Source organism: Bacillus sp. FG16 (genome assembly GCF_057809515.1).
In genome coordinates, this window is sequence record NZ_JBMDKC010000025.1 from 1 (window position 1) to 57,671 (window position 57,671).

The 57,671-nt window shown below is 35.4% G+C and carries 57 protein-coding genes, 2 pseudogenes and 1 riboswitch (1 of these 60 running past the window's edge); of the genes and pseudogenes, 24 read left to right on the plus strand and 35 right to left on the minus strand.

All coding sequences use genetic code 11. The features are described 5' to 3' along the window. Window positions 1-62: 62 nt before the first annotated feature. Entirely contained in the window at window positions 63-1,226 is a 1,164-nt protein-coding gene (locus tag ACODS7_RS11575; RefSeq protein ID WP_000444236.1) for an MFS transporter, read from the minus strand. A gap of 5 nt (window positions 1,227-1,231) precedes the next feature. After that, on the minus strand, window positions 1,232-1,639 hold the full coding sequence (locus ACODS7_RS11580; RefSeq protein ID WP_000276560.1) for a MerR family transcriptional regulator: 408 nt from the start codon (window positions 1,637-1,639) through the stop codon (window positions 1,232-1,234). A gap of 152 nt (window positions 1,640-1,791) precedes the next feature. Here ACODS7_RS11580 and ACODS7_RS11585 point away from each other — a divergent pair, with 152 nt between their 5' ends. Together ACODS7_RS11585 and ACODS7_RS11590 are read left to right on the plus strand one after the other, a co-directional pair. After that, a complete protein-coding gene (locus ACODS7_RS11585) occupies window positions 1,792-2,517 on the plus strand; it encodes a glycerophosphodiester phosphodiesterase (RefSeq protein WP_043935102.1) in 726 nt (241 codons plus the stop codon). Window positions 2,518-2,617: 100 nt separating this feature from the next. Then, complete coding sequence (locus ACODS7_RS11590; RefSeq protein WP_029443686.1) at window positions 2,618-4,669, plus strand: transglycosylase domain-containing protein; 2,052 nt, start codon at window positions 2,618-2,620, stop codon at window positions 4,667-4,669. A gap of 34 nt (window positions 4,670-4,703) precedes the next feature. On the opposite strand, the gene ACODS7_RS11595 is transcribed toward ACODS7_RS11590, so the two are convergent. Together ACODS7_RS11595 and ACODS7_RS11600 are read right to left on the minus strand one after the other, a co-directional pair. Next, window positions 4,704-5,213: a YwhD family protein gene (locus tag ACODS7_RS11595; RefSeq protein WP_016079611.1), complete on the minus strand. Its 510-nt coding sequence runs from the start codon at window positions 5,211-5,213 to the stop codon at window positions 4,704-4,706. A 25-nt stretch (window positions 5,214-5,238) separates the two neighbouring features. Further along, a complete protein-coding gene (locus tag ACODS7_RS11600; protein WP_000372443.1) occupies window positions 5,239-5,913 on the minus strand; it encodes a site-2 protease family protein in 675 nt (224 codons plus the stop codon). A gap of 112 nt (window positions 5,914-6,025) precedes the next feature. Between ACODS7_RS11600 and thmT the strand changes: the two genes are divergently transcribed. Then, window positions 6,026-6,211: a 2-hydroxymuconate tautomerase gene (gene thmT / locus ACODS7_RS11605; RefSeq protein WP_001147171.1), complete on the plus strand. Its 186-nt coding sequence runs from the start codon at window positions 6,026-6,028 to the stop codon at window positions 6,209-6,211. Between the two features lie 39 nt (window positions 6,212-6,250). Here the strand turns inward: thmT and ACODS7_RS11610 are convergent, their stop codons facing one another. From ACODS7_RS11610 to ACODS7_RS11635, 6 genes are all read right to left on the minus strand, one after another. Then, on the minus strand, window positions 6,251-7,555 hold the full coding sequence (locus ACODS7_RS11610; RefSeq protein ID WP_016079609.1) for an HD domain-containing protein: 1,305 nt from the start codon (window positions 7,553-7,555) through the stop codon (window positions 6,251-6,253). Between the two features lie 145 nt (window positions 7,556-7,700). Then, window positions 7,701-8,639, minus strand: a complete 939-nt coding sequence (locus ACODS7_RS11615; RefSeq protein WP_000787724.1) for an ABC transporter substrate-binding protein — start codon at window positions 8,637-8,639, stop codon at window positions 7,701-7,703. A 190-nt stretch (window positions 8,640-8,829) separates the two neighbouring features. Continuing rightward, a complete protein-coding gene (locus ACODS7_RS11620) occupies window positions 8,830-9,642 on the minus strand; it encodes an ABC transporter ATP-binding protein (RefSeq protein WP_000212068.1) in 813 nt (270 codons plus the stop codon). Window positions 9,643-9,657: 15 nt separating this feature from the next. Further along, the gene (locus ACODS7_RS11625; RefSeq protein ID WP_001260757.1) at window positions 9,658-10,674 is read right to left on the minus strand and encodes a FecCD family ABC transporter permease; all 1,017 of its coding nucleotides are present in this window, start codon (window positions 10,672-10,674) and stop codon (window positions 9,658-9,660) included. Beyond that, entirely contained in the window at window positions 10,671-11,726 is a 1,056-nt protein-coding gene (locus ACODS7_RS11630) for a FecCD family ABC transporter permease (protein WP_029443687.1), read from the minus strand. Before ACODS7_RS11630 ends, ACODS7_RS11625 begins: the two co-directional genes overlap by 4 nt. Window positions 11,727-12,038: 312 nt before the next feature. Next, window positions 12,039-12,263, minus strand: coding sequence for a YuzB family protein (locus ACODS7_RS11635; protein ID WP_000526079.1), 225 nt, complete (start codon window positions 12,261-12,263; stop codon window positions 12,039-12,041). A 284-nt stretch (window positions 12,264-12,547) separates the two neighbouring features. Here ACODS7_RS11635 and ACODS7_RS11640 point away from each other — a divergent pair, with 284 nt between their 5' ends. Then, window positions 12,548-13,240, plus strand: a complete 693-nt coding sequence (locus ACODS7_RS11640; RefSeq protein WP_016079607.1) for an RsfA family transcriptional regulator — start codon at window positions 12,548-12,550, stop codon at window positions 13,238-13,240. Between the two features lie 128 nt (window positions 13,241-13,368). Next, entirely contained in the window at window positions 13,369-14,214 is an 846-nt protein-coding gene (lipL, locus tag ACODS7_RS11645) for an octanoyl-[GcvH]:protein N-octanoyltransferase (protein ID WP_000071944.1), read from the plus strand. A gap of 49 nt (window positions 14,215-14,263) precedes the next feature. On the opposite strand, the gene pta is transcribed toward lipL, so the two are convergent. Continuing rightward, a complete protein-coding gene (pta, locus tag ACODS7_RS11650; RefSeq protein ID WP_243168394.1) occupies window positions 14,264-15,235 on the minus strand; it encodes a phosphate acetyltransferase in 972 nt (323 codons plus the stop codon). Between the two features lie 255 nt (window positions 15,236-15,490). Here pta and hemQ point away from each other — a divergent pair, with 255 nt between their 5' ends. The 4 genes from hemQ (at window position 15,491) to gerQ (ending at window position 18,762) form a co-directional block, all read left to right on the plus strand. Next, complete coding sequence (gene hemQ / locus ACODS7_RS11655) at window positions 15,491-16,234, plus strand: hydrogen peroxide-dependent heme synthase (protein WP_016079605.1); 744 nt, start codon at window positions 15,491-15,493, stop codon at window positions 16,232-16,234. A gap of 202 nt (window positions 16,235-16,436) precedes the next feature. Then, window positions 16,437-17,708, plus strand: a complete 1,272-nt coding sequence (locus ACODS7_RS11660) for a serine hydrolase (protein ID WP_243168393.1) — start codon at window positions 16,437-16,439, stop codon at window positions 17,706-17,708. Between the two features lie 175 nt (window positions 17,709-17,883). Further along, on the plus strand, window positions 17,884-18,306 hold the full coding sequence (gene cwlJ, locus ACODS7_RS11665) for a cell wall hydrolase CwlJ (protein WP_016079603.1): 423 nt from the start codon (window positions 17,884-17,886) through the stop codon (window positions 18,304-18,306). 27 nt (window positions 18,307-18,333) lie between these two features. Continuing rightward, window positions 18,334-18,762, plus strand: a complete 429-nt coding sequence (gene gerQ, locus ACODS7_RS11670) for a spore coat protein GerQ (protein WP_016079602.1) — start codon at window positions 18,334-18,336, stop codon at window positions 18,760-18,762. 30 nt (window positions 18,763-18,792) lie between these two features. Here gerQ and ACODS7_RS11675 read toward each other — a convergent pair whose 3' ends face one another. The 3 genes from ACODS7_RS11675 to ACODS7_RS11685 form a co-directional block, all read right to left on the minus strand. Next, complete coding sequence (locus tag ACODS7_RS11675; protein ID WP_000688315.1) at window positions 18,793-19,161, minus strand: DUF423 domain-containing protein; 369 nt, start codon at window positions 19,159-19,161, stop codon at window positions 18,793-18,795. A gap of 64 nt (window positions 19,162-19,225) precedes the next feature. Further along, a complete protein-coding gene (locus tag ACODS7_RS11680; protein ID WP_029443689.1) occupies window positions 19,226-19,513 on the minus strand; it encodes a YwdI family protein in 288 nt (95 codons plus the stop codon). A 6-nt stretch (window positions 19,514-19,519) separates the two neighbouring features. Beyond that, window positions 19,520-20,512, minus strand: a complete 993-nt coding sequence (locus ACODS7_RS11685) for a potassium channel family protein (RefSeq protein ID WP_243168395.1) — start codon at window positions 20,510-20,512, stop codon at window positions 19,520-19,522. A gap of 96 nt (window positions 20,513-20,608) precedes the next feature. On the opposite strand from ACODS7_RS11685, the gene ACODS7_RS11690 reads away from it, so the two are divergent. The 3 genes from ACODS7_RS11690 to ACODS7_RS11700 all read left to right on the plus strand — a co-directional run bounded on the left by ACODS7_RS11690 (window position 20,609) and on the right by ACODS7_RS11700 (window position 23,445). Then, window positions 20,609-21,892: a purine/pyrimidine permease gene (locus tag ACODS7_RS11690; protein ID WP_016079599.1), complete on the plus strand. Its 1,284-nt coding sequence runs from the start codon at window positions 20,609-20,611 to the stop codon at window positions 21,890-21,892. A gap of 228 nt (window positions 21,893-22,120) precedes the next feature. Next, on the plus strand, window positions 22,121-22,942 hold the full coding sequence (locus ACODS7_RS11695; RefSeq protein ID WP_243168392.1) for a Cof-type HAD-IIB family hydrolase: 822 nt from the start codon (window positions 22,121-22,123) through the stop codon (window positions 22,940-22,942). Window positions 22,943-23,151: 209 nt separating this feature from the next. Then, window positions 23,152-23,445, plus strand: a complete 294-nt coding sequence (locus tag ACODS7_RS11700) for a DUF3817 domain-containing protein (protein WP_000953396.1) — start codon at window positions 23,152-23,154, stop codon at window positions 23,443-23,445. 41 nt (window positions 23,446-23,486) lie between these two features. Here ACODS7_RS11700 and ACODS7_RS11705 read toward each other — a convergent pair whose 3' ends face one another. From ACODS7_RS11705 to ACODS7_RS11725, 5 genes are read right to left on the minus strand one after another with little or no spacing between them, the layout of a single operon-like run. Next, on the minus strand, window positions 23,487-24,164 hold the full coding sequence (locus ACODS7_RS11705) for a uracil-DNA glycosylase (protein WP_048564306.1): 678 nt from the start codon (window positions 24,162-24,164) through the stop codon (window positions 23,487-23,489). 19 nt (window positions 24,165-24,183) lie between these two features. Next, complete coding sequence (locus tag ACODS7_RS11710) at window positions 24,184-25,176, minus strand: DUF2705 family protein (protein WP_243168391.1); 993 nt, start codon at window positions 25,174-25,176, stop codon at window positions 24,184-24,186. Further along, on the minus strand, window positions 25,169-26,086 hold the full coding sequence (locus ACODS7_RS11715) for an ABC transporter ATP-binding protein (RefSeq protein WP_016079596.1): 918 nt from the start codon (window positions 26,084-26,086) through the stop codon (window positions 25,169-25,171). The genes ACODS7_RS11710 and ACODS7_RS11715 overlap by 8 nt, the downstream gene beginning before the upstream one ends. After that, window positions 26,083-26,964 carry an SGNH/GDSL hydrolase family protein gene (locus tag ACODS7_RS11720; RefSeq protein ID WP_016079595.1) on the minus strand — a complete coding sequence of 294 codons (882 nt, stop codon included), beginning with the start codon at window positions 26,962-26,964 and terminating at the stop codon, window positions 26,083-26,085. The genes ACODS7_RS11715 and ACODS7_RS11720 overlap by 4 nt, the downstream gene beginning before the upstream one ends. Window positions 26,965-26,974: 10 nt before the next feature. Beyond that, entirely contained in the window at window positions 26,975-27,952 is a 978-nt protein-coding gene (locus ACODS7_RS11725; RefSeq protein WP_029443691.1) for a LacI family DNA-binding transcriptional regulator, read from the minus strand. Between the two features lie 97 nt (window positions 27,953-28,049). On the opposite strand from ACODS7_RS11725, the gene ACODS7_RS11730 reads away from it, so the two are divergent. Next, on the plus strand, window positions 28,050-28,676 hold the full coding sequence (locus ACODS7_RS11730) for a YczE/YyaS/YitT family protein (protein ID WP_016079593.1): 627 nt from the start codon (window positions 28,050-28,052) through the stop codon (window positions 28,674-28,676). Between the two features lie 30 nt (window positions 28,677-28,706). Here the strand turns inward: ACODS7_RS11730 and ACODS7_RS11735 are convergent, their stop codons facing one another. The 3 genes from ACODS7_RS11735 to ACODS7_RS11745 form a co-directional block, all read right to left on the minus strand. Then, the gene (locus ACODS7_RS11735) at window positions 28,707-30,002 is read right to left on the minus strand and encodes a homoserine dehydrogenase (RefSeq protein ID WP_243168390.1); all 1,296 of its coding nucleotides are present in this window, start codon (window positions 30,000-30,002) and stop codon (window positions 28,707-28,709) included. Window positions 30,003-30,143: 141 nt separating this feature from the next. Further along, window positions 30,144-31,049, minus strand: coding sequence for a homoserine O-acetyltransferase MetA (gene metA, locus ACODS7_RS11740; protein WP_016079591.1), 906 nt, complete (start codon window positions 31,047-31,049; stop codon window positions 30,144-30,146). Next, window positions 31,033-32,331: a bifunctional O-acetylhomoserine aminocarboxypropyltransferase/cysteine synthase gene (locus ACODS7_RS11745; protein WP_016079590.1), complete on the minus strand. Its 1,299-nt coding sequence runs from the start codon at window positions 32,329-32,331 to the stop codon at window positions 31,033-31,035. Before ACODS7_RS11745 ends, metA begins: the two co-directional genes overlap by 17 nt. Window positions 32,332-32,423: 92 nt before the next feature. Further along, window positions 32,424-32,528: riboswitch (SAM riboswitch) on the minus strand. A gap of 321 nt (window positions 32,529-32,849) precedes the next feature. Here ACODS7_RS11745 and ACODS7_RS11750 point away from each other — a divergent pair. Continuing rightward, the gene (locus tag ACODS7_RS11750; protein ID WP_243168389.1) at window positions 32,850-34,079 is read left to right on the plus strand and encodes a chloride channel protein; all 1,230 of its coding nucleotides are present in this window, start codon (window positions 32,850-32,852) and stop codon (window positions 34,077-34,079) included. Window positions 34,080-34,124: 45 nt separating this feature from the next. On the opposite strand, the gene ACODS7_RS11755 is transcribed toward ACODS7_RS11750, so the two are convergent. After that, on the minus strand, window positions 34,125-34,820 hold the full coding sequence (locus ACODS7_RS11755) for a YjjG family noncanonical pyrimidine nucleotidase (protein WP_029443694.1): 696 nt from the start codon (window positions 34,818-34,820) through the stop codon (window positions 34,125-34,127). 107 nt (window positions 34,821-34,927) lie between these two features. On the opposite strand from ACODS7_RS11755, the gene ACODS7_RS11760 reads away from it, so the two are divergent. Further along, on the plus strand, window positions 34,928-35,599 hold the full coding sequence (locus tag ACODS7_RS11760; RefSeq protein WP_098629837.1) for a transcriptional regulator YeiL: 672 nt from the start codon (window positions 34,928-34,930) through the stop codon (window positions 35,597-35,599). Between the two features lie 61 nt (window positions 35,600-35,660). Here the strand turns inward: ACODS7_RS11760 and ACODS7_RS11765 are convergent, their stop codons facing one another. The 3 genes from ACODS7_RS11765 to ACODS7_RS11775 form a co-directional block, all read right to left on the minus strand. Next, window positions 35,661-36,287, minus strand: coding sequence for an FMN-dependent NADH-azoreductase (locus ACODS7_RS11765; RefSeq protein WP_000246724.1), 627 nt, complete (start codon window positions 36,285-36,287; stop codon window positions 35,661-35,663). A 191-nt stretch (window positions 36,288-36,478) separates the two neighbouring features. After that, window positions 36,479-37,126 carry a response regulator gene (locus tag ACODS7_RS11770; RefSeq protein ID WP_000695799.1) on the minus strand — a complete coding sequence of 216 codons (648 nt, stop codon included), beginning with the start codon at window positions 37,124-37,126 and terminating at the stop codon, window positions 36,479-36,481. 20 nt (window positions 37,127-37,146) lie between these two features. Beyond that, entirely contained in the window at window positions 37,147-38,718 is a 1,572-nt protein-coding gene (locus ACODS7_RS11775; protein WP_243168388.1) for a GAF domain-containing sensor histidine kinase, read from the minus strand. Window positions 38,719-38,852: 134 nt separating this feature from the next. Here ACODS7_RS11775 and pdxK point away from each other — a divergent pair. Beyond that, window positions 38,853-39,677, plus strand: a pseudogene (gene pdxK, locus ACODS7_RS11780) (pyridoxine/pyridoxal/pyridoxamine kinase). Window positions 39,678-39,761: 84 nt separating this feature from the next. Here the strand turns inward: pdxK and ACODS7_RS11785 are convergent. From ACODS7_RS11785 to ACODS7_RS11820, 8 genes are all read right to left on the minus strand, one after another. After that, complete coding sequence (locus ACODS7_RS11785; RefSeq protein WP_016079585.1) at window positions 39,762-40,820, minus strand: GGDEF domain-containing protein; 1,059 nt, start codon at window positions 40,818-40,820, stop codon at window positions 39,762-39,764. A 146-nt stretch (window positions 40,821-40,966) separates the two neighbouring features. Continuing rightward, window positions 40,967-41,170 (minus strand): YbdD/YjiX family protein, encoded by a 204-nt coding sequence (locus ACODS7_RS11790; RefSeq protein WP_016079584.1) that lies wholly within the window; start codon window positions 41,168-41,170, stop codon window positions 40,967-40,969. Continuing rightward, a complete protein-coding gene (gene cstA, locus ACODS7_RS11795) occupies window positions 41,163-43,238 on the minus strand; it encodes a carbon starvation protein CstA (protein WP_043935111.1) in 2,076 nt (691 codons plus the stop codon). Before cstA ends, ACODS7_RS11790 begins: the two co-directional genes overlap by 8 nt. A 122-nt stretch (window positions 43,239-43,360) precedes the next feature. After that, window positions 43,361-44,077: a LytR/AlgR family response regulator transcription factor gene (locus ACODS7_RS11800; protein ID WP_000698259.1), complete on the minus strand. Its 717-nt coding sequence runs from the start codon at window positions 44,075-44,077 to the stop codon at window positions 43,361-43,363. Between the two features lie 218 nt (window positions 44,078-44,295). Continuing rightward, window positions 44,296-45,495, minus strand: a complete 1,200-nt coding sequence (locus ACODS7_RS11805; protein WP_000521106.1) for an MFS transporter — start codon at window positions 45,493-45,495, stop codon at window positions 44,296-44,298. A gap of 214 nt (window positions 45,496-45,709) precedes the next feature. Continuing rightward, window positions 45,710-46,450 (minus strand): WecB/TagA/CpsF family glycosyltransferase, encoded by a 741-nt coding sequence (locus ACODS7_RS11810; protein WP_000290751.1) that lies wholly within the window; start codon window positions 46,448-46,450, stop codon window positions 45,710-45,712. Window positions 46,451-46,471: 21 nt separating this feature from the next. Next, entirely contained in the window at window positions 46,472-47,581 is a 1,110-nt protein-coding gene (locus ACODS7_RS11815) for a glycosyltransferase family 4 protein (protein WP_016079581.1), read from the minus strand. 95 nt (window positions 47,582-47,676) lie between these two features. Continuing rightward, window positions 47,677-49,149: an O-antigen ligase family protein gene (locus ACODS7_RS11820; protein ID WP_243168387.1), complete on the minus strand. Its 1,473-nt coding sequence runs from the start codon at window positions 49,147-49,149 to the stop codon at window positions 47,677-47,679. Between the two features lie 463 nt (window positions 49,150-49,612). Here ACODS7_RS11820 and ACODS7_RS11825 point away from each other — a divergent pair, with 463 nt between their 5' ends. The 3 genes and pseudogenes from ACODS7_RS11825 (at window position 49,613) to ACODS7_RS11835 (ending at window position 51,681) form a co-directional block, all read left to right on the plus strand. Next, a complete protein-coding gene (locus ACODS7_RS11825) occupies window positions 49,613-50,245 on the plus strand; it encodes a trimeric intracellular cation channel family protein (RefSeq protein ID WP_000924371.1) in 633 nt (210 codons plus the stop codon). 134 nt (window positions 50,246-50,379) lie between these two features. Continuing rightward, a pseudogene (locus ACODS7_RS11830) lies at window positions 50,380-50,925 on the plus strand (protoglobin family protein); the annotation flags it as partial. A 54-nt stretch (window positions 50,926-50,979) separates the two neighbouring features. Beyond that, the gene (locus ACODS7_RS11835; protein WP_370541919.1) at window positions 50,980-51,681 is read left to right on the plus strand and encodes a methyl-accepting chemotaxis protein; all 702 of its coding nucleotides are present in this window, start codon (window positions 50,980-50,982) and stop codon (window positions 51,679-51,681) included. 200 nt (window positions 51,682-51,881) lie between these two features. Here the strand turns inward: ACODS7_RS11835 and ACODS7_RS11840 are convergent, their stop codons facing one another. Continuing rightward, on the minus strand, window positions 51,882-53,195 hold the full coding sequence (locus tag ACODS7_RS11840) for an ArnT family glycosyltransferase (protein WP_243168386.1): 1,314 nt from the start codon (window positions 53,193-53,195) through the stop codon (window positions 51,882-51,884). Window positions 53,196-53,493: 298 nt separating this feature from the next. Between ACODS7_RS11840 and ACODS7_RS11845 the strand changes: the two genes are divergently transcribed. From ACODS7_RS11845 to ACODS7_RS11865, 5 genes are all read left to right on the plus strand, one after another. Continuing rightward, complete coding sequence (locus ACODS7_RS11845; RefSeq protein WP_000412120.1) at window positions 53,494-54,006, plus strand: acyl-CoA thioesterase; 513 nt, start codon at window positions 53,494-53,496, stop codon at window positions 54,004-54,006. A gap of 208 nt (window positions 54,007-54,214) precedes the next feature. Further along, window positions 54,215-54,943, plus strand: a complete 729-nt coding sequence (locus tag ACODS7_RS11850; protein ID WP_048564315.1) for a glycosyltransferase family 2 protein — start codon at window positions 54,215-54,217, stop codon at window positions 54,941-54,943. A 6-nt stretch (window positions 54,944-54,949) separates the two neighbouring features. Beyond that, the gene (locus ACODS7_RS11855) at window positions 54,950-55,300 is read left to right on the plus strand and encodes a DUF2304 domain-containing protein (protein WP_097961415.1); all 351 of its coding nucleotides are present in this window, start codon (window positions 54,950-54,952) and stop codon (window positions 55,298-55,300) included. A gap of 354 nt (window positions 55,301-55,654) precedes the next feature. Beyond that, window positions 55,655-56,635, plus strand: coding sequence for a glycosyltransferase family 2 protein (locus tag ACODS7_RS11860; RefSeq protein WP_098630107.1), 981 nt, complete (start codon window positions 55,655-55,657; stop codon window positions 56,633-56,635). Between the two features lie 97 nt (window positions 56,636-56,732). After that, window positions 56,733-57,671 carry the 5' portion of a flippase gene (locus tag ACODS7_RS11865; protein WP_098630106.1) on the plus strand. It continues 483 nt past the right edge of the window, so 939 of the gene's 1,422 nt are visible here — the first part of the coding sequence; its start codon is at window positions 56,733-56,735; its stop codon lies off the right edge, out of view.

Genomic DNA, 57,671 nt, shown 5'->3' on the forward strand with positions numbered 1-57,671 from the left:
GAGGTTCAGACACAAAAACAGGCTGTAGAGAAGACTTTCTCCACAGCCTGGAAAACCCTTTCTTAAGAAAGGGTTTTTGTCTCTAGTTCTACTGGTTTACGAATTGGAATTAAGATCATAATACAACCAACTAACACGACAATTCCCCCAACTAAAAATGGGCTTTGTGGTGAAACTGTGTGCCCGATAACTCCTGATAAAATTGGAGCAATCGCACCACCTAACCAACGAACAAAGTTATAAACACCTGACGTAACAGATCTTTCATAAGGTGAAATATCCATTACATAACTTGTATATAATGCATTGTTTAAACCAGATGCCAATCCTGATAAAACGATAAGAGTAATTTGTAACCACATAATTTTCACAAAGAATAGTGCAATTAAGAAAATCGCAAATACGAGTAAACTACCCTTCAATAATGTTTTTGGTTCATATTTCCCTTCTAGCTTATGTGCTAAAATTGCAGAACCGTAAGCTAACGCTAATCCCCATCCGCAAAATACAAAGCCTAATTGAATAGCTGATAAATGCATAATAAGTGGTGAATATGCTAACACGACAAAAAATCCGTAGTAGTATAGCATCCCTGAAATGGCACCTTGCATAAATGGTTTATACTTCACCAGGTTAAGTAATTCTCCCACGCCAGCAGCCTTACGCTTCACTTTTCGCTCTGGTTCTTTTACAAAAAAGAATACTAAAATAAATGCTAAGAAAATTAAAATACTCGTCGCGAAAAACGGATAACGCCAAGAATGTCCACCTAGTATTCCACCCAATAACGGCCCCCCAGCCATACCTAAACCGATCGCTGCTTCGTATAATCCTACTGCTTCATGAACTTCTTTACTTAATGCTATTAACAGCGTCATTGCTGTCGCAAAAAACATCGCATTTCCTAATCCCCATCCAGCGCGGAAAAGAGATAATTGAGCAATCGTTTGCGATATACCGCATATAAACGCAAATACAGTCACAATCGCAAGACCGATTGTCATCATTCGTTTATCACCAAATCTCGATGCAAATATACCGGCTGGTAACATCATGATTGCCATCGTTAAAATATAAGCGGTAAATAACATTTCAACTTGCCAATGCGTTGCACCAATTTTCTCAGCAATAATCGGCAAGATTGGGTCAACTACCCCTATACCCGAAAAGGCAAGAAAGGTAGCTACCACTGTAATCAATCTCCCTAGTTTTTGTTTGCTCTCCATTTTGATTACTCTCCTTTTGTACTCTCTAAAAATGTTACTGCACGATGTAAACTATCTTCAAGTTCTGCCTTTACACGTTGCATTTGCTCCATTTTTTCGTCTAACGTTTGCACTTGTTTTTCAAGCATATCTTTAATTTCTTGAATCACTTCGCGGTCGCGAGGGTTCTCGCTATTTCTTCTTTGTTCCATTCTTTCTTTTAATGATAAGAAATGTTGCATTTCTTGAAGTGTGATTCCTAGCACTTCTTTCGCTTCTACAATTCTTTTAATTCTTGCAATATCCTCATCCGTATACAGACGAATATTCCCCTCACTACGTTCCGGGGGATGAATTAAACCAATTTCCTCATAATAACGAAGTGTACGTTTTGTTAAACCAACTTGTTTTGTTACTTCATCAATTTTATACATGTTTATTCCTCCCTTCACTCAATTATTACATTTTACGTTAACGTTAACTTTTGTGCAACTGTTAGACTTTTGTAAATGTTTGTCATATTCAATTGTATTTTTCCTAAAGCAGTTTCATAATGAAAGAAAAGAGATAATAAGGAGATTTTCACATGAGTAAACCACTTATTTTCGCTCATCGCGGAGTAAAAGGAACACATCCCGAAAATACGATGATTGCCTTCCAAGAAGCTGAACGCATTGGCGCTCACGGAATTGAACTCGATGTCCATCTATCAAAAGATGGTGAACTTGTCGTAATTCACGATGAAACCGTCGATCGTACAACAACTGGCGTTGGACTTGTTTCGGAAAAAACGGTAGAGGAACTACAATCATTAGACGCCGGTAGCTATAAAGACCCTTCTTTCCATGAAGCAAAAATCCCAACGTTGCGCGAGGTTTTCATTTGGCTTTCCACAACGAACTTACAACTAAATATTGAATTAAAGACAGATGTTATTCATTACCCAAATATTGAGGAAAAAGCTGTTGCACTTGTGCGTGAATATCATCTTTCTAATCAAATTGTATTTTCATCATTTAACCATGACTCTGTTTCATTATTAGCAGAAATTGCTCCTGAAATCCCAAGAGCAATTTTATATGATACACCGATTGCTGATCCAATTGCCGAAGCAAAACAGAGAAAAGCAAGTGGGTTACATCCAAACTTCCAGCTATTAACGAAAGAATTTGTGCATTTAGCACAAGAGCAAGGATATGTTTTCCGTCCATATACAATTAACGAATACAAAGATTTACAAACTATGATTGATTATGGTGTAGATGTCATCATTACCGATTGGCCAGCACGTGCCTTTGAGCTCCTTTCTTAATGGAAGGGGCTTTTTATTTTCGAAATTTCATTGTTTAAAATAAACGAAAACCCTCAATACTAATACAATAACGCTTGTATTAATGAGGGGCTGAAAAAAGATGGATCAAACTATGAATCCAAAACTTAAAAAATATAAACGTCTTTTCTTCACCGCAATGTTTTCTTGCGTCCTTTTCTTCGTTTTTTCTTTTTTTGTTATTATTATAGTTGCAAAAATTATGGGACCTCCTCCTGTTGCGGTCCCGCAAACAAGCGTCTTTTACGCAAACGATGATACTGTTATTGGACAAAGTAACGAAATTCAAAAACGTTACAATGTCTCTCTTAATGAAATTTCACCTTATGTAAAAGAAGCGACTCTTTCTATTGAAGATCAAAGATTTTATAAGCATCACGGCTTCGATGTGAAACGGATTGCAGGTGCAATTGTTGCTGATTTAAAAGCGATGGCAAAGGTACAAGGAGCTAGTACAATTACACAACAATACGCGCGTAATCTGTATTTAGATCATGATAAAACGTGGAAACGGAAATTATTAGAGGCAATGTACACTGTCCGCCTTGAAGTAAACTATAATAAAAATCATATTTTAGAAGGATATTTAAATACAATTTATTACGGACATGGCGCTTATGGAATCGAAGCTGCGTCCCGTCTATATTTCGATAAAACAGCAAAAGATTTAACATTAGCAGAAGCTAGTATGCTCGCAGGTATCCCGAAAGGGCCAAGTGTCTATTCTCCCTTTTTGAAAGAAGATCGTGCTAAAGGGCGACAAGCTCTCATATTAGATGAAATGGTAGAACAAGGATATATTACGAAGCAACAAGCAGCCTTAGCGAAGAAAGAGCCACTAACTTTTGCCTCATTAGATACGAAAAAAGTAGCAGAAGTCGCACCATATTTCCAAGATGCTGTACAAGCTTCGCTTCTTCGTGATGTTGGATTAGACGAACAAGCTTTACAACGAGGTGGCTTGCGAATTTATACAACGCTAGACCCTAAACTACAAGCTGTAGCAGAACAGGCTGTAAAAGATCATATACCTGACACAACAAACATACAAACGGCTCTCGTCTCTATGAATCCAACGACAGGTGAAGTGGCTGCTCTTGTTGGCGGAACTGATTATACTACGAGTCAATTTAACAGGGCTACACAAGCCATTCGTCAGCCTGGTTCTACATTTAAGCCATTTCTATATTATGCAGCATTAGAACGAGGATTCACGCCTGCTACGCGCTTAAAAAGCGAATATACTGTATTTACTTTAGGTGACGGCGTTTCAAAGTATAAACCGAAGAACTATAAAGATTATTATGCAGATGATTTCGTAACGATGGCACAAGCTCTTGCAGTCTCTGATAACATATATGCTGTAAAAACGAATTTGTTTTTAGGAGATGACGCACTCGCAAAAACAGCGAAACAATTTGGAATTACAAGTGCATTAAAAGATGTGCCTTCTCTAGCTCTCGGTACATCACCAGTAAAACCAATTGAAATGGTTAACGCTTATAGCATGTTCGCAAACGGTGGAAAAGAAGTAAAACCTACTTTCATTCGCCGCATTATGGATCATGAAGGAAATATATTATATGATGCTCATTTAGAGAGTAAACAAGTTCTCGACAAGAGCAAAGCGTTTGTAATGCAAGAAATGATGACTGGTATGTTTAATAAGAAACTAAGCAGTTATGCCGCTGTAACTGGCCAATCGATGTTATCAAAATTATCAAGAACATATGCCGGAAAATCTGGTTCTACTGAAACGGATAGTTGGATGATCGGATTTACTCCGCAAATCGTAACAGGCGTATGGGTCGGATATGACCAACCTAAATCTATTTCAAACGTAGCAGAACAAGGATATGCGAAGAAAATATGGACTGATACGATGGAGAAAGGCTTAGATGGACAGCCCAAAAAAGAATTTAAACAACCAGGTGACGTCGTAGCGATTAATATCAACCCAGAGAACGGTAAAATTGCTACAAAAAATTGTCCTATTTCTGTAAAAATGTACTTCGCTAAAGGTACCGAACCGACTGAATATTGTATGGATCACGTCGATGATAAAGAAGAATTTGAAAAAACGACTGAAGAAAAGAAAAAAACAAGTTGGTGGAAAAAATATCTTCCTTGGTAATAAAAATAGCTGACGGGCATCCGTCAGCTATTTTTTATTCGCTTAATAATGCACGGCGCAATTCTTCACTAGATTCGTTCCAAATCGCTTCATTATGTTCTTTCAAGAACGTACCAAGTACTTTTTTAGATGATTCATCCATATGTTCAACCATAATGTGACGCTTCATTGATTTATCCATTTTGTTTACGTGTTCTGGAAGTGATTTATATCCGCGGCGAATTTCACGGTCTACTGTCATTTCACAAGCTGTTACACCTGCGTAATAAGCACCAGTTGCAGTTCTTTCAATCGTTACCCAAACAAGCCAAAATGGTTTTCCGTTTGGAACTTCATCTTTATTTGTTAAAAACTTAATACCTTTTTCTACTGTACTACGCGCATGCATCGCACCGATATCAACGAATGCAGTTTTCTCTAGTACATCAACAAATACAGGTGAAATGTTTTCTAGGCTTAATGCCCCAACACCAAATCCACCATGTCCATCTGTTGAATCATTTTTCACGATATTAAAACCGATTTTTTTCTTTTTCTCTGTCATATGTAAAATCCTCCTCACTTAAAAATTATAAAAGGCCAAAAATAGGCGCAATGATACTTTGTAAAAACATTAATACATGCGGAATAACTACCTGGAAAATAGGTTGAATTGTGTAATTACTAAGCGGTGTAATAACGAGAATTAATAACGCAATCGCTCCATATTTTTCATACTGTGTCATTTTCGCGCGAATATTTGCTGGTGCTAAATCTTCCACTACACGATACCCATCAAGTGGCGGGATTGGTAATAAATTAAATACAAGTAAAACAATATTTAGCATAATAAAGAGCTCAAAAAACTTTCCTAATGTTTCAGCTACTGCAACTGGAACTGCATCTAACACTCCAAATACTGCTAAGCTATACAAAATAATTAAACCAATTGCACTTAAAATTAAGTTACTAATCGGCCCTGCAATTGAAACTAATATGCCTGCAAGACGCGGTCTTTTAAAGTTATATGGGTTAACAGGAACCGGTCTTGCCCAACCGAATCCAAGAATTAATACTGCAATCAAACCGATAGGGTCTAAATGAGCCATCGGCGATAACGTTAAACGCCCTTGTCTCTTTGCTGTATCGTCCCCAAATTTATATGCAACATATGCATGTGCAAATTCATGAACGGATAATGCAATAATAATCGCCATTGCTACCAACGGAATTTCGTGCAATGGATATCTAAATAACTGATCCATACTTCATCTCCTCTTCCATATGTCAAAAAAAGAAATTATTTGTTTTTTCGATTGTTCTTCCCCATAATCCGCTATAATAAGAGTGTAACTTACATAAAAGGAGCGATTGTACATGCCATACGTAACAGTGAAAATGCTAGAAGGACGCACAGAGGAACAAAAGAAAGCTCTTGCTGAGAAAGTAACAGCAGCAGTAAGCGAAACAACTGGTGCTCCTGAAGAAAACATCGTTGTCTTCATCGAAGAAATGTCTAAAAACCATTATGCAGTTGGCGGAAAACGCTTAAGCGACAAATAATTTCAAGTTTTTTCATAAGAAGCAGCCATTAGCTGCTTCTTATTTTTTTCCTTCTAACAACTCGATAATTCTCTCTTTATATTTTCCTTTTCTTCCATCTTCATAGATTAAATCATGCGGATAGAATAATTTTTGATCCGTTCTCTTCTTACCTGTAATCGCCTCAACAATATCTGATTCACGTGAAAGCTCTCTAAGCTCTCCATTTGGCATAAGCAGTAAGATTGGCAGACGTTCTTCTTCTTCTCCTGCACGATAAAAGTCGTACGGTAAGTCTGATGTTGAATCAACTATTAAATAGTACTCCGGATCAAGTCCAATTTTTTTAAATAAGCTACTTAATTCCATCCAATTATCTAAGCCATGCTTATCTGTAAACTCTACATATTTAAATAGATTTCGATTCATAAAACGTCGGCATAAATCGCTTAAAATTGGATCTTCTTCGTCTTGCCATACTTGGAAGTAATAATACATAACGTTCTCGTCTAACTTTAAATAATCCTCTACTGTTACTTCTTCTTCAAATAAAGAATAGAAATGAACCGGATGATTTTTAAATGTATAATACTTCTCATGCAATGCTTTAGCACGGTGTAAAATCTTCGTTAAAATAACTTCAGCACTTCGCGTTACCGGATGGAAATATACTTGCCAGTACATTTGATAACGACTCATAATATAATGCTCAACAGCATGCATACCACTATTTTTAATAACTACTTGATTCCCGTACGGACGCATTACACGTAATATACGTTCCATATCGAAGTTTCCGTACTTTACGCCTGTGAAATAAGCATCTCTTAATAAATAATCCATACGATCCGCATCAATTTGGCTTGAAATCATACTAATCGCTAATTTATTAGTAGACGTTTTTGCAATTACATCTGCTACCTTTTGTGGAAACTCCTTATCAACACGACTTAATACATCATTAATCTCCGTATCGCCCACAATAATCTTTTGCGTAAATTTCTCATGATCTAATGAAAATACTTTTTCAAACGAGTGAGAAAATGGGCCGTGGCCGACATCATGAAGTAATGCCGCACATAAACATAACAATCTATCTTCAGCATTCCAATTTGGTCTGCCATCAAACACATCATCAATCATACGACGAATAATTTCGTATACACCTAACGAATGAGTAAAGCGACTATGCTCTGCACCGTGAAATGTAAAAAATGTCGTTCCAAGCTGCTTAATACGGCGCAAACGTTGAAATTCTTTCGTTCCGATTAAATCCCAAATAACACGATCACGCACGTGCACATATTTATGTACTGGGTCTTTAAACACTTTTGTTTCGCTGAGTTTGTCGTTTAAATATACCACTTTCCGACATCCCCCTTTCTTTACTACATTCTTACTTTATATTATAAACGAAATGAGAAACAGAAAGAAATGAAAGACTGTATTAATTCCCTTTATAAAAAGAAAAAATCACCTTTACCGAAGTAAAAGTGATTTCTTTTATACATTATTTCCCTAAAACGAACTCAGCAACTTCGTCTAAGATCATATCTTTCCCTAATGGGAAGTAACCTTTGTTTAAGTCTTCATTTTTAATTGTAAATACATGGTTGTTTTTAACAGCGTTCATGTTTTTCCAAATTGATTCTTCTTGGAATTCTTTTAAGCGCTGTGAACCATCACCAGTTGTAAATACGAATAAGTAATCTGGGTTGTAATCGATTAAAGCTTCTTTTTGTACTTGCACTAACGGTTTATCAGTTGGTGTACCTTTAACTGCTGGTAGTTTTAAATCATTAAAGATTACGCTACCGTAACCGTAGTCACCGTATACGCGGAAAGCATTTGGATATGCAGCCATTTTCATAAATGTTGCTTCACCAGTTTTAGCGACGATTTTGTCATGTAATTTGCTTGCTTTTTCATCATACTTTTTGAACCATTCTTTTGTTTCTTTTTCTTTACCGAAGATTTGACCTACTTCTTCGAATTTTGGACGCCATTGATCTAATGGAGTGTTTAACATAACTGTTGGTGCAATTTTAGATAATTGATCATAAATCTTTTCTTGACGATTATTTACAAGAATTAAATCTGGTTTTGCAGCAGCTACTGCTTCGATGTTAATTTTATCGCCCCAAGCAGAACCAACTGGTTTAACGTCTTTTAGTTTCTTTTCAATATGTGCATCAATTTTTTCTTGAGATGTATTAGCAGTAATAACCGGTTTCATACCGAAAATTAATAATTCTTCTGTTGAACCACTAAGGTCAGCAATTTTTTTTGGGTTTGCAGGAATTTTAATTTCCCCTTTTGCATGTTTTACAGTGCGCTCTTCAGTCTTTGCATCTGCTTTCTTTTCTTCTTCTTTGTTAGAACAAGCTGCAAATAGTACAGAAGTTACAACTAATACCATTGCTAATAGTGCCATTTTAAAATTCTTCATGTTCCCACTCCTTCTAGCTGTATTTATCTTATAAGTTGCAATGAACTATAAGAAACGAAGATAACAATTAATCAATATATTTTTATTAATTGTTGTTAATAACCCATTCTAAAGGGCGTTCAACTTCCCATTCTTATACAAGAAGCTCAACGTCCATTAGAAGTCCCCCCTCTTCAGGAGGGGGTTCTACTTATGCTTTTTTACGCAATTGATTACTAATCATCGCTAAATCATATGTTAAACAAATTGGCTTACAGTTTACTGGACATGGAACGATTTGAGCTTCAATCTCAAATACGTTACGAAGTGTTTCACTTGTCATAACTTCATCTGGTGTTCCTTGTTTCATTAACTTACCTGCTTTTAATGCAATCATATGATCTGAGAAACGAGAAGCGTGGTTTAAGTCATGGATAACCATAACGATCGTTCTACCTTCTTCTTCGTTTAATTTTTTCAATAAGTTTAATACTTCTAATTGATGAGCCATGTCTAAGTACGTTGTTGGTTCATCTAATACAAGTAATTCTGTTCCTTGCGCAAGAGCCATTGCGATCCACACACGTTGACGTTGACCACCTGATAGTGCTTCTGCTGGACGATTCGCAAATTCTTTCATTCCTGTCACTTCAAGTGCCCAGTTAATGTAGCGATAATCCTCTTCTTTCAACGTGCCAAACCCTTTTTGATGAGGGAATCTTCCGTATGACACAAGCTCAAATACAGTAAGACCCGTTGGTACTTCTGCAGTTTGTGGTAAAATCGCCATTTTCTTTGCAATTTCTTTCGTTGGCTGTTTCTCAATTGCTTTTCCGTCAAGATAAACAGTACCTTGCTTTGCCTTCAAAATACGAGACGCCGTTTTTAATAATGTGGACTTCCCACAACCATTTGGTCCAATAATTGTTGTAATTTTCCCTTCCGGAATTTCAACTGTTAATCCATCAATAATTAAACCTTCATTATAGCCAACAGATACCGCATCTACCGCTAAAGTTGCCATACGAAAAGCCTCCCTTTATTTTGTCCTCATAAGTAAATAAATGAAATACGGTGCACCAATTACAGAAATAACAAGACCGACTGGTATTTCTGAAGTTGTTAGTACACTTCTTGAAATTACGTCTGCGAATAAAAGTAAAAACGTTCCTATTAGCGCAGCTGTGGGCAACATAATTTGATGCTTACCACCAACAAGGCGCCTTGCTAAATGCGGGGCCATTAAACCGATAAAGCCAATTCCGCCGGCAACAGCAACAGATGCACCTGCTAAACAAACTGCAATAAATAATAATTTACGTCTTTCTTTTTCTACGTTTACACCAAGGCCAACTGCTGTAGAATCGCCTAGGTTCATTACATTTAATATGTGTGCTTTACTTATAGCAAGAGGTAAGAAAATAACCATCCATGGAAGTACACTTAATACAAATTTCCAATCTGTACCCCACAGACTTCCCGCCAGCCAAATCGTAGCAAAACGAAAATCGTTAGATGTCATCTTCATAGAGAAAATTAAACTAACAGCTCCAAATCCAGCTGCAACGGCAATACCAACAAGTATTAATCGAGTCGATGAAACACCGTCTTTCCATGCTAGTAAATAAATAATTACCGCTGCTAATATCGCTCCAACTAGTGCGAAAAATGGAAGAATGAATACAGATAAAAATGTACCAGTCCCTACTTTCCCGAAGAAGAAGTAGACGAATATAACAACTGTTAATCCCGCTCCAGCATTAATCCCTATAATACCTGGATCAGCAAGCGGATTTCTTGATAAACCTTGCAAAATCGCACCTGACATAGCTAAAGCAGATCCGACTAGTATAGCAATTACCATACGCGGCATACGGAATTCAAATAAAATAACAGACTGATCTTCAGCCCCTAGTCCAACCAATGACTTTAATACGTCCATTGGGGGTATTTTAAAAGTTCCTGTATTTAAACTAATAAGAAATATAGAAACGATTAGTCCTACTAAAATCGTTAATATAGAAATGTTCTTTTTTGTTAAGACACTTGTCCTCACATCTTTCCTCTCCCTTCATTACGTGCTAAGTAGAGGAAGAATGGAACCCCAATTAGCGCTGTAATTGCTCCAATTGGCGTTTCAAATGGCGGGTTAATAACGCGAGATAACATATCTGCACATTCAATTAACAGCCCGCCTAAGACCGCAGAACATGGAATAACCCATCTATAGTCCGAGCCTACAAGGAAACGAGTCATATGCGGGATTACAAGACCAACAAACCCTACTGATCCTGCCATGGAAACTGCGGAACCCGTTAAAACAAGAACAAGTACTGTTCCGATAAATTTAATTAATGTCGTATTTTGACCAAGTCCAATTGCAATTTCTTCACCGAAGCTCAAAATTGTAATATATCTCGACATCATAATTGCGATAAAAAGGCAAACAAGGCCAATTGGCACTAACATATTAATGCTTTGCCATTTCACTCCAGCAACTCCGCCTGCATTCCACATGCTCACCTCTTGGGCAAGATTGAAATACAATGCGATTCCAGATGAAATTGCCCCTAATAAAGCACTAATAGCTGCACCTGCTAAAGCTAATTTCACAGGTGTTAATCCACCTGGTGAAGAAGACCCAATTCCATATACAATGCTTGCACCAAACGCAGCTCCAATAAAAGATGCGATAACAAACAGTAAATAAGGTGAATTAGGGAAAAATGCATACATAATTGCAATTCCAAATACAGCCCCATCTGTAATCCCCATTAACGATGGTGAAGCAAGTGGATTTCTCGTCATACCTTGCATAATTGCTCCTGATACCGCTAAAAAGGCACCTGCAACTACGCCCCCTATTGCTCTAGGCATGCGAAGCTCTTGAATTACATTATGATGTGTAATAGATCCATCAAACTGAAATACAGCTTGCCATACAGTCTTTAAACTAATATCTGCAGCCCCAAAAGAAATAGAAACTGCCATGCTTAAAGCTAACAAAATTGTACCCGCTACTAAAATAATAGAAGCGATGAGCGGTCTGCTCTTAATCTCTTTAACATTCTCTTCTTGCTGTTCTATACTGCTTGCGCTCGCTTCCATCCCTCAACCATCCTAACCAACAACATATATTTATTAAAATGAAATTTATTCTCAAATAATAATAAAAAAATTAGGTGAATTGTTATTTTCCTGATAATGATTCTCAGAATCAGACACTTCTATTCTACCTATCGCTTTAAAAGACTGTCAACCATTATTTTGAAATATAAATTTATATAAATTGGAACTTTAATACAAAAGTTATGTCCATCCTTTAGAAAACGTTCGGCCACACAATAATACTTTCGCAGAATAAATCGTTCCTCTTATGGGCATAAAAAAAGAAGAGTAATCTTTTCACTCTTCTTTTTCTTACTTATTTAACTTTGCTTCAATTTTTACGATTAACTCATCTTCCGTTGGAGCCGCAACTGGACGGTTATTTACAAATGCGAATGATTTTTTACGACCAGGACCACAGTAAGACTGACATCCAACTTCAATCGTTGCACATGAATCTACTTTTTTTAACTTCGGAACTAACGTTTTAACGTTCGTTGCCTGACAGTCATCGCACACGCGAAATTCGTTTCCCATTATATAACACTTCCTCTATTTTAAACTTTTCTCAAGTACGTTTAAAAATAAACACTAAATGGTATTTTACCGCTCTTTGAAGCTCGTTGCAAGTTTCCCTACAAAGCCTATTCTCTACATAATGCTACATATTTATATGCTCTCCTACAGAAGCGCTCACCATTCATGGGAAAATTTTTACCTTTCATCGAAATCTACCATATTTTTAAAAGCTTTGTATAAAAGTTTATTTTTTTGCCCATTATAAAAATAGGAAGTTCATAAAAAGAAAGGGAGTTGAATCTATGAAAGTAAGACAAGATGCTTGGACAGATGAGGATGATTTATTACTTGCTGAAACAGTACTTCGTCATGTTCGAGAAGGAAGTACGCAATTAAATGCATTTGAGGAAGTAGGAGATCAGTTAAATCGTACATCTGCTGCTTGTGGTTTCCGCTGGAATGCTGTCGTTCGCTATAGCTATGAACAAGCTCTTCAACTAGCAAAAAAACATCGTAAAGATAAAATGCGTGCTGCAAGCGGTGAACAAGCGAAAAAACGTTTACTTTATACACCACCAGCTTCAGATTCGGTAACTGATTATGAAGAATTAATACAAGAAGAATCAATCGTACAATATAAAGAAGCTATTCCATATCAAGAATCTACTGCTCCTGCTGCAAGAAGCTCTATGACAATGCAAGATGTTATTTATTTTTTACAAACAGTCGGATCTTCAAATATAAAAGTGACAGCTCTTGAAAACGAGAATACGAGATTGAAACAAGAAGTTAAAGCACAAATCCTTCGGAATGAGGAACTAGAAAAGAAACTAGAAAAGTTAGAAAAGCAATCTCATACTGTACAAGAAGATTACGAAACACTTATGAACATTATGAACCGAGCTCGTAAATTGGCAGTCATGGATGACGAAGAACGTTCTCAAACATCTTTCCGAATGGACCGAAACGGTAATTTAGAAAAAATTGCAGAATAAAAAGGATGCATGTAATGCATCCTTTTTATTATTTCACCTCTAAGCTCCCCCTTTATATGTGAGAAAACTCCATTCTTCATTTTTTGCTATAATAGAGATTGTCATTTTAAAGATAAGGGGTTAGTTATATGAGCAATTCCCGTTCCATTTTATCTCAGCCAGAGTGGCGCATTGTAGATCAGTCTAGTTTGGGACCAACATTCCATGCACTTCAGTCATTCGCAATGGATGACACATTATGCACAAGCATTGGAAATGGCAAGTCAGCCGCAACAATGCGTTCTTGGGTTCATCACAATACAATTGTCCTTGGCATTCAAGATTCACGCCTTCCGCATTTAGAAGAAGGTATTTCTTTTTTAAAACAACACAATTTCAATGTTATTGTTCGTAATTCTGGCGGGCTTGCAGTCGTGCTTGATGAAGGTGTTTTAAACGTATCACTTTTATTCCAAGAAACAGAAAAAGGTATCGATATTGATCTTGGATACGATACGATGTGGCATTTAATTAAGGAAATGTTAAAGGATTACAACGTTACTATCGAGGCAAAAGAAATTGTTGGCTCTTACTGTCCTGGTAGTTATGACTTAAGTATTCGCGATCAAAAATTCGCTGGTATTTCACAACGTCGTATTCGCGGCGGTGTCGCTGTCCAAATTTATCTCTGTGCTACCGGAAGTGGCTCTGAGCGTGCCGCACTCGTTCGTGATTTCTACAACCTAGCAATTCAAGGAGAAGAAACACGCTTTACGTACCCTGAAATTGTACCAAGTACGATGGCCTCACTCTCAGAATTACTTGGCGAAACCATTACAGTACAAGATTTAATGATGCGTCTTTTAAAAACATTACAGCAATTCGCTCCGAAGTTAACACCATCTCAATTAACAATAGATGAGATTCCTTTATATGAGACGAATTTACAACGTATTATTGATCGTAATAATAAAGCACTTGGCTTAGAAAAATAAAAATGACCACCCTTAGGGTGGTCATTTTCCATACTAATTCATTTTAGAATTAAAGTGCTTGAGCTGCTGTAATTAAAGCTAACTTGTACACTTCTTCTTCGTTACATCCACGAGACAGATCATTTACAGGCATGTTTAAGCCTTGTAAGATTGGTCCTACTGCTTCGAAGTTACCTAAACGTTGAGCGATTTTGTAGCCGATATTACCAGCTTCTAAGCTTGGGAATACGAATACGTTAGCATCACCTTTAATTGTAGAACCTGGAGCTTTTTTCTCAGCTACAGATGGTACGAATGCAGCATCGAATTGGAATTCTCCATCTAAAGTTAACTCAGGAGCCATTTCTTTTGCAATGCGAGTTGCTTCTACAACTTTTTCTGTTTCTGGAGATTTCGCAGAACCTTTTGTAGAGAAGCTTAACATAGCAACGCGTGGATCAATGCCGAATAACTCAGCAGTTTTCGCACTTTCGATACCGATTTCAGCTAAATCTTGGCTGTTTGGTGCAATGTTAATTGCGCAATCAGCAAATACATATTTCTCTTCTTCACGTACCATGATGAATACGCCAGAAGTTTTTGTAACGCCTGGTTTTGTTTTAATAATTTGAAGTGCTGGACGAACTGTATCAGCTGTAGAGTGAGCTGCACCACTTACTAAACCGTGTGCTTTGCCCATGTATACAAGCATTGTACCAAAATAGTTTTCGTCTTTAAGAATTTTGCGAGCGTCTTCTTCTGTTGCTTTACCTTTACGGCGTTCAACGAAAGATGCTACCATTGCATCCATTTCTTCGTATGTAGCTGGGTCGTAAATATCAACGCCTGCTAATGTTAAATTCATGCTAGTAGCTTTTGCGCTAATTTCTTCCTTATTACCAACTAAGATTGGTTTTACTAACTCTTCTTTCGCTAAACGCTCTGCAGCGCCTAAAATTCTTTCATCAGTTCCTTCAGGAAGTACGATAGAAATGCCTTGTCCTTGAACTTTTTCTTTTACTGTTGTAAATAAGTTGCTCACGAATAAACCCTCCTACATATGTTAAAAAAACTCTATCTTTAAGAATACTGCTTTTCTTCTATATTTTAAACTTATAGCTCCCAAAAAATAGATAAAATAAAAATAATTATATTTTCATAAAATTCAGCCGTTAAATTCACCTTACTTAAACCCTTAAATGTGACAATTTTATGCGCCAAGGTTTTATATAGATGATTTTAAAACTATATATGCTATAGTTAACGTGTAAAACTATCATTAACTGAGGTGAATAGAATGAGTGAAGCAACAACAACGTTAGATGGCTGGTATTGTTTACATGATTTACGTTCTATTGATTGGGCTGCATGGAAAACATTATCTAGCGACGAACGCGGACAAGCAGTGTCTGAATTTTTAAATGTCGTTGAAAAATGGAACGAAGTAGCTACTGCGAAAAAAGGTAGTCACGCAATGTATACAGTTGTTGGTCAAAAAGCTGATATTATGCTTATGATTTTACGTCCAACAATGGAAGAGTTAAATGAAATTGAGACAGAATTGAATAAAACAACTTTAGCTGAATATATGGTTCCTGCATATTCTTACGTATCTGTTGTTGAATTAAGCAACTATCTTCCAGCTGATGAGGATCCATACCAAAACCCACAAATTTTAGCTCGCTTATATCCTGAATTGCCGAAAGCAAATCATATTTGCTTCTATCCAATGGATAAGCGTCGCCAAGGTAATGACAACTGGTACATGCTTCCTATGGAAGAGCGTAAAAAAATGATGTACAGTCATAGTAAAATTGGTCGTCAATACGCAGGTAAAGTACGCCAAGTGATTTCAGGATCTGTTGGATTCGACGATTTCGAATGGGGCGTAACATTATTTGCTGACGATGTTCTTCAATTTAAAAAACTTATATATGAAATGCGCTTCGATGAAGTAAGTGCTCGTTATGGTGAATTTGGAACATTCTTCGTTGGAAACATTTTACCGGACGAAAAAGTAGAGAAATTTTTACACATATAAATGGTGAAAAGGGACGAAATTCGTTCCTTTTTTTATTCTTCTCTATATTTATCCTCAAAAATCTCCTTTTCTCTGCAATTCTGAACAAAAACCGACAAATTTTTTTCAAATTTCTTGTAAAATTGTAACCTTTTTATATGTAAAGATATGCTAAAATGATACGAGCTATATGCTAAATAACGATGCGAAGGTGATAATCTATATGAAAAAAATCTTGTCTATTTTACTATTGCTTGTATTGTCAATTTCTTCCTTAGGAGTAACAACATCCCATGCGGAAGAAAAAATACATATTGAGGCTGCTGCTGCACTTTTATTTGATGCAGATACAGGAAAAATACTCCACGAGCAAAATCCAGATGAATTGCTAGCTATTGCTAGTATGTCAAAATTAATTGTTGTTTACGCTGTTTTAGAAGCAATTAAAGAAGGAAAAATCACTTGGGATACGAAAGTAAATATTTCTGATTACGCTTATGAAGTCTCTCGTAATAACGAATTCTCTAATGTACCGTTCGAAAAAGGACGTCAATATACTGTAAGAGAATTATATCATTCTATTGTTATATTCTCTGCAAATGGATCTAGTATTGCTTTAGCAGAACTTCTTGCAGGAAGTGAGAAAAACTTCTTAAATCTTGCAAATGAACATGCAAAAAAGCTAGGGTTAAAGAAATATAAATTTGTAAACTCTACCGGGTTAAATAATGCTGATTTAAAAGGAAAACATCCTGAAGAAACCGATCCGACTGGAGAAAACTCCATGTCAGCTCGCGATATGGGTATTCTCGCAAAAACGATTATTACAAAGTATCCAGAAATGCTAGAGGATACAAAACAAAGATTTAGAAACTTCCCAGACAATCATCCAAAACCAATTCGTATGGAAAACTGGAACTGGATGTTACCAGGCGCTGCCTTCTCTTATGATGGAACGGATGGTTTAAAAACTGGTAGTTCTGATACCGCTGGATATGGATTCACTATTACAGCGAAACGTGGTGATGTACGTCTTATCTCGGTTATTATTAAAACAAAATCAATGGATGAACGCTTCACAGAATCTCGTGAATTAATCGAATATGGATTTAATAACTTTGAAAAACAAAAACTAAAAGTTAATAAAAACAATACAATCTCTGTAGTAAAAGGGAAAGAAGATCAAGTAACTGTTGCACCAGAAAAAGAAATAACAGTAATTGCGAAAAAAGGTAGCAAAGATCCTTATAAAATTGGGACTGAATTAGATAAATCTCTTGCTGAAGATGGACATTTAGTTGCTCCTATTAAGAAAGATGCCAAAGTAGGCTCAATTACTTTAGAATCAACTGATAAATATGGTTTCTTAGATGGTAATAAAAATATGAAAGTTACTGCAAAAACGACCGAAGAAGTTGAAAAAGCAAATTGGTTTGTGTTAACAATGCGCTCTATTGGAGATTTCTTCTCAAACTTATGGTCTAAAGTATTTTAATAATGAAAAGCTAGCTCACGCTAGCTTTTTTTATTTTCCGCTCTCAATGTAAAACTTCGTTTGGTTGTCATATCTGAGTCCTTTTCCTCATACGTATGAACTAGTAATTGTTCCACACTTCATCTAGAAATAAACCTCTTTCCAGCAGGTATTACAAAAAGAGAGGTGACACATAATGGGTGTTATTGCTTATAACGAAGAAGATGTAAAGTTGTTAGCTAGACTGATGCGTGCTGAAGCCGAAGGAGAAGGGCAGCAGGGGATGTTAATGGTCGGAAACGTTGGGGTAAATCGTGTCCGTGGAAATTGTTTAGATTTTAAAAAGGTTCGCAATTTACGTCAAATGGTTTATCAAAATCCTGGCGGTTTTGAAGCAACGCAAAAAGGATATTTTTATCAACGAGCGAGAGAGCAAGATATCGCTTTGGCGAGACGTACGATTCAAGGGCAACGTTTTTGGCCTGCCAATTTTGCCTTATGGTTTTTCAGACCTGAAGGTCCTTGTCCGCCAACTTGGTATAACCAACAAAACTCCGGCCGCTTCAAAAAGCACTGCTTCTTCCAACCATCTGGTGAAGACTGTCCTAGCGTATATTAAGAGATGAAAATGAGGAGGGATTTTTGAATGGCACAGCAACAAAATCCGTACTATGGAACAGGTTTTTATCAACCATCTGGAACTTATGTACAACCGCAACAAATGACTCAACAACAGCAGCAAGCGATGCAACAACAAACAGCTCAAGCTGCGCAAGCTCAATATGCAATTTCTCAAGGCATGTTACCTCTAGAGCAATCATATATTGAAAATATCCTTCGTTTAAACAAAGGTAAGCAAGCTACGGTTGTAATGACTTATGAACGTGGCAGTTCCCTTGGTACACAATCTTATACAGGTATTATTGAAGCAGCTGGCCGTGACCACATCGTTATTAGTGAACCGCAGTCAGGGAAGCGTTATTTACTACTAATGATTTACTTAGATTATGTAGAATTTCCAGAAGAAATTGCATATTTACCTAGTCAACAAGCAACTTATACTCCAAGACCATAAAAAAAGCTGGCAAATGCCAGCTTTTGTTTTTTATAATCCTTTTACAACTGCAGTCCCTACTAGAATCCACGCCACAATAAACGCTACACCACCAAGAGGTGTAATTGGACCAAAGAACTTAATGCCTGTCGTACTTAATGCATACAAACTACCTGAGAACATAATAATCCCAGCTACCATTAGCCAACCAGCAGTAGTTAAAAGTGATGATTGAACCTTATCCATCAATAAAGCAACTACGAATAGTCCACCTGCATGAAACATTTGATATGTAACGCCTGTTTTCCAAACTTCTAACATTTTTGCAGAAATTTTATTTTCTAAACCGTGTGCTCCAAAGGCCCCTAACGCAACAGATAGCCCCGCTGCAATACAGCCTAGTAAAAAGAAAATTTTCATCTTAATTCCCCTTTTTTACCTCTATCATAAGCAATTTTTTCATATAAGCCAAACGATTTAATTCTTAAAAATCAAATAAAGAATTACCATTTGCACCTTCTTCTTTAATATACACAGGTTCTCCAGAAACTGGCATAACTGGTTGAACTGTCGTTATAGGCTGCGCTCCAATTACTTGCGATTGAATTTGCGGCTCCCTATACGTAGAAGATTCAACTTGTTCATCTAATAGTAAATCGCATAAAGCACGCACAACTAATAAATGATCTTTTGATTTTTGTCCTTCACTACTTTTTGCCTTTGCAATTTCATTCGCCATTTTATTTAAAATCTTATCGCTCGATATTTGCATTCCTTATCACCTCGTACTTTGTAATTCTTTCTCAAATTGCCTCAGCTTCTCTACTGAACCAAATACTATTATCATATCATGTTCTTGTAATTTTTCCTGCCCCGTTGGATTATGTATAATATCCCCATTTCTCAAAATCGCTAATATCGTTACATCAAATTGATTCCTCACATCACTCTCTAGTAACGATTTACCAACTAGTATTGTATCTTTTCCAACTAAAATTTCTTCAATGACAAATGACTGTTCTATCCCATACAGCACTGTATCAATATAATGAACTGTTAATGGATTCGCAATACCTTTTGCAATATGAATTCCTGCCATACTAGATGGATTAATAACTTTATTTGCACCCGCACGCCTTAATTTCTCTTCAGTTTCTGGCTTTTCAGCTCTCGCCACAATTTTAATTGCATCGTTTAATCCTCTTGCTGTTAATGTAATAAATACATTTTCAGCATCATTTGCTACGATAGCAACTAAACCAGCCGCCTTTGAAATTCCAGCATGATGTAAAACTTGATCCTCCGTCGCATCTCCATGTATATACACAAGCTTTTCCTTCTCTAATATGCTTTCATCTTTATCGACAACAACAAATGGAATTTTCTTTTCTTGCAATTCATGTACAACTTGAAGCCCCACTCTACCGCAACCACATACTATAATGTGATTTTGTAACTGCGCTATTTGTTTATCCATCTTCTTCCTCCGCACTGCATGAAATAAATTCCCTTCAATAATCATAGCTGCCACTACTCCAATTGCATATGTAACAATACCAACACCAACAGGAATAATAAGGAGCGCAAATACTTTCCCCACCTGTGTTACAGGAACGGCATCTCCGTATCCAACAGTCAATACCGTAATCATCGTCATCCAAAATGCTTGAAACAAACTAATCTCTTCAATCGTCATAAATCCTATTGTTCCTAGAATTACAACAAAGGTCATGCATATAACCGCTATCCATAATTGCTTACGTGCATTCATATCGTGTTTCAACTCTTTTCTCTATCTACAAATCTTTGCCAGTGGAAATAAAATACGTATATACTAGATACGGAATCTACGAAAGAGGTTGATATAATGAAGACATTTCTTTCCGCCTTACAATGGGCACTATTTATTTTAGCTGGAAGCCTTATTGTACCAATTAGTGTCGCAACTAGTTATGGCCTTGATGGTGCTGAAGCCATCGCATTCGTACAAAGAACATTATTTGTGCTTGGCTTTGCTGGTCTACTGCAAGCTATATTTGGGCATAAACTTCCTATTCAAGAAGGTCCTGCAGGCCTTTGGTGGGGAATTTTCTCCCTTTACGCAAGTTTAGGTGTCGTATTATTTGGATCAAGCAATGAGACACTTAAAGTTCTTCAATATGCTTTCTTATTAAGCGGTATTATTTGTATTATTCTTAGCGTTTTTGGACTTATTGATAAACTCGTTCGCTATTTTACACCGACAGTCATTGGAACGTATTTATTTCTTCTTGTCGCACAGCTCAGTGGCTCCTTCTTAAAGGGGATGTTTGGCCTTGATGGAAAACATACAGAAGTACAACCTAACGTATTTATTCTTTCACTCATTGTTATTTTACTATCCTTTTTCATCATGAAGCTACCTATTATTGGACAATATTCCGTTCTTTTCAGTATCATATGCGGCTGGATATTATTCGCATGCTTCGGATTATCTAATCCAATAACACCAGTGACAGACATAATCCGTTTTCCATCCTTATTTGTTTTCGGAATGCCTCGTGTTGAATGGAACATGGTAATTACGGTCATTTTCGTTACACTCTTACTTCTAACAAATATGTTAGCAAGTATTCGCGTTGTACAAAAGGTTGTCTCTAAATATGAAGAAAATGCTGCATCAGATCGTTTTAGACAAGCCGGTATTATAACAGGAATCAACCAATTGCTAGGCGGCCTGTTTTCAGCTATTGGACCTGTCGCTATTTCTGGATCAGCAGGTTTTATTGCAACTACTAATATTTATAAACGTCTCCCATTTATATTAGGGTCAAGCTTTATTATTGTCGTTAGTATATTTCCAAAGATTACTTCATTCTTTGCAGCAATTCCAGTTGCAGTTGGTTATGCCGCTATTTATCCTGTATTCGCAAGCATGATTGGCCTTGCCTTTCGAGAATACGAAACTGTCCAGGATAAAGAACGATTATTTAAAGTAGCCGGTCTTTCAATCTTCACAGGAGTCGGGGTTATGTTTGTTCCAGCAGGAGCATATTCCACACTTCCACCATTTCTAGCATCGTTTTTAAGTAACGGTCTCGTTCTTGGATCTGTAATGGCAATCTTGCTAGAAATACTATTTTCTCGTTCCACAGCAAAACAAATATCGTAAATTGGAAAACTTCCATTATTGCACTCTACCTTTAGAGTTGTTACGATAAAATCAAACTTTAATCATTGGGGTTTTATCCATCCCCAATGATTATTAACCGATATTATGAGCAACACACTCATAATAATTTATCTACTTCTTTTCAAAGAGGTTTGATGTCTTACTATTATTCTTCATCCTCTTCATGAACATGTATTTTGATTTCAATTAAAGAAAGGAATTTTCTATATGACTTATAAAATGATTGTTTTAGATTTAGATGATACTTTATTACGTGATGACCATACTATTTCACCTCGTACGAAAGAAGCGTTAATGACTGCACAAGAGCAAGGGGTAAAGGTTGTACTTGCTTCTGGACGTCCAACGTTTGGTATGCACAATGTAGCCAAAGAACTTCGTTTAGAAGAATACGGCAGCTTCATTCTATCTTTTAATGGCGCAAAAATTATTAACTGTAAAACAAACGAAGAAATCTTTAGTAGTACACTATCTCCTGAAATCGTTCACAACCTATTTGAAATTAGTAAAACTGAAGATGTATGGATTCATACTTATATGGGCGATGATATCGTAACGGAAGAAAATAATCCTTATACTGAAATTGAGGGCGATATTACTGGTATGCCAATTGTTGTAGTAGATGACTTTAAAGCCGCAGTTAAAGAGCCTGTAGTAAAAGTATTAATGAATAAAGAAGCTGAACGCCTTGTTGAAGTTGAAAAGAAACTACAAAAACAACTAGAAGGCCAATTAAGCGTGATGCGTTCGAAACCATTCTTCTTAGAATTTACTGAAGCCGGTGTTACAAAAGGAACGAGCTTAAACAAACTGATTCAAAAGCTTGGCATTAAGCGTGAAGAAGTTATCGCAATGGGCGATAGCTATAACGACCAAGCAATGATTGAATTTGCTGGTCTTGGCGTTGCAATGGGCAATGCACCTGATGATATTAAAGAAATTGCAAACTACGTAACAGATACAAATATGAACGATGGTGTTGCAAAAGTTGTAGAGAAATTCGTTTTAAAAACGGATGTACTTGTTTAATATTTTCATTCACAAAACCTATTTGAAGTCAAATACTTCAAATAGGTTTTTATTTAAATTCTCATGCTTTTGTGACTATATTTTGAACTTTGCACTATTCTCGTAGTGTAAACTTTCTTTTTGTATATAATGAAACAAAATAGACTATTTTATTTTGAAAAAGAATACAAATTTACTATATACAAGCATACGTTAAAGGAGGCTACTTTATGTTATCTACACCAATCGGACGATTAAGAGCAATTGGACTAGTTGAGGGGATTTCTTTCCTATTACTATTATTTGTAGCAATGCCATTGAAATATTTCGCAGGATTTGCAACAGCTGTTAAAATTACAGGCATGGCTCATGGTGTTCTATTTATTCTATTCATCTTTGCAGTAATTCAAGTAACAATCGTACACCGTAAATCAATTTTATGGGCACTTGGAGCATTTGTTTCATCAGTTATCCCATTTGGTACTTTTGTACTAGATGCAAAATTAAAGAACGAGCAACAATAATAATAAAAAGGTAGTTAACGACTGTTAACTACCTTTTCTATTTATAAATTTGGAATTTCCCAATCAATTTCTTTTTCATCCATATTAGCTAAAATCGTATTTACTTTAGAGTATGGCTTACTACCAAAGAAACCTCTTCTTGCCGATAATGGGCTTGGATGTACAGATTCGATAATATGATGATTCGAATTCGTAATTAACTTCTTCTTCGCCTGCGCATGGCGCCCCCATAATATGAAAACAACTGGCTTTTCACGTTCATTCAACAGTTCGATCACACGATCTGTAAAGTGCTCCCATCCTTTTCCCTTATGAGAATTTGCTTCACTTTGACGAACTGTTAATACGGTATTTAGTAGTAATACTCCTTGCTCCGCCCACTTTACTAAATAACCGTTATTCGGAATTTCATAACCATATTCATCTCGAAGTTCTTTATACATATTTAACAATGATGGTGGTGTCTTAACACCAGGTTGCACAGAGAAGCTTAAACCATGCGCTTGATTCGGTCCATGATATGGATCTTGTCCTAAAATAACAACCTTTGTATTTTCATAACTTGTATACTGAAGAGCGTTAAAAATATCTTCTACCTTCGGATAAACAACATGTGTGCTGTATTCTTCTGTCAAAAAACTGGATAGAGTAAGATAATACTCTTTCTCAAATTCTGGTGCCAATAATGGTCCCCAATCATTTTTTAAAACATTTTCCATGCTTTCACTTCCTGTCCAATTAATTCAACATATCCTGTTTTGTAAATACTAAGAACGAAATAATAAGAGAAACAACTGCCCAAACAGTTAAATTCATCAAAGAAAATCCCATTGATAAGCCTTGTAATGCAGGTAATTTTCCTGATAAATAATCCGTTAATGATAAATTCACACTAAAAATATATTTCGCGCCTTCCCAAGATGTTGCGAACGAGCTTAAGATACCGCCTGCAATTAATGCAGCTAGCATAACGCCCATACCCGCTGGTGTATTACGAATTAAAACAGAGACCATAAATGATATAGTTCCGACAACGATAGCAACAAACCAGGCTAGTCCATATGCCATTAAGATGTATTGCCACTGCGGAATAAGATGCACAAAGTTTGTATTTAACGTTTCCTTATCAATGACAAACCCTGTTAAAACAGGTAAATTCCATCCCGAGTACCCAAATACAAGCCCTGATAATATGTAAGCAAACAAACCTACAAGAAGCAGTATGAGCGAAATGAAAAATAACATCGTCACGTATTTACTAAGGAGTATTTTCCAGCGCCGAATCGGCCGCGTAAGTAACATCTTCATCGTCCCATCACTTCGTTCTCCTGAAACGATATCAATGGCGACAATCATTACGAGAAGCGGAATAAACAATGTAATTCCTTGTTCAATAAATGCCCTGACAAAAGTCGGTGCACCCTGTGCCATCGGGTTAATATCATGATCTAAATAATATTGTTGTTGCTCAACTCTTACCTTTAACCAATCACGCCATTCTTCTGGCAACCTAGAATTGTTTAACCGGTTCTGAGAATCAACAATTTGCTGTTGCAATGAAACCTTCCAATCAGTTGTACCGAGTCTTTTTTGTGTCGTTTCTATTTCACGATACTGCGCATACACAAAAAGCGGGATCAAGATTGCTAAAATAAGCATGACAACAAAAATACGTTTCTTACGGTAAATCTTTTCTGATTCATTTAAAACTAGATTCGCAAATTCACGCATGCTGCTCACCCCTTGTGAGTTCAATAAATAAATCTTCTAGCGTAAATACAAGCTCCTTAACGCTATGTACATCTATCTCATTTTCTACAAAGTTTTTATTCCAACTACTTATAGATGCAATATCCATGCGGCATAGTAATCGCTCGCCTTCTACACTCACTTCTCTTACTTCTTCGGCCGCTTCTAACATATCTTTCGCCTTAGAAATTGGTGTAACAATCCATTCTACACGATCACTTGCCGTTTTAATTAATTCTTCAACCTTGGCAACTGTTATCATCTTTCCTTTATGAATAATAGCAACACGATCGCATATCATTTGCACTTCACTTAGCAAGTGACTTGAAATAAACACGCTCATATTTTCTTCTTTCACAAGCTTATGTATAAATTCCCTAAGTTCTCTAATCCCAGCTGGATCTAAACCATTCGTTGGCTCATCTAATATAAGTAATTTAGGATTCCCAAGGAGCGCCTGCGCAATTCCAAGGCGCTGTTTCATACCAAGTGAGTATGTTTTTACCTTGTCATGAATTCTTTCATCCAAATGAACCATTTTAGCAATTTCAATAATACGTTCATCTGATATATCACCTAACATACGAGCAAATTGCTTTAAATTTTCCCATCCCGTTAAATATGTGTACAACTCTGGGTTTTCAACGATACTCCCAATTTGACGCATCGCTTCTCTGAAATTTTCCTTAATCGAATAACCACCGATAGAAATTGTACCTTCTGTCGCCTTAATTAATCCGACTAACATTCGAATAGTAGTCGTCTTTCCAGCACCATTTGGTCCTAAGAACCCGAACACTTCTCCTTGCTTTACATCAAAGGAAATATTCTCTACAAGAGTCTTCTTTCCAATTACCTTCTTCAAGTCTCGTACGGAAAGTATCGTCGTCATTTTACCCCTCCTTGTTCTAGTTTTAATTTACTTACAACATTTTGAACTAAACGTTCTGCCATATACGTATAACCTACTTCGTTCGGATGAAAATGATCAGAGTATAATAAATCTTTCCCGCGGTTTTGGAATAAATCAAATGTCGGTGTAATATACACATTTTTATCGTTTAGCGCTAACTTCTCTAAAGATGCATTCCAGTCCACAACGATGTTTGAAGACCCTTTTAAATCTTCTACATCTTCAAAAGGATTGTATAAACCAAGCCAAAAAATCGGACTATCTGTATTTAATTTACGAATTTCTTCTATAATTTTCTTCGCTTCATTTTGAAACGTTTCTGTATCAGGACGATACGTCTCTAAATCTATTTTCCCGAGCGATTCCCAGCCTGGAAACAAATCATTCCCACCAATCGTTAACACGATTACATCTGCTTGCTTAATTGAATATTGAGCGCCACTACTTTCAATTTGTTTTAATAAATCAGGCATTTTTGCACCACTAACTGCTAAATTTGTTAATGCAATTTTTTGCTTATAATCTTTTTGTAAATCTTCTTTCATTCGCCCAACATAGCCAATTCCTTCTTTATCACCAACGCCACGCGTTAATGAATCACCTAAACTAACGATTTGTAACGTTCCCGTTTTCTTTTTCTCTTTCGCCACTACATCGGTCTTTTTAATTAAATTTGAAGCTTTCGGATTTAATACATCATTTACACCTGAAACAAAGCCATATGCAAATAAACAGAAAGATGCAATTGTAATGAGTAGAATTACTTTTACTACTTTTGATCTCATATCAAAACCCCTTTTAGCCCTCATAGATTGTCCATAATTATACCAAACGACATTTTGAAAAGCGATTTTCACACCTTCTCAATTATGTCGTTTCTCTATCTACTAACTCTGGTAATAACTCTATATGCTTCACATCTAATTTCTCTTCATTAATTTTTTCATATAATAATTCAAACGCTTTCACTCCAACATTTTTACTAGAATGCGAAATCGTCGTTATACCCAATATATCTGCCACCTCTTGATCATCACACCCAATAATCGTAATATCCTCCGGAATACGAATTCCTTGTTTTTTTGCTTCTGTAACCATCCCCGCTGCAATATGGTTACAAGATACAAGGAACGCCGTCGGTTTTACTGACATATGAGCCCATTCTCTAATTACATTACGTCCATCTTCCACTGTAAAACAACCCTCAAATTTCCAGGTCTCTAACGGTGTTACAATACTCTGTTGAAGCGAATCTTCATACGCCTTCTTTCGTCTTTGGCTATTAACACTATTACTTCTTCCAATACAATATCCAATACGTGTATGACCGGCATCTATTAAGCTTTTCATCCCATGTGAAAATACTTTGTAGTAATCAATATGGACACTTGAAATGCACTTCGAATCTATTTCTTCACACATAACAATCGGGCCGAATTTCGTATATTCTTCAAGCTTCTCCTTACTATTTGCCCGAGAACAAATAATAACCCCATCAAGCTTTTTCATTTTTAACATATTTAAAATTTCTAGTTCTCTTTCCTCGCTATAATTCGTCTGGCAAAGCATCATATTATAATTATTCTTTGCTGTTTCTTTTGATATTCCCTCGATAATAGCGCTATAATATTGATCATTTACGTGTGGCAATAAAACGCCAATTACATTCGTTTTTCCTTTCACTAAATGAATTGCATTCACGTTTTGCGTATAATTTAATTCTTCTATAATCGCTAAAATTTCTTTTCGTTTCTGTTCATTTACATACGGATGATTATTTAGTACACGTGAAACAGTTGAAACAGATACTCCAGCAAGTTCAGCAATCTTTCTTATATTTGTCATCTCATTTTCCCCTTCTCACAAAAATTCTCCCTTGACCTGGTAAGCTTTCCACAATATATCCTTTCCTAGCAAATACATTTAGAAAGGATATACAACTATGCTTCGATTCAAATTAGAATATATATTTTTCATTAGCGGTTTACTCATTCTTGCCATCGGTATTAATATGATGACGACAATTACTTCCTTTGGACTTAGTCCTTATGATTCCTTCTTTATTGCACTATATCAAAATTTTGGGATAAGTATTGGTTTTTGGATTTTCATGATTAACTTTGCCTTTACACTTATCGTACTCTTTTGGAATAAAAAACAAATTACAATCGGGACAATTGTAACGATGGTTCTTATTTCTCTTTTTGTTGATTGGATTGGTTCCATTACAACTATTATGGACGCTATCCGCTCTCTTCCAAAATATATAACACTTATTTGCGGAAATCTATTCGTTGGAGCTGGAATTGGTCTTTACGTCTCTACAAACCTTTGCGCAGCGCCTCAAGAAGCTTTCGTTTTAACGGTTGCTGAAAAGAAAAAATGGACGTTTAGAAGAACAGAGATTTCATTAGCCTTTTTATTTTTAACGTTAAGCTTTTTATTAGATGGACCTATCTATTTTGGAACAATCATCTTATCCTTTACAACAGGCTGGATTATCCAAGCATTTATTCAAGTTGGTACGCAGATTTTAAATAGAAAAGAGCCTATTAAGCAAGCTGCTTAATAGGCTCTTTCTGTTTTATGGTAAGAGATACTACTTAGCATCCCCTTCAATTCGATAGTTCGCTTTCAAACAATCTATTTCTTCATACCCTTGCAACGTATGTAGAATATAATCATAATCAGCAAGCGACGCACGATGCGTTACAATTACAATTTCAGCCTTTCCTTTCTCTTCAAGCGGCATTTGAATAATTTTCTCAAAACTAACTCCGCGCTCAGAGAACAATGAAGTAATTTTTGCAAATACACCAATTTCGTCTTTTACATGAAGTCTTAAAAACTTTTTCACGACAATTTCGTCTGGCTCTTTTAATACTTTTTGATATTGCGGGACTACAGCACTATTTCCTGTTACCCCTAATCTAATATTTTGCATTACAGCAACTAGATCAGAAACAACAGCTGTCGCTGTCGGTAAACTTCCTGCACCTGGTCCATAAAACATCGTTTCTCCAACCGCTTCACCATACACATACACAGCGTTATATTCATTTTGTACCGCCGCAAGAGGATGTGTATTTGGCAGTAAAGTTGGTTCAACCGTAACCTCCAATTTTTCACCATCTCGTTTTGCAAGACCGATTAATTTAATTGTATAACCTAAGCTCTTACTGTATTCAATATCTTCCTCTGTAATAGAGGTAATTCCTTTTACTTTCACATCTCCAAACTCTACATTTGTAGAGAAACCGAGAGTAGCTAAAATCGTCATTTTTCTTGCTGCATCTAAACCTTCTACGTCTGATGTTGGATCTGCTTCTGCAAATCCAAGTTGTTGGGCTTCTTTTAACACGTCGTTATATGCTCTCCCTTCGTCTGACATTTTCGTCAAAATAAAATTTGTCGTTCCATTTACAATTCCCATTACTTTCGTAATAAGATCTGAAGAAAGTCCTTCTACGATACTGCGTAAAATTGGAATTCCCCCTGCCACACTCGCCTCATAGAATAAATCAGCCTTATTATCTTTTGCTATCGCTAATAATTCAGCTCCATGTAATGCCATTAAGTCTTTATTTGCAGTTACAACATGCTTTCCGCTTTTTAAGGCTTGTAAAATATATGATTTTGCATCATCAATGCCACCCATCACTTCGATGACAACATCAATATTTGGATTATCTAAAATTTCATTTGCATCTTGTGTTAATAGAGTAGAAGGTACCTCTACCTCTCTCTCTTTCTCAATGTTTTGCACTAATACTTTCGTTACCTTCACTGGACAACCTACTTGGTGTATGAGTCGTTCTTGATGATCCGTAATAATACGAACCACACCACTGCCAACTGTCCCAAGACCTAATAACCCAACTTGAATTTCTTTCATAGTACTGTCCACCCCTCAAAAATTGTGTTTAGATGAAATTATATGAGTAAAAAATCTGAAAAACAATGTATTTTGAACATTCGGAAAAATATAAGTTAATCTTTACAAGGAAAACGTTGCCACGTGTTACACAATCTTTCTTTACAATATATAAGGGGTTTCTTGATACACGTAATAATTCAACCAATTAGAAAACAATAAATTCCCATGACTCCTCCACCTAACAAGCGGCTTTTCATCTGGATTATTATGTTTAAAATAGTTTTTTGGCACATCAATATTTAATCCCTTGTCACGATCTCGTTCGTATTCTTGTTTTAACGTCTCACAACTATATTCGCTATGTCCAAGGGCAAAAACTTGCCTTCCTTCTTGCCCAATAACAAGGTGAACACCTGCTTCTTCAGAGTTTGCTAACAATGTTAATTCTTTCACTTCTCTAATATCATTCTCTCGTACTTCTGTATGACGAGAATGCGGAGCAAAAAACAATTCATCAAATCCTTGTAACAATTTCACATGTTGCTCGCAAACCTCATGTTCAAATACACCGAACATTTTTTCCTTAAGGGGATACTTTGGAACACCATAATGATAGTACAAGCCAGCCTGTGCCCCCCAGCAAATATGGAGCGTAGATGTTACATTCGTTTTTGAATACTCCATAATACGTTTAAGCTCTTCCCAATAATCTACTTCTTCAAAAGAAAGAGTTTCAACTGGTGCTCCTGTAATAATGAGCCCATCAAATTTTTCATTTTCAATATCACGAAACGTTTTATAAAAGCTCGTTAAATGGTCCTGCGCTACATTACGAGACAGATGTGATTCCATATGAAGTAAATGAACATCTAATTGCAACGGTGTGTTTCCAATTAAGCGAAGTAATTGCGCCTCTGTGTCTTGCTTCGTTGGCATTAAATTTAATATAGCAATTTTTAAAGCGCGTATATCTTGTGTTTCTGCTCGCTCCTTCGTCATTACAAAAATATTTTCTTTTTGCAACACTTTGCGAGCCGGTAAATCTTTATCAATTATGATCGGCATGTGTTTTGCCTCCAACTAGAGCTGCTTCCAAATCTGCAATAATATCAGAAACATCTTCTATACCAACCGATAAACGAATTAAATCAGATGTAACACCAGCTAAACGCTGATCTTCAGCACTTAATTGTCTATGCGTCGTACTAGCAGGATGTATAACGCAAGTTCGTGCATCAGCTACGTGTGTTACGAGAGTTGCTAGTTTTACATTTGCGATAAATTCTTTTGCTGCTTCTAATCCCCCTTTAATCCCAAATGTTAAAACCCCACTAGCACCTTTTTTCAAATACTTTTGTGCTAACGAGTAATTTTCATTACTATCTAATCCCGGATAATTCACCCATTCAATACGTTCATGATTAGCAAGCCACTTAGCAACCGCGAGAGCATTTTCGCTATGACGCTCCATTCGTAAATGTAAAGTCTCTAAGCCAATATTGCTAATATATGCATTGAATGGGCTCATACAATTCCCATAATCTCTTAATAGCTGAACACGTGCTTTCACAATATACGCTGCTGCACCAAAGTTTTGAACGTAACTTACACCGTGATAACTTGGATCTGGTTCAACAAGCTCAGGATATTTTCCATTTGTCCAATCAAAGTTTCCACCGTCAATTACAATACCGCCTAAGGAGCTCGCATGCCCATCGATATATTTCGTCGTAGAATGAACAATAATATTCGCCCCATGTTCAAACGCTTGGCATAAATAAGGAGTTGCTAATGTATTATCAACGATAAAAGGTACCTCTAATTCTTTAGCGGCAGCTGAAAATTCTTTGAAATTTAAAACGTTCATCGCTGGATTTCCTAATGATTCTGCATAAATGAGTTTCGTCTTGTCATTAGCAAGTGCCGCAATTTCATCTGCCGTTAAATTTGGATTAAAGAACGTAACATCAATGCCAAGTTTACGCAAACTCACTCCAAATAAATTAAACGTTCCCCCGTAAACCGTTGAAGAGCAAAGCAAATGGTCTCCACTACTACAAATATTTAAAACTGCGAGCATAATGGCTGCTTGCCCAGAAGCCGTTGCAACAGCTCCTACACCGCCTTCTAAATCTGATAACTTCTGCTCAAATGCGGCTAGAGTAGGGTTTCCAATACGCGTATAAATATATCCTTCTGCCTCTAAGTTAAATAGGGCTGCTAAATCATCTGAAGTATCGTATTTATACGTTGTACTTTGATAAAGTGGTAAAACACGTGGTTCACCATTCTTTGGCGTATAGCCACCTTGCACACAAATCGTTCCTTTTCCCCATGATTCTCCCATCTCTCATTCTCCTTTCTTTTATACAAAATAAAAAACTGCCCCTTTCCTGAAAACAAGAAAGGAGCAGTTTGAAAACACGCTCTAAAGGCTCTTTCTTATCTCTCAGGATTACTACCTGCAGGATTTGGCACAATTCCGTTATACGGCTGTTGCCAAGGTTTCATCGGGCCTGTCCCTCCACCTTTTCTTGATAAGACTATGCAATTACCGTTGATTTTATAGCAATAATTTCCTAATGTCAAACTGTTTTTCTGAATGTTCTAAAATAAACGTTAACAATTTCATATAAAGCAACAAAAGAAATATATTCTAATCTATTTCAAAAAAGACCTTTAAAAACCTCAAATCAGTCTATAAAATTAAATAAGTAATTTAACCTATAAATTCAAATTCTCCAAAATTTAGCCTACATGTTGAATAGGCGATCCTCTCAAAAAGATACTATATATATTCAATCCATTTTCCACTAGTATATTTCACTTTTTTCCCTACTAAGATTTACATAACGGAGGTATAACATGACAGATAAAAAAGATATACAGTACATACTTGCTCTATATGGCATTCTTCTAGGATCTATAGTAGGAGCTACAGTTTGGTTATTTTTAGTCACAATAAATATTGGAATCCACTTTATTTGGGGATACTTGCCTGAAGTTCTCTCTTTTCCCTCTTATTACACCCTTTGCGTAACAATAATTGGCGGGGTCCTCGTTGGTCTATCACAAAAATATTTCGGTACATACCCACGCCTTATGCCTGAAGTGATGACTGAATATAAAAAAACTGGTCGAATCGAATATCGCTTTGTCCATCGGGCTACTTTAACCGCGATTATTGTTTTAATTTTCGGTGCTAGTCTTGGTCCAGAAGCCGCACTAGTTGGAATTATAGGCGGACTTTGCACATGGATAGGGGATCGCTTTAAATTTGCCTTGAAGGGTATGGATGAGCTAACCGAGATCGGAATTGGCGCTACTTTAAGTGTCATTTTCAACGCACCATTATTCGGTTATTTAGCACCGAATGAAAATGAGGGAGAACAAATTGCTGCTTTTTCTAAAGGAAAAAAGGCGATTGTATACTTAGCTACTACCTTCGCAGGTTTTTCTGTTTATTTACTACTGAGTAAACTCGATAATCGTGGATCCTTTATTGTTGATTTCGGGGAAGGTTCACTTTCTTTCAATGAATGGATCGCATTTCTTCCACTTGCTAGTATCGGTGCTATAGTTGGTTTCTTTTATTTCAAGTTAGAATTCACATTAGAGAAGTTAATTCACCCTTTTAGAGAATACAAGCTGACACTCGGAATTCTCGGTGGTATTTTATTAGGAATTGCAGGAACTTTTCTTCCATACACATTATTTTCAGGGGAACATCAATTAAAAGAATTAGTTGTTGAATGGAGCCATTTATCTTTGTGGATACTACTTCTTTCAGGGATTTTAAAGTTGTGCATTACTGCCGTTTGTTTGAACACAGGGTGGCGAGGTGGACATATCTTCCCAATTATATTTTCTGGGTCAAGTATCGGATACGCTGTAGCATCTATTCTTCCTATAGATCCAGTAGCATCTGTTGCCATCGTAACGACAGCAATTTCGAGCTATGCGTTACGAAAGCCAATAGCTATAACATTACTATTACTTATGTTTTTCCCGCTTAATTTGCTATTGCCAATGCTTGGTGCAGCTGCTATCGGGAATGCCTTTCCACTTCCAAAACATAACAAAACTACAAATTAATCAAAATAGGCAGTGGGGACGAAAGCTCCACTGCCTATTTTTTTATTACACGCGCTGCTTTAATAACGCTTCTAACTCTTCAAAATTATGCACTTCATATGTCGGTATAATTCCACTATCATTTAATTTACTTTCTGGGTTAAACCAACAAGTATCAATTCCCGCTACATATCCACCTTTAATATCGGCGCTTAATGAATCTCCAATAATCAGCCCTTCTTCAGGTGCAAAGTTAGGAATCCGTTCAAAAACATAATCAAAATACTCTTTCATCGGCTTTTGAAAACCTGTATCTTCAGAAACAAAAACATCTTTAAACAATGAATGTAGCCCTGCATTACGCAAACGTTTATCTTGCGTCTTAGAAACACCATTTGTCACTATATACAACTCATACTCCCCTTGAATTTGATTTATAAATTCAAACGCACCTTGCATGAGTTGATTTCCTTCTTCTAAGTAGCTACGATAATTATTTTCGAATAATATACCATCTGCTTCTTCTCCATACTCTTTAAACAACATAGAGAATCGTGTATTTACAACTTCATTGCGTGATAGTTCACCTTTTTCAAAAGCATCCCAAAGGCCTTTATTTATTTTTTTATAACGAGCCTCTATCTCGTCCGTTAAAGGGATCCCCTTCTCTTCAAAAAGCACCCGTAAAGCTACTTTTTCAGCCTTCTGGAAATCTAATAATGTATCATCTACATCAAATAGCAATGTTTTATATTTTTTCATAAATTCATCACACTCTCTTTTCTACAAAAACAAATTTACATCAATCGTATCATTCCTTCTTGTAAAGATAATAGGAGATATCTCATACTATAAATAGGGGTGAAAATATGAAAGTCAGCAAAAATGAGGAAGAAATTTATCAATACATGCGAATCCATCAATTCCATACCCTATTTTCATTTCATGTCTTGCCATATGTAGAGCTACATTCTTTTCAAACGAAAGAGATGATATGTAGCGAAGGAAATGCTCTCCCTTATCTCTATTACTTAATTTCTGGGAAAGCAAAAATATATATGAATCATAAAAACGGGAAAGTTTCATTAATTAATTTTATTCAAGCACCATCTTTTATCGGGGAATTAGGATTAATAGGAGTAGAAAATATTACTAAGTCCGTTGAAGTACTAGAAGATTGTGTTTGTTTGGCACTTCCTCTTAAAGATTGTCAGCAACTTTTATTACAAGATGCAACGTTTTTACAGCACTTATGCAAATTTATTGGAGAAAAGACAATTACTCGCACTGAAAATTACGCAAAAAACTATAGTTATCCTTTTGAAAATCGATTAGCTGCTTTTATTTTATTAACAGAACAAAATAATTGTTATATAGAAAAGCATACCGAGGCCTCGGAATATTTAAATGTCAGCTACCGTCATCTTTTATATGTATTAAATCAGTTTTGCCAACAAAATTACTTAAAAAAAGACGGAAGAACCTATTACATACGAAATCGAATTCAATTAGAAAAACTTGCTGATGAACTAAAAATATAAAAAAACAGCATTAACATTTACATGTTAATGCTGTTTTTTCGAGTGACGATTATAATTTTAATTAAAATTTACTTGCTACTTTAGCTGCTTCTTCAAGACCTGCAGCAATGATTTCTTCTGCTTTATCTGGGAATTGGTTATGTCCTTCAATAACTACTGTTTCCATGTTTGTCGCGCCGAAGAAGCCCATCATACTTGCTACATATTTAACAGCCATTTCTACCTCAGCTGCTGGACCTTCTGAATATACGCCGCCTCGTGCATTTAATAATGCAATCTTCTTATCTCCGATTAGGCCAACTGGACCTTCTGGTGTATATTTGAACGTTTTACCAGCACGGTTTAAATAATCAATATATGTGTGTAGCACTGCTGGAATCGTTAAGTTCCATAATGGGAAGCCGAAAACAACTTTATCAGCTTCTAGGAATTGATTTAAATACTTATCAGCAACTGCTACTGCTTTTGCCTCTTCTTCTGTTAAATCAAATCCTTTACCTGCCTTGAATGTACCATTGATCATGTCTACACCTACATATGGTAATTCTTCTTTATATAAATCCAGTTCTACCACTGTATCATTTGGATGTGCTTCTTTATAGTTTGCTAAAAATGCCTCATATAATTTCACACTAACTGCTTGTTCCGCTGGACGGTTGTTTGCTTTAACGAATAAAACTGTTGCCATTATTTCTTCCTCCTAGTACTCACTCTTATGTTGTTATATGCTTTCAAAAAAGGTATCCCTTGTAATTGTTGTTTTGTTGCTTACAAACATATTTTATCTTTATATCAGGACAATTTCGTCCTCACATAGACGTATTTTTCCATAAAAAAAGTCCACCTTCTAAAGACGAACTAGGTCTTACGACTTTCGTCTTATACAATTCCATTTTTCACTGCATATAATGCCGCTTGCGTACGATCAGATAAATTCAACTTACTCAAAATGCTACTTACATGCGCCTTAACTGTCTTTTCTGTAATAACTAAAACAGATGCAATTTCCTTATTGCTCATCCCTTTCGCTAATAGCTGCAATACTTCATTTTCTCTCGCTGTTAGTACATCCACTTGAATAGAAGGCTCTTCTTCCTTTTCTTCTACAGGTAATGTTTGAGAGAGAAGAGCATTTGCTATATCCGGATGTAATTGAATATTACCTTTATATGCGCTTCGAATAGCTTCAACAAGCTGATCCGGTTCTACATCTTTTAAAATATATCCACTTGCTCCAGCCCTTAATGCAGGTAACACATGCGCCTGATCAGAAAAGCTAGTTAACACAATTACTTTCACATTTGGATACTCTTTTTTAATATATGCCGTCGCCTCAACACCATCCATTTCAGGCATATATAAATCCATTAATATAACATCAGGATTTGTTTCTCCTACTTTCACTAACGCTTCTTTCCCATTATTCGCTTCTCCAACTAACTCTAAATCTTCTTGCGTACTTAAGAAAAATGCTAATCCTTTTAAAACGACTGTATGATCATCAACTAACAATACTTTTATTTTCACAAACTTCCCTCATTTTCACATCATAATGGTACATTTACTTTTACGCTCGTTCGTTTATTACTACTTACAATTTTAATTGTTCCACCAACTAATTCTACTCTTTCACGCATCGTAGTCATACCTAGTGATTTCTTTTCTTTTATATTCTTTTCCACAAAGCCCTTTCCTTGATCAACTATTTCTAATGATACATTTTTCTCATTCACTGTAAAATAAATCGTCGCTTCTTTTACACCTGCATGCTTACTTACATTGTTCAGTGCTTCTTGGCCAATGCGCCACAAAGCTTCTTCTACTACACGAGGTAATTCACGAACACCCGTAACTTGCTCCCTAATTTTCAGTCCCAAATTTTCACCGTACTGCTTTAGAGCTGGCAATAATCCTTTTTCTAATCCTGCCGGGCGAAGCTGCCAAATTAATGTCCTCATTTCTTTCAAAGCTCCTTGCGCAAGTTCACGCATCTCATGCAAAGATTGATCTACCTTTTCATTTTTACCTTTTAAAACTGCCTCGGCGCCTTTTGTCATAAAGGTTAATGAAAATAATTTTTGCGAAACAGAATCATGTAAATCTCTTGCTAGCCGATTTCTTTCTTCCATTCGTACAAGTTCACGGCGCTGCTCGTTTAACCTCAAATTCTCTATTATTAACGAAACATGGTTAGATAGTGCTTGAATTACATCTATTGTATTAGCATCAAACTCTCCATTATTCAAGCTAACACATAAAACACCAAATATATGGTTTTGAATATGTATTGGCGTAGCGATAACAGCTCGATTTAGATGTACATTATGTCCTATTTGATGTTTTATTAGAACTGGTTCATCTTGTTCTAACGCCTTCTTAGCCGCCTCTTTTACATCCTCTTGTAACTCTTCCTGAACGTAAGACGCTCGCAAAGATAGTTCTTTTTCCTCCCTAATAAAAAGTGCCACTTGATTCCATTGAAATACCTCACCTACGTGATTTACCACCTTTTCAGGTAGTACATTAAACTTATGAATCGTTTTTAAATCTTGAATGAAACGCTCTAATTTCACATAATAATGTGCTCTTCTCTTTTCATTTTCATATAATTTCGTTCGCTTTAAAGCCGTACCAATTTGGAAAGCAACCGATTGGAGTAATACTAATTCTTCTTCCGAAAAATGTGTTTTACCCGGACTTGCAACATTTAACAACCCAAATTTTTCTCCTCCAGCTTTTAAAGGCACCGTAGCATGATGAAGAATACCCTCCGTATCTCCCCAATTATATTCAATTGCATTATTAATTCTTTTACATTCAATAATATTAACGGCTCTCTCTAATTTCCCATCTACAAAACCTCGTAAACACCAACACTCACCTTCGCACATCGGGCGTTTATTTTCATATGTAAGTGCCTCTGGTAATTGGTAATCAATCAACTTCGTATACTTCCCATTTTCATCCGCAAGAAAAATCCATCCTGTCGTTAAGCCTGTCACACTTAGTAATTTCTCTAGGACAGCTTGCAATACATGATATGTATCATTTGATGTATTTAAAGTTTCTGCAATTTCCTTTAATATAACTAATTCATTTGTACGATTATCTCGAAACATACTCAGTCTCCTGCATACAAGATTTTAAATAGCTCTTAAAATAAATCATCTACTTTTCACTTTGTACTTATTCGTAACATTGATATAATGGTGAAAACATAGTTTTCATTATATCACTTGAGGGGGCTTTCATAATGACATTAAATAAAGCACTTACTATCGCTGGTTCTGACACAAGTGGCGGTGCTGGTATACAAGCAGATTTAAAAACATTCCAAGAACTTGGCGTATACGGAATGACATCTCTTACAACAATCGTAACGATGGATCCACATAACGGTTGAGCACATAACGTATTTCCAATCCCAGCTTCTACATTAAAACCACAATTAGAAACAACAATTGAAGGTGTTGGCGTAGACGCTTTAAAAACAGGTATGCTTGGATCAGTAGAAATTATTGAAATGGTTGCAGAAACAATTGAAAAGCACAATTTCAAAAATGTAGTAGTTGACCCTGTTATGGTATGTAAAGGTGCAGATGAAGCATTACATCCTGAAACGAACGATTGCTTACGTGACGTTCTTGTGCCAAAGGCATTAGTTGTAACGCCAAACTTATTTGAAGCTTACCAATTAAGCGGTGTGAAAATTAATTCTCTTGAGGACATGAAAGAAGCAGCGAAGAAAATCCATGCTTTAGGTGCCAAATACGTACTAATTAAAGGCGGAAGCAAACTTGGTACAGAAACTGCAATCGACGTCCTATACGATGGAGAAACATTCGATCTTCTAGAATCAGAAAAAATCGATACAACCAATACACACGGTGCAGGTTGTACATATTCTGCTGCAATTACTGCAGAACTTGCAAAAGGAAAACCTGTGAAAGAAGCAGTAAAAACTGCTAAAGAATTCATCACAGCTGCTATTCGTTACTCATTCAAAATTAACGAATACGTAGGTCCAACTCACCATGGTGCATATCGTAAATTCGTTGTATCAAAAGAACTTGTCTAATATATAAATAAAAACACTCACAAGGTTCATACATTGCCTCTGTGAGTGTTTTTATAAGCTTTATGTCTTCTGGTCATCTTATCTTTAAGATGCAGAACTAACCTTATTTCTACCATTTCGTTTCGAGTAGTATAACGCATCATCCGCCGCTTGAATAAATTGCTCTGGTGATTCTTTATATTCTGAAATCCCTACCGAAACTGTAATTTTTATTTTCGTTCCATCTAACAATTGAAATGAATGTTTTTCAACAGCTATACGAGTTTGCTCCCCAATACGAATTCCATAAGCTATTCCTTTCCTTGGTATCAAAAGCGCAAACTCCTCTCCACCCTTTCGAAAAACCAAATCCGGAAATGCTGACATTTCTCGCAAAATATGCCCTACTTGTTTTAACACTTCGTCTCCCGCTGGGTGCCCATACGTATCATTTACATGCTTAAAGTGGTCAATATCTATAAGTAGTAAACAAAGTGAATCATTTTTCATACGCTTATTACCAATATGACGATTCATCTCTAAATCAAATTGTCTTACGTTTCCTAGGCTTGTCAATGCATCTATCGTTGCGTATTGCTTCATCGTTTGAAATAACCCATTGGATTGTAAAACATATTTTGCACTTATGAATGTTATGTAACCTGTAATAATACTAGAAATTAAATATAATCCCACTATGTGAATGTCTTTAATTAGCCATATATATAACGCTGGGATTAGAATAGATAAAATATATGCGTGTAACCATACCCACTTTTCCCCTAAAGAAAGCTTCATTCGCGAAATAAAGATACTCCCTATTCCTATCGCAATGATTGTATAAAAAGCCACTTGAGAAGCTAATGAATAATCCATAAACAACAGCCTTGTTACTAAAATCATACCAATTGTTATAGTACTCGCTATCGGCCCTCCAATAATAACAGCTAGAATAACCGCTAAGTAGCGTAAATCCAATAAGATAGTACCAACATGAACACCGAAATACATTAGTAATATACCTAATATCCCAGTAAAAATGCCCACTACACATTTCTGCCCAAAAGAGAATCCTTCTTTTAACGGCTTATCTCTTAAAAGCTGACCTCCAACAAAAATAAAGGAAAGAATAATTGTTGTATTTACAAATAAGTCCCTTAACATAAAATAATCTCCTTACTTTTCTATCTATCCCTTTCCTTACTTTATTGTATACGAAATACCTTTAATTCCCAAAGTTTTTTGTTTGTTTTTGCTGTTTCACGTGGAACAGCAAAAAAATAAAAAGGGCGAAAGCTCGCCCTTTTTCATTAACAACAACGTGATATTTTTCCACCCTTTGCGTTAAATCTCGCTTCTTGTGCCTCAGCAAAAAACTGCTTTTGACATACAACCTCTTCTTCTGGATGATGCTTTTTCATATGCTCTACGTATACTTCATAACTTGGTACCCCAACAAGCAAACTAATAAAGCGCTTCCTTTCCTCCCATACTTGCCACAGCTTTTTAAGCATAGTTCCTCGACTCACTTTCATCTCTAGGAATATATGGTGCCTCTTTTAACGGCATTGGCTTATTTCTTAATACTTGGATCCAAATTCGAAGTGCTGAAATTAACACAGCAATTACAACTATCATAAAAATCCCACAAAGCGCTGCATCGATATAATCATTAAAAATAATTTGCTTCATTTGAGAAACATTTTTAGCTGGTGCTAACACTTTTCCTTCATCTAACGCTCCCTGGAATACCTTCGCGTGAGATAGAAATCCGATTTTAGGATTTTCGTGAAATAGCTTTTGATAACCAGCTGTCATCGTTACAATAAGCAATCCCACAGTTGGAATAAGTGTTACCCAAACATACGCCTTTTTCCCCATTTTGAACAAAATTGTCGTTCCAAGTAATAATGCGATACCCGCTAACATTTGATTTGCAATACCGAAAAGTGGCCATAATGTATTAATTCCACCGAGCGGATCTATTACCCCTTGGTATAAGAAATATCCCCACCCTAATACACATAACGTTGTAGCTATTACATTCGCTAATGTAGAATCTGTTTTCGCAAACGGCTTATATACATGCCCTAAAATATCTTGAATCATAAATCGTCCTACACGCGTTCCTGCGTCAATCGTTGTTAAAATAAATAGTGCTTCAAAAAGAATGGCAAAATGATACCAGAATGCCATCATCGCCGTTCCACCTATTACTTGTGAGAAAATATATGCCATACCTATCGCTAACGTTGGTGCGCCACCTGTACGTGATAAAATTGTTTGCTCTCCAACATTTACAGCAAGTTCTTTTAGTTCATTTGGTGTAATAGCGAATCCCCATGAAGAAATAACTTGAGCTGCCTGCGATACATCCGTACCAATAAGTGCCGCCGGACTATTAATCGCAAAATAAGTTCCTGGCGTTAATACACAAGCTGCAATCATTGCCATCGCTGCTACAAACGACTCCATTAACATTGCTCCGTAACCGATTGGCTGTGCATGTCCCTCTTGCTCAATCATTTTTGGAGTTGTACCAGATGAAACGAGAGCATGGAATCCAGAGACCGCACCACAGGCAATCGTAATGAATAAGAACGGGAATAAATTACCGGAGAAAACAGGACCAGTTCCATCAATAAATTGCGAAACTGCTGGCATTTGTAAATCGGGTGCTACAATTAAAATGCCAATCGCCAAGCCAACGATTGTTCCAACTTTTAAAAACGTACTTAAATAATCACGTGGTGCTAATAACATCCAAACTGGTAATGCAGATGCAATAAATCCATATACAATAAGCATAATAGCAATTGTTTCACCACTAAATGTGAACATACTTGCAAGTGTTGGATTTTCTGCTACATACTGTCCTCCAATAAGAGATAAAATAAGTAGGATAATACCAATTACTGACCCTTCTCCAACACGACCAGGCCTAATATAGCGCATATAAACTCCCATTAAAATAGCGATAGGAATAGTTGCTGCTATCGTAAACATTCCCCAAGGACTTCCGATCAGTGCCTTTACTACGACTAACGCTAATACTGCTAATAAAATAATCATAATTCCTAAAATACCTATCATTGCAATTAGTCCTGTAACAGGTCCAATCTCATCCTTGATCATTTCTCCTAACGATTTACCATTACGTCTCATCGAAGCAAATAAAATGACAAAATCTTGGACAGCCCCCGCAACAACTACCCCAACGATAATCCAAATGGTCCCTGGTAAATATCCCATTTGTGCTGCTAAAATCGGTCCTACTAAAGGTCCCGCCCCAGCAATCGCTGCAAAGTGATGCCCAAACAATACCCACTTATTTGTTGGAACATAGTCTTTCCCATCGTTTAATGTATGGGCTGGTGTTTGCCGATTATCATCTAAATTAAAAACCTTTCTCGCTATAAATCTACTATAAAAACGATAAGCAACTGCATATACACATACGGCAGCTACTAAGAGCCATACAGCATTAATGGTTTCACCTTGTGATAAAGCTATTACCCCAAAAGCACCTGCTCCTACTGCTGTAATAACGCCCCAAAGTAAGATCGATTTCAATGTCTTCACATACAATTCCCCCAATACTATTTCTTAGTGGAGATTGTACTAAATTTTCTGAATATTTAACTTGAATCCTCCTTATCATGAAGGATTTTCAGTTTATCATGTTAAAATACTATCATTACCTACTATAATTCAATGTTATTTCGAAGACGTTTTACATAATTACGACTGACTGGAATCGGTTGCTCATCATACCTATCTAAATACAAATTATACGTGCCATTATAATAAGGTTTCAGTTCTTTTACATATGACATATTAATTAAATAGCTTTTATGCACACGTAAAAAATCATATGCATTTAGCTTATTTTCTAATTCCTGAAGTGTATATGTTGAAATATACTGATTATTCGTTGTGTAAATTGAAACAGTTTTATTTTCTTTATTTTTACTTACATATACAATATCTTCTGGGAGCATATATCGTATACCCTCTTGACTTTCTATCGGTAGTTTCCGCAAATAACTCTTTGCTTTCTCACCTTGTTCTTTACCTATTTTATATAAAAGAAATTGTAAATCTTCTTCACGAAATGGTCGTAATAAATAATAAAATGCTTGGAAACGAAAAGCTGTAATAGATTCCTCTATGTTTTCACCTACAAAAATAAATTTTGTATAGCAATTTATTTCTCGTAATAAACTTGCATATTCAAAACCAGTACCATCTAGTAATTTGGAACTTAAAAAAACAAAGTCTGGTATATGTTTTTTCATCATAAATAAAGATTCTGTTCCTGTCTTTGCTTCAAAACATTCTACATTTCTCATATTTTCAGTGAAATTTTCAGCTAACTCTCTTCTCTCTTCTGCCTCTTCCATGATCAGTAAAATTTTCATTTCTTCAACCACCTAATTCTTTGTCCATATGTCCTGCTGTATACATTCGCTTTTATAAGAAATAATCCCTTTTTCTTACTATACCATTATTTATCTAAAAAAACAGAAAAAAGGAAACCACTTCGGTTTCCTCTCCCCTTTTATCCTACATTAACTGCCTAGAAAGAGCCGAGTAGTGTAGGATAATAAACGGTCAGGGATACGTTTAAAATTTCATTTTATACTAATTCTCGTTGCTTCGTTTCCTGTCCAAGTATTACTACAGCGAATACACCAATTAAAATTGATCCGCAGAAAATCGTAAATATTAATGATAGTGAAGCTTCTGAGGCAACTAAATACCCCACTAATAGTGGCCCAAGAATACCACCAATACGCCCAAATGCTGCTGCCATTCCTGCACCTGTACCACGAATAACGGTTGGATACTGCTCAGGTGTATAGGCGTATAATGCTCCCCAAGCACCTAAGTTAAAGAAGGATAGTAACATACCTGCCACGATTAATACTGTTAATGAATCCGCAACCCCAAACAAATAGGCACTGCAGGCTGTTCCGATTAAATACGTAACCAAAACAAATTTACGACCGAGACGTTCAATAAACCAAGCAGCAGTGAAATATCCTGGAAGTTGAGCTAATGTCATAATAAGTACGTATTGGAAACTTTTTATTAAACTAAATCCTTTTAGCACCATTACACTTGGTAACCAAAGGAACATTCCATAATAGGAAAAGACAACACAAAACCAGAGAATCCATAGCATAATTGTTGCTTTACGATATTCCCCAGACCAAACTGATTTTATATTTTCAATAACAGATGGTCTTTTTTCAACTTTTTGGAACCTTGGGGAATCCGGTAAATTCCATCTTAAATATAAAGCATATAGTGCTGGAACTGCACTCAATACCATCGCGACTTCCCAACCATATTTCGGAATAACAAAATACGAGATAAGAGCTGCAATTAACCATCCACCTGCCCAAAAACTTTCTAATAACACAACAATTTTCCCACGCTCATGTGCTTCAACACTCTCTGATACTAGTGTAGAGGCAACCGGAAGCTCTCCGCCAAGCCCCATACCAATTACAAAGCGTAAAACGAGAAACATCGCGAGTGTCGTCGTTAACGCAGTTAAACCACTACCGATAGAAAATAATAATAATGTAATAATAAAGACTGATTTTCGCCCTATTTTATCTGATAGTATCCCAAAAATAAGCGCTCCTACTGCCATACCGATTGAGTTAATACTACCTATCCATCCCATTTCCTGGCTCGTTAATCCCCAATCCTTTTGCAAGGCTACCATTACAAATGAAAGCATTCCGACATCCATTGCATCAAATAGCCATCCAAGCCCAGCTATACCAAGTAGTTTGCGCTTCGAAATTTCTTTTACCTTGCCCACTAGAAGTCCTCCTCACACAGGTGTCTTTACACATCATTTTACATGTGTGAATTGTATAAGTAAAATACTTTTGTGTAAAAAATTTCTCCTTCATCATTCCCAAAAAGTAAAACGCCTATCCCGATTGGTGAGGGCTAATAATCAGTAGAGATGCCTAACTGATTAAATTTTCAATTTATTAAAAACGAACAAATAAAAAAGCAGCGATATTTCGCTACTTTTTCGAACGCATTACTTCTTTTAAAAATTCCGCTAATACTAACTGACGACGCCAGCGTGTTGGATTACTGCATAATCTATAAAACCACTCTAAATGAATCGCTTGAATCCATTTTGGTGCACGTTTTACCTCTCCAGCCCATACGTCTAAACTTCCGCCTACTCCAACAGCCATTTTCGTTTCTAAACGATGCTTATTGTTTTGGATAAAGTTCTCTTGTCTTGGGAAACCGAGTGCAACAAGTAATAAATCTGGTTTTGCTTCTTGAATGCGAGAAATGATATTTTCTTCGTCTTCTTGTTTAAAATAACCATCTTGTGTCCCGGCGATGGATACAGCTGAATATGTCTTTGTTAAGTGATCTGCTGCAGCTTGTACAACATGCGGCTTTGCACCTAATAAGAAAACAGATACTGGTTTACTATCCTCTGATAACTTCGCAAGTAAATTACACATTAAATCAAAACCTGCTACACGCTCTTTTAAAGGTGTACCAAGCATGCCACTTGCCTTTACAACCCCAATACCATCAGGTGTAATTAAATCTGTATTCAATAATGTTTGATAGAACTTTTCATCCTTTTTTGCGCACATAACAATTTCAGGATTTGCTGTTACTACCTGAAACGTATGAGTTCGCTCCGCTTCTAGTTGTTCTTTTAAATATTGGACCGTTTCATCCATTGTCATTGTAGAAAAAGGAACGCCTAGAATATCAACTGTTTGTACTGCCATAGTTAACTATCCTCTCTATCATTACAAGTTTTTCGCTATTAATTGCTTATATGTTTCTTTTGTATCGTCATATAGTTTTTGAAGTGAGAAGTCCATAGTAGCATGCTCATAAATATGTTTACCCATTGCTGCTAACTCTCCGGTCTTCCACTTATCATACGCTTCTTCTAAAGCTAATGCCAATGCCTTTCCATCACCTGTTGGCACAATCCATCCGTAAGTTTCATCTACGATTAATGGTTCAATTTCTCCGGCTCTAGTCACAATTGATGGTACGCGTTGGTTTGCCGCTTCTAATAAAACTAGTGGGAACCCTTCACTATGGGAAGTTAATAAATTTACATGTGACGACGCAAATAATTGTTTTACATCTTGACGATGTCCTAAAAACTCTACTTTATCGTTAATCCCTTTTTCAGTAGCTAATGACTTTAGATTTTCTTCTAATGGGCCATCTCCAACTAATAATACTTTAATTTTCTCTAATTTTGTTTGTTGTAACGCATCGAATAAAACTTCATGTCCTTTGACAGGATGTAATCGTGCTACTTGAATTGCCGTAAATACATCTTCATCAATATTGAACATTTCTTTTTTATTATAGCCTTCTGCTTTTTCCTGATCGTATTCAATTCCATTATAAATAACATGCATCTTGTCATTTGAAATGCCTAATGCTGCCAAGCTTTTTTTCAATCTATTTGTTACAACGAAAAATAAGTCTATATTTTTTAAGGCTTTCAAATTTAATTTCGTAAAAATCCAACCTTTTAAGCCCTGTTTAGTAAAGTCTTGAAATGGATCACTATGAATAGTCGTTACCCATTTTGCCTTTATTCTCTTTTTCATTAAAGAAACATAGAAATTAGCCCTAGGACCATGCGTATGAACTACATCAAATTTTTCTTTATTAATAAAATCACTTATATTCTTTAAAATGGATAAATCATAGCGCGATTTTTGTGAAAACACATGGACTTTTATCCCTAACTCCCTTGCTTCCTTCGCAACAATTCCATCTTCAAATACTGCTAATTCTACTTCACCAGTTGGAAACTGATCGAGAAGTGAAATAATATGTGTTTTCCCTCCCCCATCTTCTGCTCCTGCATTCATATGCAATATTCTCATATTTTTTCCTCCTTTAAATCCTCGCTACGCTTCCATCTATTTTTATTTTACTGTACTAAAAAATAAAAGCTAACAAAAGTTAGCTTTTATTTTTATCATTCAATTTCTAGGTCTACTATTAGATAAGCTAACACCACTACAAAGTAAATCCCAACTCCTGGTGCTGTTAAAATATGTCCTGCAATATAAGCAATACCTAATGCTAACAATAAGCTTGCTGCAATCATTCCATATTTTATATTAAATATGTCCTTAAATCTCGTAGCAAATGCTAGTAGAATTCTTAGCCCGTAATAAATAAATGGAATCATTAATAATGCAAAACCAATAATTCCAAAATCATAAAACCAATCATGGAAGTCCATTTCAATTAGTTTTGGATCTGGCTGCTTTTGTTCATTATATTTAAAGTTACCTGCATAGCCCATTCCTAGTAATTTTTGTGACAATGGCGCTTCTTTAAAGAACTGCTTATGTCTTTCTTCATATACTTGACGTCCGCTGAAGATAAGATTTTCTTGATTTTCTTTCTTTTGCTCTTTCTCAAGCTCTTTCTTAACTTCCTCTTCTATCTTCGCCTTTTCTTCTGGCTTTTCAACTTTATGATGATTTTCTTCTTTTGCTTTAAGTTCTTGCTCTTTTTTCAGCTTCTCTTTAATTTCTTGTTCTTTTTGACCTTGTTGTGCCACATTTTGCTCTGATAAATAATTATTGTGAATACCCATATTTTGCGCTAATGGCGTTTGTTTAAACGTTCCAACTACACCAGCTAATAGGACAATAGCAATTACTGCGTTAAGCGCAAGAGATTTTTTGTTCGGATTTTTTCTATTAAATAATAATTGTAGTACAATGATCCCGATTGCTACTGCTAACGTAGCACCAATTGAGCCCATTCCTACTTTTGTACCAACTTGAATTAATGAGTAAATCATTAAAAGTGATGGAATCCAATATAAAATGTGCTTCCAGCTCTTTGTTTTTTGAATAGAATATAGTACCACAATAGGGAAAATAATAGCTAAGATTGAACCTAGTTCATTCCCTGCATAGAACCAACCTCGAGAACCAACCTTCATCCATTCATAACTACCAAAGTCAGTAGATGTTGAAATAGAAATAACCATAATTGCGTTAATGATTAATGTAGAATATACAATACTATTTCGAACCTTATCGCTAATATTAACTGTCTTTTTCAATGATTTTAAAGCTAAAATGTATGATCCCAGCATAATATATATATATAATGCTTTCGCAACGAATTTAACTTCTTCACCAAGTACAATAGGATCCTTAACTAGTTTGTTATTAATAAATCCTATCCCTAAAACGCCGGCTAATAATATAAGATAAATTAAAAACTTTCTATTTTCCTTCTCTTTTGCCTGAATTAAAATGTAAATGCCACCAACAGCCATAATAAGGAATCTTACTAAAATTCCAACGGTAGCATTTGACTTTAATAAAGTGATGCTAAGAGACGTTAATAAATCTAAAACAGGCTGTAAAATAATAAAAAAGAGCAAAAAATGCTCAAATCTAACCCTAGCTTGATTTGCTAACATTCCAAGACCTCCATACAAAATCTTAACATTATCTTTTAATCATAATTTTTATCTTCAAAACACACCTAGCAATTATAACATAACTCATATTTAAATTGAGAACTTATTTTTATGCCGAAACTAACCAAATCCAGCTTAAGTAGTACTAGAAAACATTATCCTTTAGCTATCCTTCCCTATCTCTATAAAAACTATCTAACACTCTTCCACTTATTATCATCATTATAGTAACATTTGTTAATTTGTTTATAAATATATAAAATTTAATAATTATATACAAACACCAACTCGGTTATCCTACAACTAAAGATTAACCTTGCTTCGTTTTCTCCTAAGCATTTTCAAACGCTTTCTTTATGTATTTTATCCGTTTTTATACATGTAACGAAAAGTAATTGTTATTTCCAATACTTTAGTGTATATTTTTTCTCTGGAACATCTTTAAGAGAAAGGGATTAAGGCCATGTTATTAATCGATATATTTACGTTTCTTGGCATTATCGCCGCTGCCATTTCTGGTACATTAGTTGGTTTAAAAAAAGATTTAGATTTATTTGGTGTCCTTTGTTTAGCTGTAGCTACTGCGCTCGGCGGCGGTATTATTCGTGATATCATGATTGGTAACCTGCCCCCTGTCGCATTTGTAAAACCAATTTACTTTTTCGTAAGTGTATTATCAGCACTATTTACTTGTATGTTTTTTGAACGCATCAATAAACTTCAAGTCGTTATTATGCTTTCTGATGCTGTTGGCTTAGGCGTTTTTACAGCTATTGGTGCAAACGCGGCAATGTCACATCATGTTGACGCATCATTTCTAGTTGTTTCAATGGGAGTCATTACAGGTATTGGAGGCGGTATTTTGCGTGATATTTGTGCTCAAGATATCCCTTACGTATTCCGAAAAGAGATTTACGCAATCGCTTCTATCTTAGGAGCAATTAGCTTCCTAATCACACACGCTATGGGGGCACACGTATTAGCTTTCTATGTTTGTTTATTAGTAACATTTGTTATTCGTGTCGTCACTGTAATATATAATGTGCATTTCCCTGTTTTCTTTAAAACACATGCTAAAATTAATAAAGGCCATTAAGAGAATTCTATCTAGAATTCTCTTAATTTATATACTATTCAACAAACTAATATAGAGTAATTATATATAAGCATATATAATTACTCTATATTAGTTTTAAAATTGAAAACGTTTTATATACAGGGGGAAGAATGATGCTTGGGGTTTTCAAAAAAAATATTAATAAAAAAAATGCCAGTATAATCGAATTAAGTAAGGACCAACAAATAACTTTTAATGTACCTACTAATTCTGAATTGAAAATTCAAATGGATATGCTACATATTTCAAAAGAAGATTTACAAGTTGTAAAAGTACTACAGCCTTTTATTTATGCAGAAATTGATTGGATTACTGAAAAATTTTATACCAACATTACAAAACAACCTAATTTAATTACTATTATTGAACGTTACAGCTCTATTCCAAAACTAAAACAAACTTTAAAAACACATATTAAAGAATTATTCAGCGGCAATATGCATGAAGATTTTATTGAACAGCGTGTTAGAATTGCCAAAAGGCATGTACAAATTGGTTTACACCGAAAATGGTATACTGCTGCTTATCAAGAATTATTCCGCTCTATCATGAAGATTTTGCAAACAAAAATAACAACAATCGATGATTTTTCCTATTCTATAAATGTTATAAATAAATTATTCACTCTTGAACAAGAACTTGTTCTTGCGGCTTATGAATCTGAATATGAAAGAATACAAAGAGAGCATGAGAAAGAAAAAGAACTAACTGCTATGACAATTACGCATATCGCAACAGAATTAGCTGCTGTATCTGAAAAAACAAGCTCTTCTATTCAAAAACTAACCGCTAAATCTGAAACTATTGTAGAAATTGCTAAAACAGGTACATCATTAGCTACAACATCTGAAGAAAAAGCGAATAAAGGGAAAGAACAATTAAACCAGCAAAACAAACGAATGGGATCTATTCAAATGAATATGGAAACGATTATTACAGATACTCATGAACTTCTCGATATTTCTAACAAAATTAACGAAATCATAGATATCGTTAAATCAATCGCGGAGCAAACAAATTTACTCGCACTAAATGCTGCTATCGAGTCTGCACGTGCTGGAGAATTTGGGAAGGGGTTTTCTGTTGTTGCTGGTGAAATCCGAAAATTATCAGAGCAAACGAAAGAATCTATATTTAACGTTACAAAGCTCGTCGAAAAAACAAATGAACAAATTACCCGTGTCTCGTCTTCCGTGAAACAAATTAGCTCTCTCGTATCAGAAGGAACCGATAGTATGTCGGCAACAGATCGATACTTCCAAGAAATTGTAAAAGATATGTCTAACTCAAAAGAACAGAATAAGAAAATTGAACATGAGCTACAAGCTATTTCACAAGTAATGAAAGGAATTCAAGATGATTCCTCACAAATGGCTCTAACAGCCGATAATTTACAACTAGAACTAAATCGATAAGATATAATCAGCCCTCACCAATCGGGATTTTACGAGTAGCAGGGCCCCCACCTAACTTCTTTGCTTTCGCTGAATTTTGAGGTGGGTGGCTTACTGTCCGGAAAATAGCGGGATAAAATTCAGGTCAGGCATACTTTCCATTTGCACTGACTACTAAATTTCATCTTCCATCAAAAAAAAGAATCCAGAATGGATTCTTTTTATTTTCTGAAAAATATTTTTTGACAATACACATAACTCATATAAACACCAAAGCTCTGCAAAATAAACACTGCCGGCATAATTACATTGTAATATGCCATATCTACTTGGAACAGCCTTAACAAGACGTAGCCACTAATTAAAAATAAGAACAACATATATCCCTCATTTTGTTGTTTCTTAATAAGAAAGTGTAATAGAGCTATAGTCATAAACAATGTTACGGCTATATATATCAGTCTTTCACATTTGAAAAGAATAGAATTTATCCCCTCATCTGAAAACTGATTTATCATCGGCTCTAAAAGTTTAAATCTTTCTCCCTCAATCTCTTTTAACTTTTGATCAATATGCTCTGTTACACTTTGATTTTTCGATATTTTTTCCTCATGTTTCGTTTTTCCAATTAAGACAGATTGAACATACGTCTCATTCGAAATCGTATATTGTGACAATCCCATCGCCTTAATTCCATAATTCACACCAAAATGAGTACTATAAAATAGAATAAGTATCCCTACCATCTTTAGTAACACTTTTTGTTTCGTTGCTGATTGAAACACTTCAATTAATAATACATATACAGTGATAAAAATAGGAAGAAATAATCCCATTGGAAAAATCATATTACTAAATGCAAATAAAATCGCTGAAAACACCCACATATAAGGATGATCTAACCCTTTATATAAAAGTATGTAACAAGCAAAATAAAATAAAAATATTGCAAGTGACTCAGGAGTTAATACAGAACTCAGCAATATATTTGGAATATACAGAGCATAAAATATAGAAGCAATACGACCGCATTCTTCTCCAAAAACCATCGCCGCAATACGATAAATAAAAAATGCGGTTCCTGCGCAAAATAACACATTAAATAGTTGTAAAGCGAATAATGTATCACCAAATATACGAATAATTACTGACTCATATATAATAAAAGGCAAATGAGTTACAGTCTCTATATTATTACCAATTGCAATCTGCTTTGCAGACTCATACATCACTTTCATATCACCAATTATTGGAACGTCTACAAATAACATCATACTAAGTCTCGCAACTATAGATATACTTATAAGAAAAATAAGAAATTGTTTATCTGTAAAACGATATTGTAGAATTGATGCCACTAACAAAATAAGTATGAAGAAAATTGCCAATATGATGGTTACACTTGTTGTACTTCCTCCAAAGAATTGCTTACTTGTCTCAAATGCTGCCCAACAACTATAAACAAAAAATGCGAGCATCGCACCGATCGTAATTTTATTGAAGAAAGATGAAAAATTTGTTTGTATATGATTCATATGTCCATTGCACCTCTATTTCCATTCATAACAAAACGATTCTATCATGAATGGGTACACGGCTGATAGAGAATTTCTATGACAAATACATAGTCATTACTTTTTACTTGCAATGTAAGCGAATCCTCTTTTACACTACATTTTAGATAAAATAAATTTTCTTTCAGTTACATGAATACAAATACAGAAGTTTAAATAATCCTCTTTTGGAATACACTTTACTTCATTAAATATCTAATATGAGTAATCCGCTTACACATATTATTCTGATTGAAAACAGACTATAGGGGCTGAATATATGGAAAAGAAATTCATGCGAGAATCTAAAGCAATTAAGACAACACGTGTTTTTCCTAACGATTTAAATAATCACCAAACACTTTTTGGAGGGAAATTATTAGCAGAAATTGATAGTATTGCTTCAATTGCGGCTGCAAGACATAGTCGTAAACATTGCGTGACAGCATCTATTGATTCAGTTGATTTTTTAACTCCAATTCACCAAGCTGATTCTGTTTGTTATGAAGCATTTGTATGTTATACAGGGAAATCTTCAATGGAAGTTTTCGTAAAAGTAATCGCAGAAAATTTATTAGCAGGCGAGCGTAGAATTGCTGCTACTTGTTTCATTACATTTGTAGCAATAAAAGATGGAAAACCTTCGTCCGTACCACAAGTACTCCCTGAAACTGAAGAAGAACATTGGTTACACACAACCGGTTTAGAACGCGCGGAAAACCGAAAAAAGGGACGTTTAAAAAGTAAAGAGATGGCTGAGGTTTTAACTTTAAGTAAGCCTTGGAATATTTAATACAATCTTTTCATCATACATGCACAGGTTCTTCCTTGCATGTATTTTTTTATACAAAATATCACCTCTTACCATTTTATTCTCAATCTGTTCTCCTAAATCATGCATCAGCTTTTCCTTTATTTTGTTATACTGTTAATGGTATATTAAATAAAGTTCGTTTAAAAATAACCATAATATGATTAAGTATATAAGGGATGGTGCGGTAATGACTATTGAAGTACCAATTTCAATACCAAAAACGTTAATTATTATTCCAGCGTATAACGAGGAAGAAGCAATTGCAGATACATTAACAAGATTATTAAAACTAAAACAGCATTTTACAGGATTAAGCATTTGCGTTATTAATGATGGATCACACGATAAAACAGCTCAAATCGTAAAAGATTTTCCTGTTCACCTTGTGAATTTACCATATAACCTAGGTATTGGCTCAGCTGTACAAACTGGATATAAATACGCATATGAGAACGGATATGATATTGCGATTCAGTTCGATGCTGATGGACAACATAATCCAGATGATTTATATAAAATTATAAAGCCTATCGCTGAAGATGAATGCGATATGGTGCTAGGGTCACGTTTTACAGAAAAAACAACATATAAAGGTAGTATTTCTAGAAGGATCGGTATTTTTTATTTTACTGCTCTATTGAAAGTACTAACAAAACAAACATTTATGGATCCAACTTCTGGATATCGTGCTATCAATCGAGAAGTAATTAAAATTTTTGCACACAACTATCCAAAAGATTATCCAGAACCAGAAGTTCTTATTCATTTAAAAAAGAAAAAACTTCGCATTAATGAAATATCTGTAAATATGCAAGAACGACAAGGTGGACAATCTTCCATCACACCTTTTAAATCTGCATATTACATGATTAAAGTAAGCCTTGCTATATTGATGCAAAAAATCGTGAAAGGTTGATAATAAATGCCTATAATTACCTTTTCATTCATCTTTATTTTATTATTATTATTATTAATTATTAATTCCATTCGCCGTGGAACTTTAGAAACGAAATATGCTATTTTATGGATTTTAGTTTGTATTGCAATGGCTATTTTAAGTTCTACTGATAAAATTATAAACTGGATTGGAAAACTATTAAAAGTAGAATATCCCCCTTCCATTTTATTCTTATTTGGACTATTATTCTGTTTCATCTTAATTTTCGACCTAACAAGAAAAATTTCTAAACAACATCATCAACTTGTAACATTAACGCAAGATTATGCGTTACTAAAGCAAAAATTAAATGCAACTAAGCCAGACAAAGACTAACCTAATATTTCAAAGTTAATATAAAAAACCTCTTAATTTATTTAAAAAATTAAGAGGTTTTTTTATTCTCAATAATAATTTATTCGCCTTCACAATCGTTACAATAAATACATCCTACTTACTAATAAGTTAAAATGGTATGAATAAGAATTTATATGCAATAGACATGTTAAAGCTGTTTGAAATACGAGAATTAACCATAAGAATCTCACTTCCCGCCACCTTTTTAATAGAAAGTTGATTTACAAAGTTTATATGCGTTAAACTTATACAGATGTTCTTGTAATCTTCTCCCTTTCAAAGGGCTTGTATATATGGTGCAAGACATAAAAAACTTGAGGAGATAAAAATTCTATGATGGAACAAAAGCAACTTGTTTCTGTTGTCATACCTCTGTATAACACGGAAAAATATATTGAAGAAACGATGCAGTCAATACTAGATCAAACATATAAAAACATTGAAATTGTAATTGTAGATGATGGAAGTAAAGATCAATCACCTTCTATCGTGAAAAACCTTGCCGAAAAATATACAGGGCAAGTAAAATACGTTCATCAAAAAAACCAAGGTGTTTCGGTAGCTCGTAATACAGGTATCGAAAGTGCTAGCGGAGAATATGTCGCTTTCCTTGATAGTGATGACTTATGGCATCCAACTAAAATTGAGAAGCAAGTCGAAAGTATGCATAAAAACAACATGGACGCGTGCTATTGTGGTTATATGAATTTCTACGAAGAAACAGGCGAGAAGGTTGAACATACAACAAACTTTATTAAAGGCGATATGGCAAAAGCATTCCTAACACATCAAGTTGTTGCTCAAACAAGTACTTGGATTTTCAAACGATCCATCGTAATGGATCATAACATTCGTTTTACACCAGGATGTAGTTGGGGCGAAGACTTGGAGTTTTTATTTAAGCTTATGAGTGTGATAAATGTATGTTATGTCGATGAATACTTAACATATTATAGAATCTTATCAGAAGGAAATCTTTCTTCTAAGTATAAAGATTATGAATTAAAAACAACAAAAGAGCTGGAAGTATTCAATCGTATGAAGGACTGGGTACATAATAAATCTCAAGATTTCATTACAAATGATTCTCAGTCACTTATTGAAATTCTTGAGACTTATTTATTCCCTTATACGGTTATCAATAATGCTTGTATATACATTAAAGAAAACTCTCAATTAAATAATGCCCAAGTTCAATTAATCAAAAAAGATATAAAGAGATATTGCCGTAAAATCTATTCAAAAAATGGAAAGCGTAGTAAAAAGCTATATGCAATGCTTTGGTTTGTACGAATTAAATTTATGTTTTCTTAAACTGAAAATATAACGATACTCTCTCTTTCTGTGAACAAATCAAATTTACAAATAGGACAAGCTAACCGGGTCCTAAAGAATAGAAAGGTCCTTTCTCATGAAAACAAATAAAATTCTAAAAAACGCATCCTACCTATTTGTAGGAAACATTACTGTCCGCTTTGTACTGGCCATTGCAACAATTCTCTTTGCAAGATATGTTTCTCCAGAGGATTACGGTATGTTTACAACTGCATTAGCAGTTTCAGCTGTTATTTGTTACTTTACAGATGCAGGTTTGACACATACGTTTATGCGTGAAGGAACGAGAAGCGACGCTAATATTAGTGTACTAATAAGTAGTTATTTACGTATTCGTTTAATATTAGCTATCGTAATTTCTGTACTCTTCGCCATTTTTGCCCAGTTCTTCTATCCCGATGCTTACTTACGTGCGATGGTATATTGGGTTGTTCTACCGACAATGTTCGGAGCAACTTTACAAGGTATTGGAATGGCTTACTTCCAAGTAACAGAACGCATGCAATTTACAGCTATTATTTCTGTACTACAAGGTGTAACAGCTGCCGCTGCCTTATTACTAGGAATGTCTTTTCAATGGTCACTTATGATGGTTGCTGCTATGTACGGAGTATCTAGTCTTGTAACAGGTGTTATCGCCTTTATAATGACAATACGCTATACAGAAGTCCATAAGGGTTGGGATAAAGGTATTTTAGATCAACTACTTATTTTCACAATCAATGGAATCATCATTATGCTCTTACCACAATTGGGGCCTATTATATTAGAAAAGGTTTCAACATATAATCAAGTTGGATTCTTTGGTGCTGCATCTAAAATACCTGCTGTACTATATCAAATACCTGGAGTAATTGCAGCTGCCTTTTATCCAAGGCTTTTTGCTTTTGGTAATGAGAAAAACATTGAAGAACATAGAAAATTATCAAGTTTTGAATTAAAACTTATGTCTTTTTTAGGAATGGGAATTTCTATCCCCTTTATTGCTGATCCAAGTTTCTGGATTGTTAGTTTA

Coding starts and splice junctions, on each gene's coding strand:
- ACODS7_RS11575 (WP_000444236.1), bottom strand. CDS start 1,226: ATGGAGAGCAAACAAAAACTAGGGAGATTGATTACAGTGGTAGCTACC.
- ACODS7_RS11580 (WP_000276560.1), bottom strand. CDS start 1,639: ATGTATAAAATTGATGAAGTAACAAAACAAGTTGGTTTAACAAAACGT.
- ACODS7_RS11585 (WP_043935102.1), top strand. CDS start 1,792: ATGAGTAAACCACTTATTTTCGCTCATCGCGGAGTAAAAGGAACACAT.
- ACODS7_RS11590 (WP_029443686.1), top strand. CDS start 2,618: ATGGATCAAACTATGAATCCAAAACTTAAAAAATATAAACGTCTTTTC.
- ACODS7_RS11595 (WP_016079611.1), bottom strand. CDS start 5,213: ATGACAGAGAAAAAGAAAAAAATCGGTTTTAATATCGTGAAAAATGAT.
- ACODS7_RS11600 (WP_000372443.1), bottom strand. CDS start 5,913: ATGGATCAGTTATTTAGATATCCATTGCACGAAATTCCGTTGGTAGCA.
- thmT (WP_001147171.1), top strand. CDS start 6,026: ATGCCATACGTAACAGTGAAAATGCTAGAAGGACGCACAGAGGAACAA.
- ACODS7_RS11615 (WP_000787724.1), bottom strand. CDS start 8,639: ATGAAGAATTTTAAAATGGCACTATTAGCAATGGTATTAGTTGTAACT.
- ACODS7_RS11620 (WP_000212068.1), bottom strand. CDS start 9,642: ATGGCAACTTTAGCGGTAGATGCGGTATCTGTTGGCTATAATGAAGGT.
- ACODS7_RS11630 (WP_029443687.1), bottom strand. CDS start 11,726: ATGGAAGCGAGCGCAAGCAGTATAGAACAGCAAGAAGAGAATGTTAAA.
- ACODS7_RS11635 (WP_000526079.1), bottom strand. CDS start 12,263: ATGGGAAACGAATTTCGCGTGTGCGATGACTGTCAGGCAACGAACGTT.
- ACODS7_RS11640 (WP_016079607.1), top strand. CDS start 12,548: ATGAAAGTAAGACAAGATGCTTGGACAGATGAGGATGATTTATTACTT.
- lipL (WP_000071944.1), top strand. CDS start 13,369: ATGAGCAATTCCCGTTCCATTTTATCTCAGCCAGAGTGGCGCATTGTA.
- hemQ (WP_016079605.1), top strand. CDS start 15,491: ATGAGTGAAGCAACAACAACGTTAGATGGCTGGTATTGTTTACATGAT.
- ACODS7_RS11660 (WP_243168393.1), top strand. CDS start 16,437: ATGAAAAAAATCTTGTCTATTTTACTATTGCTTGTATTGTCAATTTCT.
- cwlJ (WP_016079603.1), top strand. CDS start 17,884: ATGGGTGTTATTGCTTATAACGAAGAAGATGTAAAGTTGTTAGCTAGA.
- gerQ (WP_016079602.1), top strand. CDS start 18,334: ATGGCACAGCAACAAAATCCGTACTATGGAACAGGTTTTTATCAACCA.
- ACODS7_RS11675 (WP_000688315.1), bottom strand. CDS start 19,161: ATGAAAATTTTCTTTTTACTAGGCTGTATTGCAGCGGGGCTATCTGTT.
- ACODS7_RS11680 (WP_029443689.1), bottom strand. CDS start 19,513: ATGCAAATATCGAGCGATAAGATTTTAAATAAAATGGCGAATGAAATT.
- ACODS7_RS11685 (WP_243168395.1), bottom strand. CDS start 20,512: ATGAATGCACGTAAGCAATTATGGATAGCGGTTATATGCATGACCTTT.
- ACODS7_RS11690 (WP_016079599.1), top strand. CDS start 20,609: ATGAAGACATTTCTTTCCGCCTTACAATGGGCACTATTTATTTTAGCT.
- ACODS7_RS11695 (WP_243168392.1), top strand. CDS start 22,121: ATGACTTATAAAATGATTGTTTTAGATTTAGATGATACTTTATTACGT.
- ACODS7_RS11700 (WP_000953396.1), top strand. CDS start 23,152: ATGTTATCTACACCAATCGGACGATTAAGAGCAATTGGACTAGTTGAG.
- ACODS7_RS11705 (WP_048564306.1), bottom strand. CDS start 24,164: ATGGAAAATGTTTTAAAAAATGATTGGGGACCATTATTGGCACCAGAA.
- ACODS7_RS11710 (WP_243168391.1), bottom strand. CDS start 25,176: ATGCGTGAATTTGCGAATCTAGTTTTAAATGAATCAGAAAAGATTTAC.
- ACODS7_RS11715 (WP_016079596.1), bottom strand. CDS start 26,086: ATGACGACGATACTTTCCGTACGAGACTTGAAGAAGGTAATTGGAAAG.
- ACODS7_RS11725 (WP_029443691.1), bottom strand. CDS start 27,952: ATGACAAATATAAGAAAGATTGCTGAACTTGCTGGAGTATCTGTTTCA.
- ACODS7_RS11730 (WP_016079593.1), top strand. CDS start 28,050: ATGCTTCGATTCAAATTAGAATATATATTTTTCATTAGCGGTTTACTC.
- ACODS7_RS11735 (WP_243168390.1), bottom strand. CDS start 30,002: ATGAAAGAAATTCAAGTTGGGTTATTAGGTCTTGGGACAGTTGGCAGT.
- metA (WP_016079591.1), bottom strand. CDS start 31,049: ATGCCGATCATAATTGATAAAGATTTACCGGCTCGCAAAGTGTTGCAA.
- ACODS7_RS11745 (WP_016079590.1), bottom strand. CDS start 32,331: ATGGGAGAATCATGGGGAAAAGGAACGATTTGTGTGCAAGGTGGCTAT.
- ACODS7_RS11750 (WP_243168389.1), top strand. CDS start 32,850: ATGACAGATAAAAAAGATATACAGTACATACTTGCTCTATATGGCATT.
- ACODS7_RS11755 (WP_029443694.1), bottom strand. CDS start 34,820: ATGAAAAAATATAAAACATTGCTATTTGATGTAGATGATACATTATTA.
- ACODS7_RS11760 (WP_098629837.1), top strand. CDS start 34,928: ATGAAAGTCAGCAAAAATGAGGAAGAAATTTATCAATACATGCGAATC.
- ACODS7_RS11765 (WP_000246724.1), bottom strand. CDS start 36,287: ATGGCAACAGTTTTATTCGTTAAAGCAAACAACCGTCCAGCGGAACAA.
- ACODS7_RS11775 (WP_243168388.1), bottom strand. CDS start 38,718: ATGTTTCGAGATAATCGTACAAATGAATTAGTTATATTAAAGGAAATT.
- ACODS7_RS11785 (WP_016079585.1), bottom strand. CDS start 40,820: ATGTTAAGGGACTTATTTGTAAATACAACAATTATTCTTTCCTTTATT.
- ACODS7_RS11790 (WP_016079584.1), bottom strand. CDS start 41,170: ATGCTTAAAAAGCTGTGGCAAGTATGGGAGGAAAGGAAGCGCTTTATT.
- ACODS7_RS11800 (WP_000698259.1), bottom strand. CDS start 44,077: ATGAAAATTTTACTGATCATGGAAGAGGCAGAAGAGAGAAGAGAGTTA.
- ACODS7_RS11810 (WP_000290751.1), bottom strand. CDS start 46,450: ATGGCAGTACAAACAGTTGATATTCTAGGCGTTCCTTTTTCTACAATG.
- ACODS7_RS11815 (WP_016079581.1), bottom strand. CDS start 47,581: ATGAGAATATTGCATATGAATGCAGGAGCAGAAGATGGGGGAGGGAAA.
- ACODS7_RS11820 (WP_243168387.1), bottom strand. CDS start 49,149: ATGTTAGCAAATCAAGCTAGGGTTAGATTTGAGCATTTTTTGCTCTTT.
- ACODS7_RS11825 (WP_000924371.1), top strand. CDS start 49,613: ATGTTATTAATCGATATATTTACGTTTCTTGGCATTATCGCCGCTGCC.
- ACODS7_RS11835 (WP_370541919.1), top strand. CDS start 50,980: ATGACAATTACGCATATCGCAACAGAATTAGCTGCTGTATCTGAAAAA.
- ACODS7_RS11840 (WP_243168386.1), bottom strand. CDS start 53,195: ATGAATCATATACAAACAAATTTTTCATCTTTCTTCAATAAAATTACG.
- ACODS7_RS11845 (WP_000412120.1), top strand. CDS start 53,494: ATGGAAAAGAAATTCATGCGAGAATCTAAAGCAATTAAGACAACACGT.
- ACODS7_RS11850 (WP_048564315.1), top strand. CDS start 54,215: ATGACTATTGAAGTACCAATTTCAATACCAAAAACGTTAATTATTATT.
- ACODS7_RS11855 (WP_097961415.1), top strand. CDS start 54,950: ATGCCTATAATTACCTTTTCATTCATCTTTATTTTATTATTATTATTA.
- ACODS7_RS11860 (WP_098630107.1), top strand. CDS start 55,655: ATGATGGAACAAAAGCAACTTGTTTCTGTTGTCATACCTCTGTATAAC.